The following is a 57,671-nucleotide window of genomic DNA, read 5'->3' on the forward strand; positions in this document are numbered from 1 at the left end:
CGGCACATGGAGGATACGGATTTTAACGTATCAGTTTTGGTGGCCGAAATTGGCATGAGCCAAACCGTACTGTACAAAAAAATAAAAGCTTTAACTGATTTATCGATATCAGATTTCATGAAATCAGTGCGGTTAAAACGAGCTGCGCAGCTGCTACAAGAAGGGCATCTTAACATCACGGAAGTGGCCTATGCCGTTGGCTTTAACGACAGGAAATATTTCAGCAAAGAATTTAAGAAACAGTTTGGCGTAGTGCCATCAGATTATGTGGGTAATAGAGGGGACATATAGCAAATCGTGCCTCACAAATTAAAATCACTCCCTTTTAAACCAATTTTTACCCCTTAGTTATTTTTTAATTGAAGAAATTTGATTGATCAAAAAACCAATGTATCATGGGGAAATATTGCACACTGCTTATTTTGTTTTTACTTTCTGTAGGTAAAACCGATGCCCAAACGGCTAAACCTAATGTGATTGTTATTGTGGTAGATGATGCCGGCTACGCCGATTTTGGCTGTTATGGAGGTAAAGAAATTCCTACTCCTAATATAGATTTGCTTGCAAAAAATGGCACTTTGTTCACCAATGCTTATGTAACTGCTTCTGTGTGTGCACCTTCAAGGGCGGGCTTACTTACGGGTTTGTACCAACAGCGATTTGGGTTTGAACACAACACTTCCGCTAAGCCTGCCCCAGGCTATACCATGAAAGATATGGGGATGGATGTTAAAATTCCAACTATTGGCAATCAAATGAAAGCTAATGGCTATAAAACTATTGCCATAGGCAAGTGGCATCAGGGTGATGAAGAGCCTTACTTTCCTTTAAACCGAGGTTTCGATGAATTTTATGGCTTTGTTGGTGGTCACCGCAATTTTTTTGGCTACGATAAAACGCCTGCCAGAGAGTTTACACTGTTCGACAATCGAAAAGCATTTCCAGAAAGTGAGGTAACGTATTTAACTGATATGTTTACCGCAAAGGCAACTAACTTTATTCAGCAAAATAAAGCTCATCCTTTTTTTATGTACTTGGCCTATAACGCAGTACATGTTCCTATGAACGCTAAGAAAGATTTGGTACAGCGGTTTGCTCATTTGCCTGAGGGTAGACGTGCTTATGCAGCAATGATGACTTCTTTAGATGATGGCATAGGAAAGCTGATGCAAACGTTAAAGGAACAACATTTGGAGAAGCATACGCTGATCTGCTTCATCAATGATAACGGTGCGGCAACAGGAAATTATGCAGATAACGGTCCGTTGCGGGGATTGAAAGGCTCTAAATGGGAAGGCGGAATTCGTGTAGCGTTTGTAATGAACTGGCCTGGTAATGTTCCCGCTGGATTGAGGTACGACAACATGGTTTCATCGTTGGATATTTTGCCAACAGCAGTAACGGCAGCTGGAGGAAAGTACACGCCTAATTTTAAGGCCGATGGCAAAAATTTGATTCCGTTCATCAATGGGGGCAATCAAAAACCTCCGCATGATATTTTATTTTGGCGTAGGGGAGTTGCTGCGGCAGTAAGGCAAGGCGACTGGAAGTTGATCAACGTGGCCGATAATCCGATATTATTATTTAATTTGAAAACAGACATTTCAGAAACTACCAACTTGGCATCCAAAAACCCACAGAAGGTGAAAGCATTGCTTCATGAATTGCAACAGTGGGAGAAAAAAATGGATCAGCCACATTGGTTTAGCGATTACGGAGATACCAATCAAATCATGAAACATAAAATGGAAGTTGTTGGAAGGGAAATGGAAAAGAAATATCCTTAAGGGAAAAATTCCAATGACCAATAATCAACATCCAATAATCAAGTACCAATAATCAATTGCCAATTAACCAAACAACTAAACATCCAAACAACCAAAAAACTAAACATCCAAACAACCAAAAAACTAAACAACCAAACAACCAAAAATGAAGAAACTAGCTTATCTGATTTTACTACTAGCCGCTCCTTATTTCAGTTTTTCACAGGCCACTTATCCCTTTGGTACTATCCTTAAAAAAGTATATGCCGATCAGGGTAAAAACTTGGCTAATGCAACAAAGGTTGGTCAGGCAGCTTTAAACAGTATCCAAGTAGATGGAACGTGGAAAGAGGTTGATTACGTCGATCAATCCCCTACAGCTTGGAAACCTGTAGCACATTTGGAAAGAGTAGATGATTTGGTACAGGCCTATACCGCCGAAGGGAGCAGCTTTAGAACTAATGAGCAACTTTATAAAAGTATTGTGAAGGCATTGGAGGTTTGGTACGAAAAAGACCCTACAAGCAAAAATTGGTGGCATAATGAAATAAGCGTACCACAAAAATTAGGTGTTATTTTGGTGTTGATGGAGTTTGCAGACAAAAAACTGCCGGAAGCTTTACAGCAAAAATTGATTGAGCGCATGAAGCGTGGAGATATGGTGGCGAAAACTGGTGCCAACAAAACGGATATTGCCATGCACTATTTTTACAGGTCTTTAATTACAGAAGATAAAATCTTATTAGCGGAATCGTTAACCGAGTTATTTAAGCCGGTAAGTTTAGTGAATGGAGAAGAAGGCTTGCAATATGATTTTTCCTATCTGCAACACGGTCCTCAGCTATATATTGGCGGTTACGGTAATGTGTTTTTGGGTGGAGTGATTAAAATTGCAGGCTACGTGGCGGGTACACCTTACGCCTTGACTAAGGAAAAGCTAACATTGCTCTCTAAATTTTATAGAGATACTTATTTAAAAACTTTCAGGTCTAGGTATGTTGATTTTAATACCGAAGGCAGGGGAGTTACCAGACCGAACAACCTACGCAAAACTTCCGAGAAATACCGTTTAAATGCCATGATGAACATCGATCCTGAGTTTAATGCGTTTTATGAAAATGAGCGTTCTAGGGTAGATAGCTCAGTTAGTTTCAACATTGCACCGTTTCATCGGCATTTTTGGAAAGGTGATTATACCATCCATGTACGACCAGAATATTCGTTCAACGTACGGATGACCAGTACTCGTACCAAACGATCAGAGATGGGTAACAATGAAAACTTATATGGCAAATACCTTTCAGATGGTGCTACCAATATTCAGTTAACCGGTCCCGAATATTATAACATTATGCCAGTTTGGGAGTGGGATAAAATTCCTGGAATTACCGCTACCGACCATGCAGAAGATGTGAAAATGGAAGTGAATTGGGGTGAGGATGGTAAAAATGAATTTGCAGGTGGGGTGTCTGATGGCGTTTACGGAGCCACCGGCTACCAATTAAATTATGATGGTGTAAAAGCAAAAAAAGCATGGTTCTTTTTTGATAAGGAAATCGTTGCCTTAGGTGCGGATATCAGCTCAACTAATAGCGAGCCAATTGTAACGACGCTAAATCAAACTTGGTTAGAGGGCAGTGTAGCCAGTTCCTTTGCCAATATTAAAAAAGGAGAAGTGTCGCAGCACAAAGCGCCTGCGGCAAGTTGGGTACTACATAACAATGTTGGCTATTATTTTCCGGTAGCGCAAAATTTAAGCGTTAGCACCCAAGTACAAAGCGGAAGTTGGAATAGAATTAACCTATCGCATCCCAAAACAGAAGTTAAGGGTAATGTTTTCAAGTTATGGATTGATCATGGCATAAAACCAGATACGGCAAGTTATCAATACATTGTTTTGCCTGCTACAAAAAACGTGAAAGGCTTCGATCCTAAATCCATTGATATCGTTAGCAATAATGCCAAAAATCAAGCGGTGTATCATCAGCAATTAAAGATTTTTCAGGCGGTATTTTATGCAGCTTCAACCATAAGTTCAGATACTTATATCATCAGTGTCGACCAACCATGTATCCTTTTATTAAAAGATAAGAAATTGTACGTAGCCGATCCGCTACAGCAACAAGGTAATATCAACGTTCAGGTTAAACAGGTTAAGACTGGAAAAACCGCCACTGCACAAATCCAATTGCCAGATGGTGCCAACAAAGGAGCGTCAAAAGAAGTGCAACTTTCTTTCAAATAAAAACTATTAATAGTTGAATAAATAACATGAGTTTGAGAATGGAAAAATAGGCTGTTTGCTAGCGATAGCCTCTCAAACCTCCGTTTCGCAAATTTTCGGTCTTCTATTTTTCGGGTCGCACCCATAAGCCAAATCACTTCCTTTAAAAGAAACCTGCGAAGCAAGCATGAAAACAATTGAAAATAAAATAACGTTGAATAAATAGGCAACCGAGAGTTTTTGCTACTTTTTGCGGTCAAAAAGTAGGAGCTCAGCGGCGGCGAGCTGAGAAAAGACGTAGATTGCGAATTAGAAGATGTTTAGGAGTGACGCTTATCACGATCACGTTAAATCATATAATTGTGGATAAACGAATTTAACCCCCTAATCAAACCGTTTATTACACCCTCAAAAGCAGTTAAAGTGTTGAAATTCGTTGTAGCTCTCTTCAATTAAAATTGAGGATAAACAACTAACCAAACCTTTATGAAGCAATTTCTATACTTATGTATTGCTTTTATTTTTCATGCTTTTATTGTTAACGGGCAACAGCGCTTTGTTAATTTTGACGCAAGTATTCCCGCCAATTGGTCGGTTGTGGCAGGTACAATTTCCAGCAGCAATGAGCACTTGAAGGGTGGCGCAAATGCACTCAAATGGACACCTCAAAGTGGTTCAGTAATTACCGCTTCGTCATTAGCAATTCCATCTTCAGAAATTGGCAGTTTTTCATCCAGCGCAGCTGAGTTTTTCATTTACAGCAACAGCATCAGTGCCGATACTTTAGTCTTCAAGTTTTACGATAGCGGTAATTTTTTGCGTAGGGAAGGGCGCATGTTGCTCAACTATCAGGGATGGCGAAGTTACCATAGGAGCTACCGCTACGATTACAATAACGGTTCCGAGTCCAGTGCTTTTGCGCTCAATAAAATGGAAATCATTTACAAGCCTGGCACAGCTACCAATAATGTCATTTTTCTGGATGAATTTACTATCATCGGTAATAGCTCGGTTCGTACGCCAGGCCCACATTTAGCATTGGATGTGCAGCATTTCGCACTAAATTCAGAATACTACAAAGCCTATTTTGCGTGGATTAATCAACCCAGTGCAGTTACTAGTGCAAGTGCTGCGGAACAAACAGCCATTGCTAACTTAAAAAATGGCACCTACAAAAGAACGCCGGGTACTGCTTCTGCGCAGGAAATAGCCGATGCTAAAACCTTCGTTACGCAATGCGGAATTACAAATAACGCGGATGGTTCCTTTAAAGGCAGGGGCATCGCCAGCATTTACGATTTAGATACCTTGCTACAAATTAGTACTCATGTGCAGTCGTTAGCTAGAGCTTACGGTTCAAATAACGATGCAGATGCCTTAGCGAAACTTCAGGTGTTTTTGCCCTACCTTTTGGAGCAAGGCTTAGCGGAAGGTGGTGAAATTGTAGTGCCTTACAACGATTACACTTCTGTACGCAACTTCCCAATAGGCTTTTTGGAGGCCTTGCCTTACATTGCCAATGCTGATGTTAAAAAAGCGATAGTGAAGATGCTGAAATGGTCGCATGAATTTAATACAATTTACAACGCCAATCCAACGCCGGGTATGGAAATGGATTTCCTACACGTGAAATCAAATTTTTTGGTAGAACTGGCTTTACTGGGCGATACCGACAATGAAATTGCAAGAGATTTGCGCTGCTTCAGCAGGTATTTAGAGCAGTTCACTTACACGGGGCCGGGTGCTCGTGATGGCATCAAGCCAGATGGTACGGGATTTCATCACAAAGCTCAGCACATTAGCTATCAGTATGCTTACGGCACCTGGATTAGCAGGGCTTTTGAATTGAAGGGAACACCTTTCAAGATCAGCAATATCGCCTACCAAAACATGAAAAAGGCGGTGAAGGCTTTGTTTTTAGAAACCTCTAAAGGTGCTTTTTATCCTAATTCTGCGTCAGGCCGATCACCTTTTCCTAACAGCGTTCCGGTAAATACCACAGCGCTTGATCGTTTAGTGCAAGTAGGTGGCGATTTGCAAGGAGCAGCCATCGAACCTGATTTAGCAGCTTTTTACAATTCTATTTTCCAAACCAATCGCTATGCGGTAACCAACGTAAATTTAGATGGCTACTACCAATTAAACTATGCGCAAACTGGAATTATGCGTAAAAATAACTGGGTGGCGGTAGCTCGTGGCTTTACCAGTAAAATGTTTGGTGCCGAAATTTACACCGGTGCCAACAGGTACGGTCGGTACCAAAGTTATGGCGCTTTGGAAATTATGTACGATGGTAGTTTAGCCAACACTGGATATATCAGCGCAGGCAATGGGTGGGATTGGAATATGATGCCAGGCACTACCACCGTGAGGCAAAGTTATGATAACTTAAAGCCATTGCTTGCAGGAACCGCTTCCGAGTTTCAAGCGAATGATTTTGCGGGTGCCCTAGCTGACGGCAGCAAAGGTATTTTCGGGATGAGCTTTGTTCAAAGTGCAGGGAATAGGTATACTACAAGTGCATTAAAGTTCAGAAAATCTGTTTTTACATTGGACAGTTTGATGGTTTGCTTAGGCAGCGATATTGGTTCAAGTAATGCCAGTGATGCTACGATTACCACACTTTTTCAAGCAGTAAACGCAACTAGTAACCCAAGCATCTATATTAATGCTAACACAGCAACTACCGGAAGCTACAACCAAGCTTTAAATTTAAGTACAAGCAGCGCTTGGTTGGTAAATGCACAAACTACAGGCTACTACATTCCAGCGGGCAATGCCGATATTAATATTTTCAGAGGAACTCAAAGTACTCCAGTTAACACTACTGATAATACGGCCACCACAGCTACGGCAAACGTGAGCAAAGCGTGGTTTTCGCATGGTACGGCACCAAATGCTGCTAAATATTCTTTTGTAGTGGTTCCTGCAACCACACCGCAAAAAATGGCGGCGCTAACTGCTAAAATAGAAAATGCAGAGCTGTTTCAAATTGTAAGACAAAGTGATACGGCACATGCCGTTAAATATCTGCCAGCAAGTACCACCTTGTTTAGTGTTTTTATGGCAAAGCCAGATCTTAACATTGGCAAAGTGAAAGGAGTTTCGAGCAGTGCTTTGTTCAGTGTTAAAGAAGCAGGCGATACGCTAAAGATAAAAATTGTATCTCCTGATTTAAATGCTGTTGATGATCCGCTTAGTACTTGGGTTTCATCGGTTAAGCAGGTTACTTTATCCATCAACGGAAGTTGGAAAATAGAATCAAACGATAATCAAGCCAGTATCATTAATACCTCAAGCACCACAAATGCAACTTTTTCATTAAAAGATGGGCTGTCGCAAACTTTAGTGCTGGTAAAAGATGTGTTAACTAGCGAAGAACTTGCCGGTGTGTGGACTAACCAAAGTAAACAGTGGCTTTATAACTTACAAACAGGAACAGGCTTAACAAGCTACGGCACGCCAGCGGTATTTCAGCAAGGCAGTCCAACGGTAGCAGCCACTTATAGCTCATCTACTTCTTCGGCGCAAAGTGCAGGCTTTTTGCCATATCCGCCAGATGGCGTTGCAAAAGTATTGCTTGTAAATCATACCACATTAACTTCCAACGGTAACTTTACGCTTAACGGTGGCTCGTTTAATATGTCGGCATCGGCTTTGTCAAGTGTAAATAAGTTTTCAGCATACGAGTTGGCCAACGCTACTACGGTAGCAAGTCTATTTTTCAGGATTAACTTTAGTGCTACTGCCAACAATGGGAGTTTTATTTGTGCCATTGGAAATAAGGATGCCAGTACATCTAATTTGTTTTCCAATTCTAGCGGTGTTTTTAGAGCTACTCCGGAGCTATTTACCGCCCTGCAATGGGAGTTTACTAGCAGTGGGATCAATTTTAATTTCAGAGAAAGCGCCAATACTAGCGGTGGTACCTACAAATTAATCAGCAATACTTTTTTTAGCAAAGGTGCCAGCTACGATGTGGAGGTTTACTGTAATAACGGCAGCATAATGCAAACCTACACTAGGGCTGGTGCAACCTATAGCTTGTCGCCGGGGCAGTTTCATATTTGGGCCAGGCCGGCTAACCAGCTCGTAAAATCGTCGTTATTGGCCTACAATTCCAGTACTTCATTTTCATCTTCTGGAGAACTGGCCTTGGGAACAATCATTAACAGCTTCTTGTTTCAAGGCATTAACAGCACCTTACCAAATAACAATGCAGCAACAATTGGCCTCGCTAATATGGAAGTTAATTTTGCTTCGCTACAAGTTTTGCCGGTTCAAATGGTTTCTTTCAAAAGCAATGTGGAAACTAATGCGGTACGATTGCAATGGCAAACCCTTAAGGAAGTGAATACCAACCAATTCGAATTGGAAAGAAGTATTGATGGTAAAGATTATCGGCTGTTGACGCAAATCAAAGCCGCAGGAATTTCGTCAAGTCCGTTAAACTATCAATATAAAGATGCATCGTTGCCAGCTAATACCAATGTCTTATACTATAGGCTCCGTTTAAAAGACAGGGATGGTGCAACTAGCTACGATAACACTATTCCCGTTCAGGTTAGTTTTAGTGATGATATGATCGAGGTTTATCCTAATCCAGTTTCTTCAAAACTTATGTTGTCATATCCCGCTTCGGAAAATAGAAAAGTCTCGTTGCGCTTAGTGGATTTAAGTGGTAGGGTAATTCTTTCCCAAACCCAGTCGCTGTCTACAGGTCAGCAGCAATTTACATTGGATCTATCAGCCGTTAAAAGTGGCGTATACATCATAGAAATTAATCAGTACAGAAAAAAAATCATCAAATTATAAACCCCTAAACATAAAAATTATGAATAGAAAACTACTATTATTTGCGGCTAGCCTATTAATGAGTGCTGGTATAGCCAAAGCGCAATTTTCTCCTTACACAAGATTGTTGAACGTGGTTTTAGATACTACCGCTACTTACAAGTATACTTCAACGCAATCAGCAACTTCTTATTTAGAATCTAAGCCGGGCGTAAGCGCTACGCAATTTTTTCCTTATCCTGTAGGTTACACGGCGAGGGCTTTATTTGCAGCCACTGCAACCACTGATGGTGAATTTTCGCTAAACAACCGCACATTAACTATGAAAAATCCGAAGAATAGCTTAATTAAATCTTCGTTTTACAATATCCAAAATGCTAAAGCCATTGCAAAGTTTGCTTTCGATTTAGATTTAACCGCATACAGTGGTGCTGCCTCGTTTAACGTTTATTTTGGTAATGATGATGCACCTTCAAGATTAATAAGTGCAAGTTCTGGTTTTGCCAATGCTTCTACAGATATTTTCGGATCATTTAGAATTGTGACTAGCGGCGGTAATGTAATTACGCAATACCGCGATGCAGCAGGTACGGGTACGGTATCACTTTCGGCAGCAAATTCATTAATTAAGGTTGGAGTTTCGCAACGTGTAGAGATTTTCGTAAATAGTTCTTCGAGCGCCACTACTTACAGTTACAACTCTGGCGTGGTGAACTTAGCTGGAAATACTTACCATGTTTATGTTGGTGGAGTGAAGTACGCAGTTGATTTTCCTAAAAACGGCAGCACTTATACACAGTCTGTAATTGATGGTTTATCTTTCGAGTTCAATAACAATGCTACACAAGAAACCATCAGCTTATCAAACATTTCAATCACTTACCCTGCGGATACAGATCCTACCTTACCTGTTTCTTTCTTGTCGTTCACTGGCAAAAAATCGGCTAATGGCGTGGTATTGAATTGGGCAACTGCTGCAGAGCAAAATAATGATTATTTCGAGCTTAGTCGTTCTGCAGACGGCAATAACTTTGTAACAGTAGGTAGGGTTAACGGCAAAGGTAACACCAATGAGATAAGCAACTACACGCTAACTGATAGAACTCCAGCTAGCGGAATCAACTATTACCAATTAAAGCAAGTGGATAAAGATGGAACATCTGCAATATACAAGGAGTTGGTTTCAGTTGATTTCGGTTTACCTAGTACTAATTTTAGCGCTTTTGCAGGTAAGGGAAAACTAAATTTAGCTGCATTTGCAACCGCTACAGATTTAGCTGAACTTAGCGTGTTTGATTTGAAAGGCACAAAAGTTTTAACAAGCAAATTGCAGTTAAAGGCAGGAGAAAATCAATTTTCGGTTGAGGCTGGTCAATTACCATCAGGGGTATTTATTGTAAACCTAAAAGGAAGCACTTTCAATAAAACCGTTAAAGTGGTAAAGTAAGCTTTTATAATAAATTTGGTCCGATAAAAATTGAAAATTACCCCTAATTTAAACGATAATTACCCCTTGTTTGGGTAGCCAAAAGCCCAAATTTGGATGAGCTGACTGTCTGTAATCATTTGATATAAATTCAGTGTAGCCCAAATATTAAATTAAAACAAACTATGAGAAAAGTCTTCATTTTTCTTTTGACACTGTTAACGAGCTTTCAGGTGTTTGCACAAAGTACCGTAACAGGTACAGTGAAAGATGCCGAAACTGGGGAAACCTTGGTGGGTGTAAGTGTAATGCTAAAAGGTAAATCCTTGGGAGCGGTAACGGATGTTAATGGAAAGTTCACCATAAAGGTAGCCAATAACAACGAGGTGCTGGTTTTTAAATACATCAGCTACACTTCCTTAGAAGTTCCGCTCAACGGAAAAACTAGCGTAGAAGTGAAACTGCGTTCGGAAAATAAATCATTGAATGAAATTGTAGTAATTGGCTACGGTGAAGTTCAACGTAAAGATTTGACGGGTGCTGTAGGCTCCGTAAAAGTAGAAGACTTACAAAAAGCTCCAGTTGCTTCTGCTATTGAAGCTCTTGGTGGTAGGGTAGCTGGTGTTCAAGTTTCTTCGGAAAGTGGAAAGCCTGGCGCAGGTGTAAATATTGTGGTTAGGGGTGCCAACTCACTTACGCAAGATAACTCTCCGCTGTACGTAATTGATGGTTTCCCAATGGAAGATGCCAATGCCAGTATTTTAAATCCTTCGGAAATTGAATCTATTGAAATATTAAAGGATGCTTCGGCAACGGCCATTTATGGTGCCAGGGGTGCAAATGGTGTAATTATGATTACGACCAAACGTGGTAAGGAAGGAGCACCAACCATTAACTACAATGCCTATGCTGGAGCACAGCAAATTATCAATAAAATCCCCTTGATGGGGCCTTATGAGTATGTTAAGTTGCAAGCGGAAAGAGATCCTGCTGGTATTTTACTGAACTATTTGAAAGATGGCAGAACGTTAGAATATTACCGCAATATTGAAAGCATCGATTGGCAAGACGAGCTATTCCAAACTGCTCCAATGCAAAATCACTCCATCTCTGTAATGGGCGGTAGCAAATCAACCAAATACTCCGTTTCTGGGAACCTATTTGACCAGGATGGGATTTTGATCAACTCTGGCTTTAGTCGCAAGCAAGGTAAATTCACATTAGATCAAACCTTTAGCGATAAATTTAAAGTTGGAACATCTTTGATTTACACCGGTGCTAAAACTTACGGCGCCAATCCGGCAACTCCTGATCAGGCCTTTTCGGCAATGAACTATTTGATGTACAGCGTTTGGGGTTACAGGCCAGTATCTTTTAGTGGTGCCGAATTGGAAGATTCTTTGGTTGATCCAGATTTAAGCGCTGATGACGCAAGGAATGATTACCGTATCAACCCTATTTTATCTGCTAAAAACGAATTGCGCCAAACCTTCGAAAACAGGTTGGTGGCTAATGGATTTGCTGAATATGCATTTACCAAAAGTTTGAAATTAAGAGTGTCGGGCGGTATCAATAATGCAGATTACAAGCAGGAAACTTTTAACAATTCGTTCACCCGTTACGGTTATGCGGGTAGTACTGATAAGGTGAATGGCTCTATCATGTACACCAATAGCAATACCTGGCAAAATGAAAACTTGCTTACCTATACCAAAAAATTCGGTCAGCATAACTTTAACGCCGTAGGCGGATTAATTTTTCAAGAAAATAATTACGAAAGATATGGCCTGCGTGCTACGCAATTGCCTAATGAAATTTTAGGTTTGGCAGGCTTAAGTCAAGGTATTGCCCAACCAGTAACTGCAATTAAAAGCGAGTGGTCGTTAATGTCTTATCTAGGTCGTATCAATTACAACTACAAGTATAAATATTACATCACAGCATCATTCCGTGCTGATGGCTCCTCAAAATTTAGAGATGGTAATAAATGGGGTTACTTCCCATCTACAGCGTTATCTTGGCGTATCATCAACGAAAACTTCATGAAGAAATACAAGTTTATTTCTGATGCCAAATTAAGAGCTGGTTATGGGGTAACAGGGAACAATCGTGTAACCGATTACGCCACCTACGCACAAATGAATTTCGATAATACAAGTGGTACTTACAATGGTTACTACTCGTTCAATAACAGTTTGGCACAAGGTGTTTTTTTAAGTTCGTTAGCTAATGAGGATTTAAAATGGGAAACTACAGCACAAACTAATATTGGTTTAGATTTAGGTTTTTTCAAGCAACGCATAACCATTACTGCCGATTATTATAAAAAGAAAACCACCAATTTGTTGTTGAATGCGCAATTGCCTTATTCTTCCGGCTACGCTTCTGCATTTAAAAATATAGGAAAAACTTCTAACGAAGGTTTAGAATTAAGCTTCACTACTGAAAATATCAAAACTGATAAATTTGGATGGACAAGCTCGTTCAACATTGCTTTTAACCGCAACAAAGTGTTGGAACTTACTCAAAACCAAGAGAGTTTGGTTAGCACCGTAGGTTGGGATCAAAATTATCGTGATTTGCCTGCATATATTGCTAAGGTGGGTCAGCCGCTCGGACAAATTTATGGCTTCATTTGGGATGGCGTTTATCAGTATCAAGATTTCGATTTATTGCCAAGTGGCGCTTATCAGCTTAAAAGCACCGTTGCTACTAATGGAAATGCTAGAAGTTTAATCCAGCCGGGAGATATTAAATACAGGGATATTAACGGAGATGGGGTAGTGAACGATTTGGATCGTACAGTAATCGGTAGGGGGTATCCAATTCATCAAGGCGGTTTCAGCAATAACTTCCGCTACAAAAACTTCGATTTGAATATCTTTTTCCAATGGAGTTATGGTAACGATGTATTGAACGCCAATCGCTTATTGTTTGAAGCAGGCAACAAACCTTATTTGAACCAGTATGCTACTTACGAGAATAGATGGACACCATCTAACACCAATACCACCATATTCAGGGTGAACGGACAAGGGCCAAATGCTTATTCAAGTAGAGTAGTGGAAGATGCTTCGTATTTAAGGCTAAAAACTGTTGATTTAGGCTATAAACTTCCAGATGCTTTGGTCAAACGCATCAAAATGAAATCTGCGAGAGTATATGTGTCAGCACAAAACTTATTTACCATTACCAACTATACGGGTTACGACCCAGAGGTGGCCGTTTATTATTCATCGCTAACACCAGGGTTCGATTATTCATCGTATCCTCGTCCAAAAACGTTTGTGTTTGGCTTAAATGTTTCACTATAAGTAGGCAATCATGAGAAATTATATGAAAAATAATACATCGAGATATCAGTTATTGCTGCTAGTTAGCGTATTAACGTTGGGTTTTACCAGCTGTAAAAAGTTTTTAGAAAAAGACCCGACATTTATCGTAAAAGAAAATTATTACAACAACGAAACTGATGTAAACATAGGCTTAGCAGGTGTTTATGATGTTTTGGGAAAAGAGGAAATTTATGGAGGTAACTATCAGTTGGTACTTACCGTAGCAGATGATGGCTTTTATTCCAGAAGTTCTTACACGGCTGGTCCGGCTGTTTACAACTTTGATGCTGCCGATGCTAGTGTAGCCAGTGTTTGGAAATATTTGTACGAAGGTATTGAACGTGCCAACGTTTTCTTAAGCCGCATTGACGGGGTGAACATGTCGCAAGCTTCAAAAGATGCGGCCAAAGGCGAAGTTAAATTTTTAAGAGCCTACTACTATTTCATGTTGGTTAGCAACTGGGGCGATGTACCTTTAAAAACTACGCCAACATCGTCAGTTAACGATGTCAATATCAAAAGAACACCACAGCGTGAGGTTTACGATTTCATCACTAAAGAAATGGAAGCAGCTGAAGGCATGGTAAAAACGGCAACGGCAATAGGTTATGGCGGTAAAATTTCAAAATCTACCGTTAGGGGAATATTAGCCAGGGTTTATTTGAAAATGGCAGGCGCACCCTTGAAAGACCAAAGCAAATACGCGGAAGCTTTAAAATGGGCCCGTAAAATTGTGTATCCAGATGCTGGTCCAAAAGAACATCGATTACTGCCAAGTTATCAGCAAATTTTTACCAATTACGCTGGTGATAAATATGATATTGGCGAATCTATTTGGGAAGTGGAATTGTACGGAAACCGTGGTGGCGATTTTGAAGCCGGACGTATTGGCAACACTTTAGGGCTGCAATGTAATGATGAAGCACATGGTTACAGCTACGGTTTTGTTAACGCTACCAAAAAATTGTATGATAGCTACGAAGCACAAGATGTAAGACGAAATTGGGCTATTGCACCTTACGCCTACGTTTACGCTACGGTAAACAATGCTGTAACTGTTACAGATTCTACTGCTTGGACATCCAGCCAAATTTACAATAGAAATTGTGGCAAGTTCCGTAGGGCTTATGAAAAGCTGAAACCTAAAAACAAAAACTACACGCCTCAAAATTTCCCTCTGTTGCGTTATGCAGATGTGTTATTGATGCTTGCGGAAGCTGAAAACGAAGTAAATGGCCCAACGGCAATTGCTAAACAGGCTTTACAGGAGGTAAGATCAAGAGCTAACGCTACCGACATAAGCGCTACATTAAATACAGCTGATGATATGCGTGCTGCTATCCGTAAAGAGCGCTTTTTAGAGCTTTCTTTCGAAGGTTTGCGACGCTTTGATTTAATCAGATGGGATATTTTCGTGTCGGAAATGAACCAATTGGCTATGGGCATCCAAGCTGATGCTGGAACTACATGGAGCTTTGGAGCGTTGGCAGGAAGAAATGTAACGAGCAGAAATAATGTGCTTCCAATCCCGGTATTGGAGTTGTCGCTAAATAAAGAAATGTCTCAAAATATTGGATGGTAATATGAATAAGATCAAAAAAATATCCCTCCTGCCGCTGCTAGTTTTAGGCTTGGCGGCCTGCAATAAAAAAGAGGTTATACAACTAAATTTTGATGTAAAACCCGAAAAAACATCCTACAGAGTAGGGGAAACGGTTAATTTCTTAATTACTGGAAATCCAGATCAAGTCTTGTTTTATTCTGGCGAAGAAGGTCGCAAATACATTTATAAGGATAGAACGCAAGCGCAAAGCGATAACATTACTTTGGAATTTGCCACCAACAGACGTTACGGCTTAGATGCACAGCAGCCCAATTCGCTCCGCCTGTTGGCTTCGCAAACCTTTAACGGCAAGTATGATGCGGCAAATGTTAATCCTGCCGATTGGGTTGATATTACCTCGGCATTTACGTTATCAGGCATTCAATCTACTGATGTCGCTTATGTTTCATCAGGCATAGTGAATTTAACCACACTATCTAGCTTAGGTTTCACCCTTGATAAAAGTAAACCGGTATATTTTGCTTTTAAATACACTGGTGTAACTGGTACAACTCAACCACGTTGGTGGGTCAATAAATTTGACGTGAAAACCACCACAACCGATGGTCAGGTGTTGCCAGTGGCTTCTATTGCTTCGGCAACTTGGACTCCGGTAAAGGTACTTACTACCTCTCCCGTAAACTGGACTTTCGGTACTGATCTAATTCTGAAGTTTCAAGGTGGAGGCACAACTACTGGTAGCAATCAAGTGTGGGCTATTTCGGGCGGTTTATCGCTTACTAAAGTACAACCCGATGCCGGCGTGGCCTTAAAAAATATGAGCACCAGAATGGACAACTATACTTACAAATATACTGCTGCGGGCACCTACACGGTAACTTTTGTTGCGGCCAACGTTAATGTTTACGGAGAAAGTAAGTCCGTTAAAGAGGTACAGGTAGTGGTAACACCGTAATTAAATTAGCCCACAAAATACGCAGAGCGAAATTTTTCATACATCAAATTCAACAGCTAAAAATTGTTGGGAGAGGATGTTTTTACTTAAAAAATGATGAAGATAGAGATGAATACAACGGTTAGTAAAGTTAAATTTTTATTGCTAACCATTTGCTTTTTAACTATTTATGATGCAGGTGCGCAAATGGTTAAAAAAGATTTTGAGCTGGCAGCCAAGCAATACCAAATGATGCTTGCAAAGCAACAGGATTTGAAGAGTTTTCCTCGTACTACCAATAAAGATGGAAGTGTAAAAGGTGTAGATGTTTGGGACTGGACTGGTGGTTTTTTTCCTGGGGTGTTATGGTACATTTATGAATATAATCAACAGCCCAAATGGGAAGCACTGGCCAATAAATGGACAGTAGCATTAGAGGAAGGCAAAAACCTCAATCAACATCACGATATTGGTTTTGTAATGTACTGCTCTTATGGAAATGCAGCTCGCTTAGAAAAAGATCCTAAAAAGGTAGCGGCTTATAACGATATCTTAATCCATTCGGCAAAAACTGCTTTAACCCGCTTTGATCCAAGGGTTGGCTTAATCAAATCGTGGAATGCTAAAGCTTCTTGGGACGGTAAAACCATGTGGCAATATCCAGTAATCATTGATAACATGATGAATTTGGAGATGCTGTGCTACGTTTCTAAAATTACTGGCGATTCTACCTATAAGAAAGTGGCCATCAGCCATGCTTTAAATACCATGAAGAACCATTTTAGGCCAGATTTTAGTACCTATCATGTGGTTGATTACGATCCACAAACTGGCAAAGTACTTCATCAACAAACTAACCAAGGCTATGCGGATAATTCTACTTGGAGCCGCGGACAAGGTTGGGCAATTTATGGTTTCACTATGATGTACCGTGAAACTGGCGACAAACGTTTTCTGAACGCAGCGCAAAAGGCTGCTGATTTTTTCATTAATCATCCTAACTTGCCCAAAGACAAAATTCCTTACTGGGATTTCAATGTTGGCCAAAAAGGTTATCAACCAGATTGGAACCAAGCCAACCGACCAAAATTGTCGGAAATTCCTCGGGATGCTTCGGCAGGTGCCTTGGTAGCTTCTGCATTGTTAGAGTTGAGTACATTTAGCGGTGAAAAAGGAGCGCAGTATTTTTCCACTGCCGAAACCATGCTACAGTCGCTATCTAGCGATAAATATTTAGCTAAGCCTGGAACAAATGCAGGTTTCATCCTTAAACATTCCGTGGGTAGTTATCCTCATCAATCAGAAATTGATGTGCCGCTAATTTACGCCGACTATTATTTTTTAGAAGCATTACTCCGTTACAAAAAACTTAAAAATAGAGGTTAATGTAATTTAGATATAGGAAGAGGAGGCGTATGCTAGCGATAGCGCTCCGAATCTCCGTTCAGCTAATTTTCGGTCTCCTATTTTTCGGGATGCATCAATTAGCCAAACAACTACCTTTAAAAGAAACCTGCGAAGCAAGCATGAGAACAAATGAAAACAAGAAGACACCGAATAAATAGGCAACCGAGAGTTTTTGTTACTTTTTGCGGTCAAAAAGTAAGAGTTAAAATAAGCTGTTTGTTAAGACGTATTTAATATAGTTTAAGAAGATTTATAAATATCTTGATCTAAATTCACTTTCTTTTAACTTGCTGCAAAAGCAACAATTTATTAGGTTTATGTAATCCAACTTCACTCAATTATTTAGCATGTTTCCACAAAAAAGACACTTACTCCTTACCTTATCCTTAATTTTAATTGCTAGTCTCGGCTATGCCCAAAAGCCAGCCAAAATTTATCAAAAAGGTTGGATCGATTTGAATAAAAATGGGCGTAAGGATGTATATGAAGATCCAACACGTACCACCAACGAACGAATAGCCGATTTGATTTCGCAGATGAATTTGAATGAAAAAACTGCGCAAATGGCTACGCTTTATGGCTGGAAAAGAATTTTAAAAGATTCTTTACCTACGCCATCTTGGAAAAATGAAGTTTGGAAAGATGGTATTGCCAATATTGATGAGCATCTAAATGGTTTCATCCAGTGGAATAATATAGAAAAGAAACTGGATTTAGTGACCGATATCAAACGCCATGTTTGGGCCATGAACGAAACCCAGCGGTTCTTCATCGAGCAAACTCGTTTAGGCATTCCAGTTGATTTTACCAATGAAGGTATTCGCGGGATAGAAGCCTATCAGGCTACGGGCTTTCCAACACAGCTGAATATGGGCATGACTTGGAATAAGCTTCTGGTACGTGAAATGGGACGAATTACTGGCAAAGAAGCCAGGGCCTTGGGCTATACCAACGTCTACGCACCAATTTTAGATGTTGCTAGAGATCAACGTTGGGGCCGTTTAGAGGAAGTTTACGGCGAAGATCCTTATCTAACCGCTCGTTTGGGTGTCGAAATGGCTAAAGGTATTCAGGAGATGGGCGCTGCTTCAACTCCTAAACATTTTGCAGTTTACAGTGCCAATAAAGGCGCTAGGGAAGGTTTGGCTCGTACCGATCCGCAAGTTTCGCCTCGCGAAGTGGAGGATGTGCTACTTTATCCTTTCAAAAAGGTAATCAAGGAAGCCAATATTATGGGCGTAATGAGTTCGTATAACGATTATAACGGCGTACCTGTTTCTGGAAGTAGCTATTGGCTAATTGAGCGTTTGCGCAAAGAAATGGGGTTCACTGGTTACGTGGTGAGTGATAGCGATGCGTTAGAATACCTTTACAATAAGCACCATGTTGCTGCTAACCTAAAGGAAGCGGTTTATCAAGCTTTTATGGCGGGTATGAATGTGCGTACCACTTTCCGCCGACCAGATAGTATCATCTACTATTTAAGAGAATTAGTAAACGAAAAACGCATTCCGATAGACACCATCAACAGTCGCATACGTGATGTGCTGAGTGTTAAATTTCGTTTAGGATTATTTGATAGCCCTTACGTAAAAGATGCCGAAGCAAGTAAAAAATTGGTGAATAATGCCGAGAGTCAAGCGGTGGCTTTAAGGGCTTCGCATGAAAGTTTAGTATTGCTTAAAAATACTAATAATGCACTTCCTCTTGTTAAAAATGGGCTTAAATTAGCTGTAGTTGGCCCAAATGCAACTGATGCAGATTATGCTCATACGCACTACGGTCCGCTAATGTCGGAAAGTGTGAACATGCTAGAAGGCATTAAACAGAAACTCGGAAGCCAAAATGTGAGTTATGCCCAAGGTTGCGAGTTAATAGACAAAACTTGGCCGCAAAGCGAGATTTTTCCGGTAGAGCCAACGGCAGAAGAGCAAGCGATGATTGATAAGGCAGTAGAAGAGGCTAAAAAAGCAGATGTAACGATTCTGTTTTTAGGTGGAAATACCAAAACTGCTGGAGAAAACAAAAGTCGTACGTCGCTAGATTTGCCGGGCCATCAATTGGCATTAGCAAAGGCCATTCATCAAACAGGCAAACCTTATGTAGTGGTGTTAATTGGTTCGCAACCTATGGCTATCAATTACATCGACAAATATGCGCCAGCTATTCTGTATGCAGGTTATCCTGGTGTTAAAGGTGGTTTGGCAGTAGCCGATGTTTTATTTGGAGATTATAATCCGGGTGGAAAATTGACATTGACATTTCCGAAATCTGTAGGACAGTTGCCACTCAATTTTCCAACTAAACCTAATGCACAAACTGATGAAGGCGAAACAGCAAGGATTAAAGGTTTGTTGTATCCATTTGGACATGGTTTAAGTTACACTAGTTTCAGTTATAGCAACATCAAAGTAAATAACAAATTGGCTGATCAGGGAGTGGTAGAAGTTACTGTTGATGTAAAAAATGCAGGAGCAAAAGAAGGTGACGAAGTGGTGCAATTATACCTTCGTGATGTATTGAGCTCCGTAACTACTTACGAAAAATTACTTAGGGGATTTGAGCGTATCAAACTAAAACCGGGAGAGAGCAAAACGGTAAACTTTACTTTAGTTTCTGATGATTTAATGCTTTGGAATAGAGAAATGAAGCAGGTGGTAGAACCGGGAGATTTCAAGATAATGATAGGTTCCTCTTCGGAAGATATTAGACAAACGGCAACATTTACTGTGAAGTAATTTACTCGATGAAGATGATTAAAAATAGCTTGATTTTATTAGTTGCTTTGTTTTTCGCTTGCCAGGCAAACGCACAGGAGGTTTTGCCGCTAATTCCTAAACCATTAAAGGCTGCAAAGCAAACTGGATCATTTACGTTGAGCCAGCAAACCCAAATTGTGGCTAATAGCGAGGTGAAGCAGCTGGCACAATACCTACAGGCGGAGTTGTTGCGTTATCAAGGTTTGAGTATCAGAACTGCTGATAAAGCTGCTGAAAACTATATTAGCTTGACGCTGGTAAACAACCGTGGTAAAAAAAATGCAGCTTGGTATCAATTAGCTATTTCTCCAAATAAAATTGAAATTAAAGCCACTCAGCCAGAAGGGTTATTTGCCGGCATATCTTCATTGCTACAATTGGTAAGGCAGCAGTCGGTCAATAAAAAAGTGGTTGAGCTTGCTTCTTGGGAAATTGAAGATGAACCAATTTATGCTTGGCGGGGATTGATGTTGGACGAGTCGAGGCATTTTTTTGGGAAAGAAAAGGTAAAACAGCTGTTGGATTGGATGGCGTTTTACAAGCTCAACAAATTTCACTGGCATTTAACCGATCAACCCGGCTGGCGCATCGAAATTAAAGCTTTCCCCAAATTAACTTTAGTTGGTGGCATAGGTAGTCATAGTGATTCTTTAGCTAAAGCGCAATATTACACGCAGGAGGACATCAAAGAAATTGTAGCCTACGCTGCACAGCGATATATTGATGTAATTCCAGAAATTGATATGCCAGGCCATGCTACGGCAGCTAATAAAGCTTATCCAGAATTTAGTGGTGGTGGTTCGCCCAAGTATCCGGAGTTTACTTTTAATCCGGGTAAGGAAAGTACCTATCAATACCTTACGCAAATTTTAAGGGAGGTAGATGTGCTTTTTCCATCACAGATGATCCACATTGGTGCCGATGAAGTTCATTTTGGTAACCAGCATTGGAACAAGGATGAAGCTGTACAAAGCTTGATGAAGTCGAAGAATTTGAAAGATTTGCCCGCTGTTGAGGCTTACTTTGTTAAACGAATGGCTGACAGCATCAAAGATCTCAATAATGAAGTTTTAGCTTGGGATGAAATTGTGAGTGGCACTTTATCGACGGAAAAAACTACGGTGTTTTGGTGGCGTCATGATAAACCTGAAATTTTAAAAGATGCCTTGCAGAAAGGTTATCAAGTGGTTTTATGTCCGAGGTTGCCTTTATATTTTGATTTTGTGCAAGAGGATTCGCATGTTGTTGGTCGCAAATGGGCTGGTAACTTTGTGCATTGGCAAAGCGTGTATCAATTTCCAACTAAAGAAATTACGGCACTGCCAAATGCTAACACATTAATTAGAGGGATACAGGCCAATGTTTGGACTGAAGTAATAGTGGATGCACAACAGCTTGATTACAAAATTTTTCCTCGTATCGCTGCCTTAGCGGAAGCAGCTTGGACGCCTAGTCAGCTAAAAGATCAAACGGCATTTGAAAGCAGGTTAAAAAGCCATTTTAAGTTGTTTACCGCCGAAGGTTTGTATTTCTTCAATCCTTTTAATCAGAAAGCTTCGCCAGAGTTGCTTACACCCGCACAACGCAAAGGCTTGCTACCCGACAATGAAGCTCAAACTGCCGCTGAAAAAGGTACAATTAAATAAAAAAACGAAGTGGGAACACTTCGTTTTTTACTGCGCATCGTAAATTATTACCTTTTCAAAATGTATCCTAAACTCCTCTAAAAATGCTTTGTGGATAGGATGCACTTGATAGATATCGTGAGCTGCTAAATCTTCAAAAAATAACAATAAGCTAAATGTGTAAGTAGTGTCTACTACCGCTCGTTCAATAGGCGCAGGTGTGCCAACGTGGAAATTTTTTACTACCTCAATCTGCTCCAAACTTTTCAGTCCGCCTAAAAAAGCTTCTTTTTGAGCATCGGTGATATCGGCTTTAAGCCAAAATAATACATGGTGTGCAATCATAAATCTATTTTTCACGAAAATAGCAAAAGTACTGGTAATAACTTACTTCGTCTATCATTCTCGTGAAAACGGAATCTGAAGTAACGTGAGTTGGGAATAAGAGAATTATGCTATTTGCTAGCGATAGCCCCTCAAATCTCCGTTCAGCTAATTTTCGGTCTCTTATTTTTCGGTCTGCACTAATAAGCCGAAGCACTTTCTTTGAAGAAAAATAAGCAACCGAGAGTTTTTGTTACTTTTTGCGGTCAAAAAGTAAGAGCCCGGCGGCGGCGAGCTAAAAAATATATTAATTCAAATTTTAAAGAATTATAACAGTACTTAAACCGAACTCGTGTTAAAGTATTTATCGCTCAATATTCAATTGAAAGTATCAACCTATTTTTTTCAAAATCGACCATCGTCGCAAAAAAACTATTTGCATTTTCAAAATCATTTAGTTTACTTTGTACTGTAATAAATAAAATTACAGAATGAATAATGGACGGTTTGCCATTTCCTTACATATTTTGGTATTGCTTGATAAAGCGAAAGGGGCATTGCTATCGTCTGATTACATGGCTGGAAGTCTCAATATCAATCCAGTATTGGTGCGTAAAGAACTGATCAACCTTCGGGAAAACGGTTTTGTAACTACTAAAGAAGGCAAAAATGGCGGTACTACATTGGCTAAATCTCCAAAAGATATTAGGCTGGGTGCACTTTATCAATGTGTGAGAAGCAACTATTTGTTAGGCAGTCATAAAAATGATCCTAACCCATTATGTGAGGTGGGCAGGGAGATCAATCAACATTTGAATTCGCTTTATGAAGATGCTGAACGCCAACTGGTTGAGCGGCTTAACCAACAAAGCTTAGCAAATTTTAGCGCTAAGTTTTCGAATTAAATTTTTTTAAACAAAACTGTAATAAAATTAGTTACAATTAAAATTAATAATAGATATGAAAGTAGCAGTAATTGGAGCCACAGGCTTCGTAGGTAAAAACTTGGTAAATGAATTAGCAAATCGCGGACATGAAGTGTTAGCAATTGCAAGAAACGCAGATAAGGTAGCGGAACAATCACAAGTGAATGCCGTAAGTGTTGATGTGAATGATCAAGAGGCGCTAGCTAAAGTTTTAGCGGGTACTGATGTGGTAGTGAGTGCTTTTAATCCCGGTTGGACTAATCCCAATATTTACGCTGATTTTATTAAAGGTGCAGAAGCCATCCAAGCAGGAGTAAAGGCTGCTGGTGTTCCGCGTTTGATTGTGATTGGTGGTGCTGGAAGTTTGTATATGGAAGGCAGTCAATTGGTAGATGGGCCAGGTTTTCCAGCGGAAATTAAACCTGGAGCAACTGCTGCCAGAGATTACTTAAACACGTTAAAAGAAGAGGAGGAATTAAACTGGACTTTCTTTAGTCCGGCAATTGAAATGCATCCGGGTATTACCATTGGCCGCACTGGCAAATATCGTTTAGGCTTAGAAAATCCAGTATTCGATGAAAATGGCAAATGTGTATTGTCTGTAGAAGATTTAGCAATAGTAATTGCCGATGAAGTGGAAAGCAACAAACATCCACGCCAACGCTTTACTGCCGCTTATTAACTGTTTTTGAAAATCCTTTCCGTCGGTTGGACATCTCCATGTTATAAGAAAGCAGCAACGGATGAGTGTTTGTACTTCCTTTCCCATATGCTGCTCTCTCCCCTTGGGAGAGAGCAGCGGGGATGAAATACTTGTGCCTGTTTTTTCCTATATATAAGAAAATCCAAACTGTTTATCGTTCATTTACTTATTGCATTGCGATAGAACTTTAAGGCAAATGCTATTCTCTCCCCTTGGGAGAGATGCCGCAGGCAGAGAGGGTTAGCCTATACTAATTTTATAAAATAGATATCGGATATAATATTTTTCACCCTCTCCGTCCGTTGGACATCTCTCCCTGATAGGGAGAGAGCAGCAGGGGCGAAATACTTTTGCTTGTTTCTCCTATATAAAAGAAAATCAAGAGCGTTTATCGTTCATTTGCTTATTACATTACGATAGAACTTTAAGGCAAATGCTATTCTCTCCCTTTGGGAGAGATGCCGCAGGCAGAGAGGGTTAGCCTATACTAATTTTATAAAATAGATATCGGATATAATATTTTTCACCCTCTCTGTCCGTTGGACATCTCTCCCTGATAGGGAGAGAGCAGCAGGGCGAAATACTTGTGCTTGGTTCTCCTATATAAAATAAAATCAAGAGCATTTATCATTCATTTGCTTATCGCATTGCGATAGAGCTTTAACGCTAATGCTCCTCTCTCCACTTGGGAGAGATGCCCGAAGGGCAGAGAGGGTTATCATCAATTGTCAATTCTATAACAGTTTTTTAAAATTATATAAAAACATATCTCACTTTTTATTCATATTTGCTGAGTAATGAAAAGGATATTTTTAACACTTCTAGCATTTTTCTACTTGGCGGTTGCCAGTGGTGCGGGTGTTAATTTTCATTATTGTATGGGCGAATTGGTAGATTGGAGCTTAGTTCAATCTGATCAACATGCTTGCAGTTTCTGCGGTATGGAGAAAAAGAAATCTACCGAAAAATCTTGCTGTAAAGATGTGCAACACCAGGCAAAGGTTGACCAAGCGCAAAAAGCAAACGCCCAAATTTTCAAGTTCGAACAAGGCGTGTTCGTAGTTCCGCAATTGAAACCTGTGGAATTTTATCTATCACCAATAGTTGCTACAATTGCTAAAGAAAGCAGGAGCAATGCACCGCCTTTAGGGCAAAATCTGCCTATTTTCATTAAAAACTGTACCTACAGAATATAATACCTTTCTTTTCCTTTTTGGTATTAATCGCCCTACCGTCATCCTGAATTTGTTTCAGGATCTTTCTAGCTGATTCTGAAATAAATTCAGAATGACGATATCTCAGGGAGTGATTCCAAACCGGCATTAGCCAACAATTCAACTTATTTTTTTAATCAGCCAATAGCTAATTCGCTTTGCATGAATTGCTATGGGCTAAACAACAAAAACATGAAATCTTTAAAAATGATGGCCTTATTGGCTTTTACTATGATTGGAACGGCAGCATTCGCCCAAACTAAAACTGAAAAAATTAAAGTATTGGGTAACTGTGGCATGTGCAAAAAACGTATTGAAACTGGTTTGAAAACAGCTGGTGTTAGCAGCGCTACTTGGGACAAAGACAGTAAGTTTTTAACGGTAAGCTACGATAGTTCAAAACTTAACAACGAAGCTATTCAGCAAAAAATCGCCGATTTAGGTCATGATACACCTAAAGCGAAAGCAAAAAATGAAGTGTATGATAAATTACCTAGCTGCTGTAAATACGACAGGACTGGTAAGACTACCAAAGCGCATTAATTGATCAGCAATATTGCAAGGCACGAAGCAAGTGCTACAAATGGTTGACTTGCTTCGTGAGCTTGTGACGAAATGATGTTTTTAAAGGAAAAGAAAAGGTAAACTAAATGGTACATCAAATTATTGATTGGTCAATGCGTAACCGATTTATAGTGTTGCTTTTGGCTGCAGCGCTATTTGTTTGGGGCATTTTTGCGGTGAAGAAAAACCCGATAGATGCTATTCCAGATTTATCGGAAAACCAAGTAATTGTATTTACGGAGTGGATGGGGAGGTCGCCACAATTAATGGAAGATCAAATTACTTATCCATTGGTTACCAACTTGCAGGGCATACCTAAAATTAAATATGTTAGAGGTTCGTCTATGTTTGGGATGAGTTTTATTTATGTGATTTTTGAAGATGACGTAGATATTTACTGGGCAAGAGAGCGTGTTACGGAGCGCATTAGTACAATTTCAAAATCCTTACCTGAAGGAGTTACGCCGCAATTGGGCCCTGATGGAACTGGTGTAGGACACGTACTTTGGTATACCTTAGATGCGCCAAACATGGATTTGGGTGAACAACGTGCCATACAGGATTGGTATGTGAAATTTGCCTTGCAAAATGTACCGGGCGTGAGCGAGATTGCTTCTTTTGGTGGTTTCCAAAAGCAATATCAAATAGCGATTGATCCTAATAAATTACTTTTTTACAAGCTCACAGTGCCTCAGGTGATTGCTGCGGTGAGGAGCAACAATAACGAAGCTGGGGGCCGGAAGTTCGAAATGAGTGGCATGGGCTATATCATTAAAACCTCGGGTTACCTTAAATCCATGGAGGAAATTGCCAATATTCCCATTAAAAATCAAGGTAGTACGCCTATTCGTATTTCGGATGTGGCTGCGGTCCAAATGACTGGTGAAAGTAGGCTTGGGATTTTTGACCAAAATGGTGAAGGCGAACGTGTGGGTGGCATTGTGGTAATGCGCTATGGCGAAAATGCCGCTGAAGTGATAGATAAGGTCAAGAAGAAAATGGATGAAGTGGCCAAAGGTTTACCGAAGGGTGTAAAATTTGATATCGTTTATGACCGTGGGGAACTAATTAAAGAGTCGGTGAGTTCGATTAAGAATACATTAATAGAAGAGATGATCGTGGTTTCCTTGATCGTATTTGTTTTCTTGTTCCATTGGCGCAGCGCACTTAGTATCATCATTCAAATTCCAATTACAATAGCCGCTAGTTTTATTTTGCTCAATGCTTTTGGAATCAGTTCAAATATCATGTCGCTTACAGGCATTGCCTTGGCTATTGGTGTAATTGTAGATAACGGCATTATCATGAGTGAAAATGCATATAAACATTTGGCAGAGCGGTACGAAGAGGTTGTCGGCAAGTAGAGCCGCACAATCGTAGAGACGCACAATTGTGCGTCTGTACAAATGGCAACGGGCAACAGGTAGAGCCGCATAATTATGCGGCTGTACAACAGCAAGAGATTCGGTACAGACGCATAATTATGCGGCTGTACAATAGCAGGCGGCCACAGGTAGAGACGCACAATTGTGCGTCTGTACAACACAAAGAGGCCAAATAAAAACGCACAATTGTGCGGCTTTACAAATAGAACAAAAACCATACAACCTAAATGAAAAATTGGTTAAAAAATAAATTTCGCAAAGAACCTAGTTGGATTAGCGAAGAAGAACGTCTGGCAATTATCACCAAATCGAGCAAGCAGGTCTCGAGAGGTGTATTTTTTGCTACTGTTATCATTATCACATCTTTTTTGCCTGTATTTATGCTTACAGGACAAGAAGGTAAGTTGTTTCATCCCTTGGCTTTTACCAAAACATTCATCATGATAGTGGATGCTTTGTTGGTGATTACTCTGGCACCAGTGCTAATTTCATTCTTTATGAAAGGGAAGTTTAAGCCCGATAGCGCCAACCCAGTGAACCGTTTTTTGGAAAGGATTTACGAGCCTATCATTGAAAAAGTACTGAATTGGCGTAAAACGACCATTGCTATCAATGTAATTGCCCTGCTAATCACCATTCCGTTGCTTAAAAATTTGGGTACGGAGTTTATTCCGCCGTTGGATGAGCAAAGCATTTTATTTATGCCAGTAACGCTGCCAGATGTTTCAAACGCTGAAGCGAAGCGGATTTTACAAGTGCAAGATAAAATCATCAAATCTGTACCAGAGATAGATAAAGTGCTAGGGAAAGCCGGTAGGGCTAGTACGGCTACGGATAATTCGCCAATTAGCATGATTGAAACCATTATTACGCTGAAGCCCAAAAGTGAATGGCGTAATGGGGTGACTAAAAAAGACATCATTACTGAACTTGATGCTAAACTGCAAATTCCGGGGGTAGTAAACGGATGGACACAGCCAATCATTAACCGCATCAATATGCTGGCCACAGGTATTCGTACCGACGTAGGCATAAAAGTTTTTGGACAAAATTTGGATACCATTGCTGCAGTTTCTGAAAAAGTGAAAGCAGCTTTGGAAGGTACGGCTGGCGTAAGTGATTTATTTGTAGAACCTATTACAGGCGGTAAATATTTAGCCATCAATGTTAAACGCGAAGAATTATCCCGTTACGGATTAAGTGTTGACGAGGTGAATCAAGTAGTGGAAACTGCTTTGGGTGGTGCTAATGTGGCCAACACCATTGAAGGCCGACAACGCTTTTCGATTAGTGTGCGTTTGGCGCAGCAATATCGCAATAGTGTTTCGCAAATCGAGCGAATTCCACTTCAGTCGCCAAGCTTCGGGGAAATTCCTTTGTCGGCAGTGGCCGATGTGAAGTTTGAGGATGGACCGCCAATGATCAGTTCGGACAATGCTATTTTACGCGGCGCAGTAATGTTCAACGTACGCGATAGGGACTTGGGCAGTACCGTTAAAGAAGCAATGGAACAATTAAATAAGCAAGACGGTATTTTGCCGGAAGGTTATTTTTTGGAATGGAGTGGCCAGTATGAAAACCTGATTAGGGGGCAACAAACTTTAATGTGGATTGCTCCGGTGGTGCTCATTATCATTTTCTTTTCGCTTTACTTCGCATTTCGGTCGGTTAGGGAAGCATTTTTAAGTTTGATTACCGTTCCTTTTGCGCTGATTGGCGGTGCTTACATGATTTATTTTTGGGGTGTAAACCTATCAGTAGGAGTGGCAGTGGGCTTTATTGCTTTGTTTGGTATTGCCGTTGAAACTGGAATTGTAATGGTAATTTATTTGAACGACGCCATGCAGCAGCTCATCAAACTCAAAGGCAATTCGAGCGAAACCATTACCAAAGAAGATTTACGTATCTACGTGATACATGGTGCTGCAAAACGCTTGCGACCAAAATTAATGACCGTTTGCGTTTCCTTATTCGGTTTGGTGCCGGTGCTTTGGGCAACAGGTGTTGGGGTAGATGTAATGCAGCCTATTGTATTGCCAATGATTGGTGGTGTGCTTACTTCTTCCACACATATTCTGTTGGTTACGCCGCTCATCTTTTTAATGTCTAAAGAATACGAATTGAAAAAATATGGAAAATTGGAGGTGCATGATGTACAACATTAAAATAGCGTCTCTCTGCCCGTTGGGCATTTCTTCCCAAGGGGGAGATAGCCTCTATGTTCGTTGTTCCTGCATAGGTGGGAACTGCGAAGTGCTCAACAAATATAATCGTAAAACGAACGATAGGAAAATAGTTAGAAATTCTCTTATAACGCTACTTCTTGCATTGTTTTTTTTACCGGTCCTCGTTAATGCCCAAACCATAGTGCTGCCTTTGGACACGATATTGAAACGCATAGATCAAAATAATTTGTTGCTCAAATCTTACGGTTTGAAGGCCGAAAGTTATCAATACACTGCAAAAGCGGCTACGGCATGGATGGCACCGATGGTTGGCGTAGGCACTTTTATGACGCCATACCCAGGTCAAATGGTAATGGATGAGCGTGACAAGGGATCGTTGATGTTTCAAATTGAACAGGATATTCCCAACTACGGCAAGTTGAACGCACAAAAAAAATACATCGAGTCAAAAGCAAAAGTGGAGCGAGCTAATAGGGAAATTACTTTGAATGATTTTAAAACGCAAGCTAAAAAATTGTACTACAGTTGGTTGGTGGCGCAGCAAAAACTGCTAGTGTTGCAAAAAAGTACGCAGATCATGCAAACGATGAAGAAGATTGAAGAAATCAGATATCCATTTAACCAATCGAAACTGGGCAGCGTTTACCAAACCACGGCTAAGTTGGAAGAAACAGAAAACATGAAGCGCATGCAGGAGGGGGAAATTGGAAAAGCGAAAGCTTGGTTAAATAGTTTGATGAACAGAGCAGGAAACACTGATTTTGTAATTGACACCACTACAGTGCCGCAATTTACAGCCGCCGGTAGTTTGGATACAGCGAGTTTGGCAACGGCGAGAAAAGACATTGAACAAATGAACTACAACATTCAATCTATGCAATTGAACATCGATGCAATGAAAAAGCAGCGCAATCCTGATTTCAGAATCCGTTTTGATCACATGTCGCCTTTAAGTAGCGGCATGCCAAGGGCTTTTAGCGTAATGGGAATGGTGAGTATTCCTATTGCTCCTTGGGCTTCAAAAATGTACAAATCCGAAGTAAAGGGTATGCAATACGAAATTGATGCCATGCAAATGCAAAAAGCTGCAATGTTGCAAGAATCACAAGGAATGTTGTACGGTATGCAGTACCAAATTAAAACCATGCAAGCACAGATCAACAACATGGAAAAGAAAATCATTCCTACACTACAAAAAACATTGGATGTTAACGTGTTGAACTACCGTGAAAATAAAATGCAGTTGCCGGAAGTGATTGCGTCCTGGGAGGCGTTAACCATGATGCAAAACAATGTGCTAGATGAGAAATTGAAACTTTATTTAATGATTGCCGATTATGAAAAGGAATTATACAGGTAGTAGTGGACTTGGTCATTCCAGTGTCGGTTGGGATCTTAACGGGCTACATTTGATAAGGCAAAAAGTATTACTGCTATCAATTGCATTTCTAGTTGTTTCTTGTCAAAGTAAACCTCATAAAGACCATCATGATATTGGTAAAATTAAAATAGATGATAGCCTTAGAGCGTTGATAGCACCGTCAAATGAGCAGGCAATAACAAAAGTGCAGGCTGTAACAGCAACTTACGAGTCGAAAATTTTTACCGTCGAAGCGCAAGGGATGATCAATTACGATACCCGAAGTAAAGTTAACGTGGCTAGCCGTGTTGGTGGCCGTTTGGAGCGACTGCATGTAAAATACAATTATCAGCCTATTAAAAAAGGTCAGTTGCTTTTTGAAATTTATGCGCCAGATTTGACGGCTGCCCAACAGGAGTTGATTTACCTTTCGCAAAATACTAACGATACGCAATTGATGGCCAAAGCTAAACAACGTTTACTGTTGCTAGGCTTAACTCAGCAAACGATAGCACAAATTATTCGCAGTAAAAAGGTGAATTATCGTGTGCCTGTTTATAGTCCGGCGGATGGTTATATTTTGGAGCAACAGGTAGCTAATTTACCACAAAGCAATCAGGTAGCTGCAAGCAACAGCGGCGACGGTGGCATGTCGGGTATGGGTGCTTCAAGTGCTGAAACTGAAAGTGCGAGTACTACAACTCAGGTGCAAAACACAGCGTTACTTTTGAGGGAAGGCCAATACGTTAGTGCTGGTCAAAGTTTGTTCACTATTTATAAGGCTGATCAACTGGTGGCAGAATTTACCTTAAAACCAGAAGTAAGTAAGGCGATTAAAAAAGGAACAAAGTTGGCATTCTACAAAACTGCTAATAAAGAAGCTACATTTCGAACAGCCACCATAGGATTGATAGAACCGGTTGTAAAATCGGGTGAAAACTTTGCATTGGCCAGAGTTTATATCGGCAAAAATGCATGGAGGGTCGGTGATGTTTTGACTGCAAAAATTCCCGTTTTAGTACCGCAAAGCTATTGGCTGCCTGCATCGGCGGTAGTGAATGTTGGTGCTGAAAGTGTGGTATTCAGAAAAGAAAATGGCGTTTTTGTAGCAGTGCCGGTAAATACAGGAATTAAAGTTGCTGGCTTAGTGCAAATTCAGCAGCGTATTGATGGCTGGCAGGTTGCCAAAGAAGCAGCTTACTTGGTGGATAGCGAAAGCTTCATCAGCACTAAAACTAAACAATAACATTGGTTAAACTCAGCAAGCTAAAATGGAAAAGATAGCGAGATCATCATCAATGCAAATGATAAAAATAAAATACATTGGTTTAATTTTTGGCTTTTTTGCCCTAATAATGGGTTGTACTACAGATCAAAAAAGTAGCCAGAAAGCAGCGGAACAACAGCAACAAACCTACACTTGTCCAATGCATCCGCAGGTAATCAAACATGAAATGGGCACCTGTCCAATTTGTGCGATGGATTTAGTGCCGTTTGAGAAAAATAGTGACAATAAAAGCATCAAGCTTGATGCTCAACGCCAATTACTTGCAAACATTAGCACTGCGAAAATTGGCGAAGGCGGAAGTTTGGCGGATATTGCGAATGAAAGTGTGCTGAATGGTCGTTTAGTGCTTGATCCGCAACAGAGCAACTACATTTCTGCGAAAGTAGCAGGTAGAATTGAGGAGTTGTTTGTAAGGGAAACAGGAGTGATCATATCCAAAGGACAGCCTTTGTACCGTTTATATTCAGAGCAATTAGCTACGCTGCAGCAAGAGTATTTAATGGCCTTGGCGCAACAAAAACAATTTGCTGGAGATAAGCTGGAACAACAGTTGGTAGCTTCTGCTAAACAAAAATTGCTGCTGTACGGTCAAACCGAAAGTCAGCTAAAGCAATTGAGCAAAACACAACAAAAAAATCCCTTAGTTACCGTGTTTGCAAACCAGAGCGGCACTGTAGCAGAGTTGAGCGTTACGCAAGGGCAGTACGTTGCCGAAGGTAGCCCCATCATGAGGTTAGAGGGGTACCAGCGTTTGTGGGTGGAGGCGGATGCCTATCCTAAAGAGTTAGAAAATATCAAACCAAACCAGCAGCTGAAGGTAGTAGTTAGCGGTTGGGAAAATGAACCGCAGTTGATGAAGGTGGAGTTCATTAATCCTTCCTTACAAACTGGAACTCAGCTTACCCAAATTCGTGGTAGCATTGCAAACCCAAATGCTAAGTGGCAGCCTGGTTTACAGGTTAAAGTGATGTTGTTAACTGGTAACGCCAAGCAAGCGGGAATCAATTTACCTCTTGATGCAGTAATACAAGATGGCAAAGGCAAACATGTTTGGCTAAAAACCGGGAAAGATAGCTTTGAACCTGTGCCTGTGGTTACTGGTAAAGCCAATGCTAATAATATCAATATCACATCGGGTATCGCCACAGGCGATGAAGTTGTAGTTACAGGTGCTTACCTACTTTACAGCGAGTATGTTTTGAAACGAGGGAAGCATCCACTCGGTTAATCTCAAGTAATAAATTAATTCTCTTTCAGTGTTTTAAAATCAAAAATTAATATCAAATCAGATGAAAAGATATCAGGTTTTAGGTTTGTTGCTACTCGTATTTGCGGCATGTACCAATCAAAAAGTTGAAGATAAAAAAGAGGTTCCAGTTAAAAAGCAAGTAGTCATTAATACCGATGCAGTGTTGGTTAAAAATGATCAATTAAACGCCGCATACCAACAATACCTTTTACTGAGCGATGCTTTGGTGAATTCGGACATGGCTACAGCCAAAGAGGCTAGCATGGCTTTGGAACTTGGAGCAAAAGCGATAAACGGAGGAAGTTTGATAGCTAACTTAGCTGCTAAAATTACCGCCAGTGCCAATTTAGAGGTTCAGCGAAGCTTATTCGCTCAATTAAGTGATGAAATGATTGCTAAAGTGAGGCAAACGGGGCTAAAATCGGGTGAGGTTTATGTGGAGTTTTGCCCTATGGCTTTGAACGATAAAGGTGCGTTTTGGTTGAGCAATCAAAAGCAAATTAAAAATCCTTACTACGGCGAAAGCATGTTGGACTGTGGCGAAGTAAAGGAAACTTTAAAGTAGCAATGCAATAGCGTTATTTGCTGCTTCAAAGTTAAATCAATCATTTTATTTTGATGTAATGAATTTCTGTACCGTCTACAGCTACCGGCGCATTGTTGAAAATGATCAGCTTATTTCCGCTTACCTTAACGTATTGCTTAAAAGCATCGCCTTTGCCATTAAAAACAATTCTTGGATCACCATCCCATGATTTTTCGGTCGTGATTTCGTAGGTGCCATTGTCAACAATTTTTCCATCTAATTCACTTTCAAATTTGTCTTTGGTAAATCTTAGGGTTAAGTTCAAATTTGTAACGGTAGGCTGAAAACCTCCAATAGTAGTAACATGCTGCCAAGTGCCCACAATGCCATTTTGTGTGCTTTCTTTTTTGCAAGATAGGCTCAGTAATAAGGTCAAAACCAGCACTAGCGAAGTAAGTCGTCTTTTCATATTTGTTCTTTTATACACTATACGTAAGATCAAAATAAAACGCTACAAATTTAGATTAACCAAACGGTCATTTACCTCACTTGAAACTTCTCCCTATACTGCGTAGGGGTCATGCCCACACTTTTTTTAAACAGCTTTCGGAAAGCTTTAGGGTCATTATAGCCGGAGCTGTAAATTATTTCATTCATTTGCTGATTGGTTTTTTCCAGCAATTTTTTCGCTGCTTCAATGCGTGTTTGCTGTAAATATTCAATAGGAGTGATGCCCGTTATTTGCTTAAAACGACGCACAATGTTCCTTCTGCTCGACGGAATATCCTTAATGAGCTCCTCAATAGTTGCCGCATCTTGATAGTTTTGCTCAATTTTTTGCTGGGCAATGGCTACTAGTTCGTCTGCATGATCTTTAGAGGGTTGAAAGGTACTGAAATAGGATTGATTGTCCCTATCCATATCTATCGCAAAAATCTTGGCAATTCTAATGGCCATTTCTTTACCACAGTATTCGTGTACCAAATGCAACAATAAATGAAATGAAGAAGTAGCGCCGCCGCTGGTGTACAACCGGTCATCCTGAGTTACAGTTTTATCAGATTTTAGCTTTACCAAAGGGAAGGCATTTGCAAATCCGTTGCTGGCATCCACGTGTGTGGTAGCTATTTTGCCGTTGAGCAATCCGGTAGCGCCAAGTAAAAATGCTCCGGTACAAAAGCTTCCTAAGCAGGCACCATTTTGATATTGTTTCACTAAATGTGGGATGTTCTCGTAGTTGGCAGTTAAGGTGGCCCGCATATCATCTGAGGTAAAAGCCGGGATAAAAACCATGTCCATTAAAGGTGCATCTTTGAATTTCGTTAATGGATACCCTAATGCCTGATGGTTTGAAGTATTTGTATCGCCATCTAGCAAAATCAATTCAAACAGAGGTGATTTTTGTGCTGCAATGTAAAATTTGTTGACGGTTTCAAAAACCTCAAGTATGGCAGCAACGCTCAATAACTTATAATCTTTACTTAAAAGAAGCCCTATTTTTTTCATCGTTCATGTATTGGTTAGCCTAAAATACAAAATTGTCTCAAATGCCCCCTAACTTTGCCTTTAATACCTATCAACATCGCCCAAAATTGAAACTAACTTAGTGGATATTAAATGGGTAGATATGGAAATTAAACCAATAAGCAACCGCATGTACGGTTTTTTGGTGCTGTATGATATGCACACCTCTTTTTATCACAAGGCATTGGATGGCATTAATGATGCTGATGCTTTAAAACGATTGGATACCAAGGCAAATCACGTAGCCTGGTTGGCCGGAAGTTTACTACAGGAAAGGTTTGAGTTAGCCAATCTGTTAGGAATTCCGATGAATGCTAGCAGCAACGAGCTTTTTAAACATCATCAAGGAATTAAAGATGGCTTGGAATATCCAAAATTGCCGGTTTATCAACGGGAATGGGACCAAATTTCGCCGCTGCTAAGGGAAAAGTTGATGACAGTTACCGATGAAGAATTGGATAAAGTGATTCATTTTGAAGTGGAACAGATGAGTTTTCCCTTGTTTGAAATGTTAAGTTTCAATACGTATAGGGAAGCAAACTGCATTGGGCAAATTGCGCTTTGGCGCCGATTGCTTGGTTATGAGGGAATGAAATACATGTAAATTATGGAAAATAATCACACAATTGCTGCAGAGCTAGCAACAGCATTTACTGACTTGGAAAAATCAGTACTACGGTTTAATCGTACACAGTTTAACACTAAACCGGCGGATCAAAGTTGGTCGGCAGCTATGGTAGTACAACACTTAATTTTAGCTGGCAAAGGAATTGACCAAGTGTTGTTAGGCAACACCAAACCAACATCCGGCGCAGCCGATCAAAAGGTGGAAACAATTAGAAATATCCTGCTGGATTTTAACGCTAAATACAATTCACCACCATTTATCGAGCCCAAAGATCAGCATTACGAACAGGAAGAACAATTACAGCAACTACAGCAAATTGTTGATACGATATTGCCAATTTTGCCCAATTTGGATTTGAGCGCAACCTGTCTTGATTTTGAATTTCCAGGACTAGGTCAAGTTACTCGATTGGAACTTATCAGCTTTTTAATTTATCATACACAGCGTCACACACATCAGCTTAATAATATGTTTAAGGTATTGGCAACAGCGGTGTAATTTAGTTGGCGAAAAGTAGTCTAAGTTTAAAAACGGCTATGGATAAATATCATCATTACAAATTAACCACCAGCTGGACTGGAAATAAAGGTTCGGGTACAAGTAATTATAAAGCGTACGATAGAAGTTACCACATTGTCATCAACGGCAAACAAACTATTGAAGGTTCATCTGATCCAGCATTTAGGGGAGATCCCAGCAAACATAACCCCGAAGAAATGCTGCTCGGTGCGCTATCTTCCTGTCACATGCTTTGGTATCTGCATTTATGTGCCGAAGCTGGAGTTGTAGTGGTAAACTATACGGACGAAGCTACAGGAAAGATGGTAGAAACGACAAATGGTGGTGGTAAATTTGAAGAGGTGATTTTAAATCCAAAGGTAACGGTAACTGAAGCTGCCATGGTAAGCAAAGCCAATCATTTGCATCGTAAAGCTAGTGAACTTTGTTTCATTGCTAATTCTGTCAACTTCCCCGTAAATCACCATCCTGTTTGTTTGGTGCACTAATTGAATTAAATCTTATGGAAAATTATAGCATCACGCTATCAGTAAAATCAACAGCGGCGCAAGTATTTAGCGCTTTAACGCAGCACATCCCGCTTTGGTGGACAAGCGCTTACCAAGGTTCTGCTGCCAACGTGGGAGATCAGTTTACAATAAAATTTGGCGACAACGTTGTGAAAACCATGGAAGTGGTGAGCCTCGTAGAACCAACAAAAGTGGTTTGGCTGGTGAAAGAAGCACTTATTGATATTCCGCAACTTCAAAATAAGGCAGAGTGGGCGGGTACTACAATCAGTTGGCTGATAGAGGATGATGGAGACAGAACCTGGCTGAATTTAGAGCATATAGGGCTAACCCAAGCTTTCGAATGTTTTGATATCTGCACCGCAGGTTGGTTGCAGTTTACAGAAAGCCTCAAAAAATTCATCGAAACTGGTCAAGGAAATCCTTATTAGTTTATTGGTTTATTGGTTCACTTGTTCATTGGTTCACTTGTTCACTTGTTCATTGGTTCAGTTGTTCATTGGTTCATTGGTTCACTTGTTCATTGGTTGACTTGTTCATTGAGATTTGATTATTGGAATTTGCTCGTTAACCATTAATCATTAACAATTAACCATTAAAATCGCTTGTGTCCCAAAACACCCCTAAAATTGACGTGTTCGGCAACGAACCACAGCGGCGTCCAGCTTTAAATTTGTACTAACATGTATCAAATCAAAACAATAAACTATGGTAATTAATCCTTATTTAAACTTTAATGGCAATGCCGAAGAAGTTTTCAATTTCTACAAAGGTATTTTTGGTGGCGATTTTCCTTTCGTAATGCGTTTCAACGAGATGCCTACTGATGCCGCCGATGGTGAAGGTTGTGCTGGCGACGGAATTCCTGAAGGAGATCAAAATGGAATTATGCATATATCGCTGCCTGTGGGAACTACCATGTTAATGGCTAGCGATGTGCCTTCCAATATGCCGCCAGCAACCTCAGGATCTAATATATCGCTTTGCATAAGTATGGATAGCCGGGCTGAAGCCGACAGCGTTTTTAATGCTTTAAGCGACGGGGGAACTGTGGTGATGCCTATGGCCGACCAATTTTGGGGCGATTATTACGGAATGTTGGTAGACAAATATCAAATTCAGTGGATGATTAGTTTCAACGCAGCACAAGACGGTAAAAACGGTAAATAGCCAAATACTTTCGATCTACTTAAAGCTTCCACAATTGAAAGTGTTTAAGTAGATCTTTTTTAATGCTTAACATCACCTCCACCATAAAAAAAATAAAAAATGGCAAAGCAGATATTTGTAAATATTCCCGTAACCAATTTAGATAAATCTATTGCTTTTTATAAGCATTTGGGATTTTCGTTTAACCAACAATTTACCAATGAGAAAGCAACTTGCATGGTTATTTCGGAGCATATCATGGTCATGCTGCTAAGCAACGAATTTTTCCAAACCTTTACACCAAAGCCCATAGCTGATGCCAAAACAAGCACATCGGTAATCATTTGTATTTCTGCCGAGAGCAGAGAAGAAGTGGACCGCTATGTAAAGCTCGCAATTGAGGCGGGCGGTAAAGCTGATGTTCCAAAACAAGATTTGGGTTGGATGTACGGGCATGGTTTCGAAGATTTAGATGGCCACATGTGGGAACTCAGCTACATGGATATGTCGGCCGTGCCGCAATAATACAACCGCAATTTGTTCGTGTAGCGAATTGCTGGTTTTAAACGTATATGATTAATTAGCCGATACATTCATGCTCATATTTAAAACCAATGTTGATTCAACACTCGAAGCTGCCAAAATTATTAGGCACTTAGAACAATCTTTGCCTATTCCTATAAATGCTAATTTTGATTTGGACGATTGCGACCGTATCCTACGTTTGTATTCCACTTCACCTTTAGAGCCATTGGTAGGTAAAGTGCAGGAGCTGGTTAACTTAGTTGGTTTCAATGCCGAAATATTGCATGATGATGTCCTCACCGATGCCACTCCAAAGCAGCAACAGCCGCTCAGTTTGCAGTTGCTTTGCTCTATCATTTGAGGATTATCATAATTTATCAAACCTTTTTGCCGTTAAATCCTTAACTTTAAAACAAAGAATTGTAAGTTATGTTAAGGAAATCCACATTTTTAGTACTTCTTTTATTGGGTTCAATCCAAATTTTTGCACAAAAAAAAGATGATATTTTGGGCAAATGGGTTAACCCGTCAGGTGAAGGTCAGATAGAAATTTATAAAAAAGGCGACAAATATTTTGGTAAATTGGTTTGGATAAAAGAGCCAAATAACCCAAATGGTAAGCCTAAAACTGATGAGAAAAATCCAAATGAAGGCCTTCGAAATAAGCCAGTTTTAGGATTGGAAATTTTAAAGAACTTCGAATTTAACGATGGTAAATGGGACGATGGAACTATTTATGATCCAAAATCAGGCAAAACCTATAGTTGTAAGTTGACGCTTAAAGATCAAAATCTCTTGAATATCAGAGGTTATATTGGCGTATCGTTAATTGGAAGAACAGAAGTTTGGAAACGAGTTAAATAAACCGCTATGTCCCAATTCATCAAACTAACGCTAGTTTTATTTTTAGCACCCTTACTTGCTGCAGCCCAACAATACACTTTCAAGCCATTGGCAGAAGGCGTAAAGTCTAGCTTCCGGGGTTTATCTGTAGTCAACAATAAAATTATTTGGGTAAGTGGCAGCAATGGCCACGTTGGCAAATCACTAAATGGCGGTAAAACTTGGGAGTGGATACAGCCTAAAGGTTACGAAAAGTTAGATTTTAGGGATATTCAGGCTTTTGATGCCAATAAAGCAATTATCGTAAACGCTGGTTCGCCAGCCTACATTTTATCTACTAAAGATGGCGGCAAAACCTGGACGGAAAATTATAAAAATACCGATAGCGCCATATTTCTAGATGGGATGGACTTTTGGGATGGGCAAAATGGGATGATATTTGGCGACCCAATCAATAAACAGTTACAACTGCTTAAAACCACCGACGGGGGAACAAGTTGGCAAAATGTTAGCCAAAACTTAGCGTTCCCAATGCACATGGGCGAGGCTGGCTTTGCGGCAAGTGGTACAACTATTAAAACCATGGGCGATGGTAAGGTGTGGATTGCTACGGGAGGTGCCGAATCAAATATTTATTATTCAGCTAACTACGGGAATACTTGGCAAAAGTACAAATGCCCAATCCAGCAGGGAGAAAGTAGCACCGGCGTGTTTTCAATAGATTTTTTTGATGCTAAAAACGGCTTAGCAGTTGGCGGCAATTACCTGAAAGATAAAGAAGCGCTTAACAACGTACTGTATACAAAAAACGGCGGTAAAAAATGGAAGAAACCTCGCAAAGGCGTTGCTGGCTATCGCTCGGGGGTAGTTTATGTCACCGAATATTTTTGTGTCGCAACAGGTACATCGGGTACTGATATCTCCGTAAACGGCGGTCGTACGTGGAAAAATATCTCATCTTTAAGCTTCAATGCAGTTAAAACGGCAGATCAACTAATTGTATTGGCTGGTGGAAGAGGGCAAATCTATCAGCTGCAAATCATTCCGTAATCTCGATATTCTACAAAATGTAGAAATAAATACACTTATAGGGAATAGTTAAATTATATTTGTGTAACGGAAAGTGTTACACAACGCTTAAACATAATAGTTTTAAGTATTCCTTAAAGTGGTAAGATATTTGTATTTCTAAAATTAAAGGTAAAAATTATGTCTAGGATATTGATTGCAGAAGATGAGGTGTTAATGCTGAAGGCATTAGAATTTAAGCTGAAGAAAGACGGCTATCAAGTTGACGTGGCTTCGGATGGCAAACAAGCCATGGAAAAAATCAAGCAAAACACCTACGACCTGATTTTGACTGACATCATGATGCCTTTTGTTGGAGGAATGGAAATATTGAGTTACGTTAAAAACGATCCTGTAAAAAAAATTACGCCTGTGCTGCTCATCTCGGCAGTGGGTTTAGAAGATGTGGTTTTGGAAGGATTTCGTTTAGGCGCCGAAGATTTTATTTACAAACCTTTCAACCTAAACGAGTTGTCGGTGAGGATACGACGACACGTGAAGCAAAACAACTTCGCTTAACCGAATTTCACGCCTATGAATTTCTTAGAAGGTTTAATAAATTACATTGCTGAAACTTACACAGATCGGCTAAATTACTTTCCGTCTAACGTAAAAACATCGTTGCTGATTATACTTTTTTGTGTAATCGCTACACTTGAAATGTACATTTACATCACCTTCCGCAGGTTGTCGCAAGCTAATGAAAAACGCCAGTTAGATAAGTGGAATGAGCATGTTTCTAATATGCTGGCCAATTTGATCATCTTTGATGAGGCAGACAAAACAGAGGATATTGTTGCCCATTTTTATCCGAAAATGAAGAAATGGCCTTTGAGAAACAAGGTGCTCAATAAGGTTTTGATTTCGGAAATATTAACTTATCACAAAAGCTTTACTGGTCAAATTGGTGAGGTATTGTCTATTTTATATCGCAAGTTAGGGCTCGATAAAAAATCGAAGAAGAAAATCAACAGTCGCAATTGGGAAGTTAAAATTGAAGGCATTAGAGAGGCTAATGAAATGCGTATTTCTGAGATGGCTGCAGAAATCATCAAATATACTGACGACGAAAATGCATTGTTACGTATGGAATCTCAGGCGGCCTACATCAATTTATCTGAAAATAATCCTTTCCACTTTTTGGATCGGGCACAAGAGCGAATTTTGGATTGGCACCAAGTGGTACTGTTCGAAATCATTACCAAAAACAAAGCACTTAAAATACCTTCATTCTCTCAATGGTTACGATCACCAAATGATACCGTAGTAATGCTTTGTTTAAAGTTAGTGGAACATTTTATGCAGTTTGAAGCCGCAGAAGAAGTAGAACGTTTATTGAAGCATCATAACCCTCGAATTGTTAAAAAATCGGTTGAAATTATCGGTAAATTGGAATTAGCAAGTGCCGAAACCAGTATGTTCGAGATCTATTTTGATCAACCTGAAGATGTTAAACTAGAGATATTGAATTCGCTTGGCAAAATTTCTTCTGGCAGTTACGAAAATTTCCTCATGTCGAGGATTTATTCTGGAAACGTAAAAATAAAAAAAGAGGCACTTTACGCTATCAAAAGAGATCAGCACCAAGGTGAAGAAAAATTAAGGGAGTTGTACCAACAAACTACCGTAGAAAACCAAGCACTAATTAATCACGTACTAGATAGCCGTATTAAGCCATAATGGATGAGTTTTTAGCCACATTTGAAACCTTTTTTAACAACGCTGTTTTTTATTATGCGCTGTTTGTTATGGGCTCATACGTAGCGCTGGCATTATTGTCGGCAGTGGAGATGAATGGCTATATGAAAAAGAATAGCTATGTAAGCTACCGTGAAATTTTAGTTTCGCCGCTGGCACCTCCAGTATCTATTTTGGCTCCGGCCTACAATGAGGAAGCAACTATTGTAGAAAACATCAGGTCATTGCTTTCATTACATTATGGCAATTATGAAGTGGTGATTATTAACGATGGCAGTAAAGACAACACTTTCCAGAAAATGTTTGACTTTTACCATTTGGAACGGGTTGATTTTGCTGTAGATTACCAAATACCATGTAACGAAATTAGGGGCGTTTACAAATCCAAGTTACCATCCTTTGCAAAATTAACCGTGGTTGATAAAGTGAACGGTGGCAAATCAGATGCTTTGAATGCAGGAATCAATGTGTCGTCAAAAGGTTTGATTTTATGTATTGATGTAGATTGTATTGTGCAGGAGGATGCCATTTTGAAGCTTGCAAAGCCTTATTTAGAAGAAAAACACATGGTGATTGCCACCGGTGGTGTAGTGCGTATTGCTAACTCTTGCAAAGTGGAGGATGGTAAGTTGGTGGAAGTAAACATGCCTCGCAATATTTGGCCACGTTTTCAAGTATTGGAGTACATCCGTGCTTTTTTAATGGGCCGTATGGCTTGGAGCCGCTTAAATGGCTTGCTTATCATTTCGGGTGCTATGGGCTTGTTTGATAAACGCACAGTGATTGAAGTTGGCGGATACGATCACAGTACGGTGGGAGAGGATATGGAGTTAGTGGTACGCATGCGTAGGTACATGCATGAGCAAGATAGGCGATATGCCGTAGTTTACATTCCGGATCCTTTGTGTTGGACTGAAGCGCCCGCCGATTTACAAATTTTAGGCAGACAACGTAACAGATGGACCAGAGGAACCATTGAAACATTGTTGAAGCATAAGGACTTATTTTTTAATCCGAGATATGGGATATTGGGTATGTTAAGCTACCCTTATTGGCTATTTTTTGAATGGCTGGCACCAATTATTGAGTTTTTAGGACTTTCGATATTTATCATTTTAGCAGTTACAGGGCATATTAACTGGGAGTTTTCTTCTATTTTGATTTGCATGGTCTATTTTTTCTCCGTTGCACTATCCACGGTAGCTGTTTTATTTGAGGAAATGTCGTACCAACAATACACCAAAGGTAAGGATTTGGTTAAGCTATTAATTGCGGCTTTTTTGGAGCCCTTATTATATCACCCATTAACCGTTTATTGGGCCATTAAAGGGAATATCCATAAGTTTACTGGAAAAAATACTTGGGGCGTAATGACCCGTAAGGGCTTTAGCAACACCAAAACTTCTGAATTAACTGATCAAACCACTACATAAGCATGGAACATACTTTTTTTGAAGCACCAGAATATCCAGTGCTTGATAGGTTTAAAAAATGTGCAGTAATATTTGTCAAACAAGCCATTGGTTTGCTTGTAGTTTTATTATTAGTGAGAATAGCTGAAATTGGTTTTGAAAGTTATGCGTTAAAGCCAAAAGAGAGCCTAATTGTGTTGATTATAGAGGGACTCATCTACACGTCTATTTATTTCTTAAAAGCATTACCTTTTTTGTTTTTGATATCGTTGGTTTTTTTCTTTTCGAACTTTGGTGAAACCACGCTCAAAATATGCAATTTCGTCGTTTTTTCGATTTTTTTAAGTTTTGAAATCGTGTTGGCTAAGTACTTTTTTAGTACCAAAACATTGTTGGGAGCCGAGGTTTTAACAAATGCCCCGAGTTTAATTGCCAAGTTGTTTTCTGTTGATGTGTATTGGTTGGCTGCCAATGTTGCGGCTTTAGTGTTACTTTGGTTTGCCATGCATTTTGCTAAATCGATAGAGTTTGTGGATAGCGTTTATGCACTTTCTATCATTGGTGTTGGAATTATACTGCTCTTTTTTGGAATATCGGCGTTGCCAAATGATGATGGAACTGAAAATTTTAAAATAAAGGTTTCTAAATCAGCGTACGTTGTAGATAAAGTTTATTCGGATTTGTTTGATAAAGAGCCGGTTGTAGATATCTACGATCAAAATTATTTCGATTAACCGTTACTCAAAATAATCAAACATGAAAACTAAAATGTTACTGCCATTATTGCTAATAATGGCTTTTTTCGCATGCAAGCGACTTGAATTAGCGCCGCTTGGAAACGATGATCATCAACTCAAGCTCGCTAAAATTTCCGCAGCAGTACCTACCAGTTCATCATCATTATATAGAGGTTTATATCTTGATTCCACTTCTTATATTTTAGGTGATACGGTTAAAGAAAACAAAGTTTTAAACTGGTGTGCTGCTAATCAAATCAAAACTATTACTTATTACGATATCAAGAGGTCCTTAGAACTAGGAAAATCAGCGCAATTAGCTAATTTTTTAAAACGTGCCCGAACCAACTACGGCATTAAAGAAAATGCAGTGGTAGTGGCTAGCTATTACCGTATCCAAAACATGGTAGATACTTTTAACAATAACAAAGTAGATACGCTGAAACGCTTTAACTGGGTACACTTTGAGTTGGAGTGGTGGAATGGCGAATCGACCTTTAGCAACTACATTAGCGAGCTGTCAACCATTAAAGCTTGGGGATTAGCGCAAAGTCCCAAAATACGTACCGAAAACTATATTGGCTGGTTTACGGATCCATCAGGCCAAGATTCGCTGATGGCAAGTAGTTTGATACAAAATAGCCATCGTATCCATGTACATGACTATTACCCATCTCCATCATGGAACTATATTCAAAACAGGGTAGATTATTTAGGACGGGCAGCTCACGCTTTAGGTAAACAAGTGCCTATCATTCCAATATTTAATGCTGATGCTGCGGTGACTGGAACTTATTTTCAAAGCAATTCTTTTGATAGTGCCTACGAAACGGTGATTAATGGTTATGCTGCATCATCCATTCCTAAAAAGAGCAATGTGGATATTATTGGTTATCAGTTATTTTCTTATAGCGAAGCTAGAGATGCTAGGCCCTTACCAAAAGTGATTACTTTTAAGGTAAATAACGCACCTTCCAAACCTATAAGTGGTGTAATTAGAATCTATGATAATATCAATAAACTAATAGATACGAAAAATTTTTATGCTAATACCAATGTATTGGAGCCTATGAAACAACCAAATAGTTGGCGTATGGAAGTTGATGTTACTAACGCGGCGACAGTAAGATACGTGATGGAAGTTTATATTAAGGGAATTTCGTGGAGTCGTTTACAATAGCTGGTAACACCACAAGAACATTAATGAAAGTGCCATTTCCTTCGGGCTTACACAGTTTGCAGGGAAATGTAACACTTACTTTTTATCCATACTAATCAATTAAAATTAGCGGTTAATAAAAAAGCTGTCTTAAAAAGTTTAAAAATAATCCTTCAATAATTTGGGATTAGCGAAGACCAATTTAAGACAGCTTTTAGCTTATTTGAGTGTTTTATACAAACTTAACTCTGTTTCTGTAGGCTTAATTTCGTCAGCTTTTCTGCTGTATTTGATACGATGAGTGAAATATAAGTCGGCAATATCATCACCACTTGATTGCAAGAAGATGATATCCGGTTCAGTATACTTCAATTTATCATTCCATAACGATAAATAATCATCTACTGAATAACCGATTTTTGCGGCATTTATCACTTCTTTGTTAGGGAACATAGCTTGCAATTGCCCAGAGCCGGTTTTGTTATTATCCAAAAATGGGAAAAACAAAGCTGAGTCACCAATGTAAAGAATGCGCTGTTTAGTTTTAGGGAAAGTTAAATCATAATCCATTCTTAAACCTTGGCTGTTAGTTACCAGTTTGTAAGGTAAGTTTTTGCCACCATCGGTGATGGTATTTTGGTTAGGATCTTGGTCGCCGAAAACTTTAGGACGCTCTGTGTAAGTAGCAGTAGTTTTAACGTTATCGTACTTTTTAACATATTTAGCCATTTCATTGGTTAAAATACGTGCGCCATTTTCGTTAAAGTGGCCATCAACTGGCATAAACGTAATTTCCTCAGGTTTTTTGTTGCTAATCAACGGTACAAAATCAATAAAATCAACTCCGTTTGTTTTGCATAAATTGCTGATGAACTCTTTTCCAACTCTTTGCATAGGGATGGTAGGTTCGGTAGTAATCCAGCAGAAAACTAGTTTAGCTCCTGTGGCTTTCATTTCTTTTACCAGCTGCTCAAAGTCAGTTTTGTAACGTTGCTTTAATTCATCTAAAGTTTTTTTGGCAAGGTCGTTATCTGCGTAAAGTTCTTCTCTCGGGATTTTATCATAATCGCTTAGATTGATGCCGCTAGAAGTAGAATCGCCAGCTTTTTCGCCTGAACTAACTGCCGAGCTAACTACGCTGTCTTTGTCCTTGCTTTTTTCATAAAAGAAATATCCTAATACTCCAAGTATCAAGACTGCTGTTAAAATTTTTACTGCGTTTTTATTCATGATTTAAAATTGAAAATATAGAAATTCTGTTTGGTTGTTTAAATTCTTTGAAGAGAATATCGTAATGATGATTAATGCACAAATAGCCCACTTAATGTAATATGGCCAGTTGATGATTTGCAATGCGTAAGGTTTGCTTCGTTGAAACCATTCAAATAGGAGCAAGCCCACAATGTAGAGGAGGTAAACGGAATTTACCTCAGGTTGAAACACCCATTTGGCAGTTACAATTTGCTTTAAAATGCCATAAAAGTGATCAACACTGGTAGCCCTAAATATCAACTGTGTGAAGCTCCAAAAGATAAAAACTAAAATGCCGCTCCCTATGGAATATGCAATTGGGTTGTATTTTTTGGCCCAGCCTTTTCTTTTCTTTTTGGTGAGCAACTCGTAACCTATGGCTATGCCATGTACGGCACCCCAAATAATGAATGTCCAGTTAGCACCATGCCACAAACCACTAATGGTAAAACTTACCAAAGCGGCGTAAAATATGCCAAATTTACCCCAGGCCCTTTTGTTGAACGAGATAGGAGTGAAGAGGTAATCTTGTATCCAATTGGATAAAGACATGTGCCATTTACGCCAAAACTCCGAAACACTAGTAGAAAAAAATGGATAATTGAAGTTTTGTAACAGCTCAAAGCCTAGCAAACGGGCGCATCCTAAAGCGATATCAGAGTAGCCTGAAAAATCACAATACATTTGAAACGTAAACATGATTACCGCAATAATGAGCGTAATAGGATGTAAATCTTGATAGTGGGCAAAAGCGTAGTTCACCTGAGTTGCAAGGGTATCAGCAATCACAATTTTTTTGAAGAATCCCCAAAGCATTTGCATTAAACCATCTTCCATTTTAATCCAACTGAACTGGCGCTTGTTGGCAAATTGAGGTAGTAAGTGATTGGCTCTTTCAATAGGTCCAGCTACCAGCTGCGGGAAAAAGGCAATGTGCGCAATAAACTCAAAATAATTATTGGATGCTGGGTATTTACGTTGGTATACATCATAGGTGTAGCCCAAAATGTGGAATGTGAAGAAGCTGATGGCCAGTGGAAGGGCAATTTGCAATGGCGTATAATCCACGTTAAAGCCTAAGTTTTTAGCGAAATCAGTAAATGAAGAGATGAAAAAATTAAAGTACTTGTAATAGCACAAAATTCCAATATGAACCACAATACTTAAGTTCATATAAAGGCGTCGCTTTTTATCACTATCAGTTTCGCTAAGTAATTTGGTTACAAAAAACCCAAACGTTGAACTGAAAAGCAGTAAAAAACAAAAACGCCAATCCCACCAACCATAAAAAACATAGCTGGAAACTAATAACAGCATGTTTTGCCATTTTCTATTCGCTTTTAGCGCCCAATACAGTATAAAAACTATCGGGAAGAAAATGAAAAAGGAAAATGAAGAAAAAAGCATTACCTAGATTTTTCGATAATTAGATTAACCAAATCACCAATATTTTTTAGGTTTTGAATTTCGGGCAAGGTGAACTTGAACCCATACTTTTTCTCTACTGCATAAATAATTTGGATGTGGTTAAGGGAGTCCCAACCGTCTACATCATTAGCAGTAGTTTCTGGCGTTAACGATACTTCGCCTTCATCAATTACCTCGGTAAAAATTTCGTTTAATTCTTCAATAATTTGTAGTTGTGTTTTCATGTTATATTGTAGTTTGTATTTGTACTTCAAAAGGTTGATAGTTTGCTATATCAAGAGACCAATAGGAATCATCTGCTTGGTTGGCCAAAAAGCCTAAATCTTTATAATGCTCCTTCACTAGCGCATTTTTTGGAGTTGCTAAGTACTGTCCTCCAATTTTACTGCAGCCCAGTGATTTTGCAAATTCAACCAAATAGTTGAGCGTAAATTTTTCCATTCCTCGTTTTAACACACGGCAGCTCATGATCCAGTTTTCTATGAAAAGTTCTTCCGCTCGTTTTTCTAAAAATAATGCAGCTATTAGTCCATAATCGCCGTATTTATCCTTCAATGAGAATGAAATTACCTTGTGATTTGGGTTGTTGCTATAGTTGGATAAGGACTCTTCATCAAAACGAATGGTTCTGAGGTTAAACTGGTTTGATCTTAGTGAAAGCTGCGCAATTCTTGGCAAACTAAAAGGGCTAATTGCCTCAACTTTACAAGTCATAGCTAGGCTTTGCAAAAAGGCGTCTTCATTATCGAAGTAAGTTTTAGCCTTTACTCGGTTGGCTTCCTCCTTATATTGTACGGTGCGTTTATTATCTAACTGTGTTACATTGGCCGCCTCGAATAAATTCAGCGAGTTAACGTAATCTAAATACTCAGCGGGATTTTCTGGCAAATCTGGAACGGTAACTAATGGCAAATTTTGTTTTACCATTTCCCGTTCAAAGGGATTATCGTCCAAAAATACCATCGAATCAAATCCTATGTTTAAAATTTCCTGTATTTTTTGAATGTTGGTGACCTTGTTGTCCCAGTTGGCCATAAATACAGAAATATCATCTTCTTTTAAAACCATTTCCTGATGCTGCTGAAAAGGTTCAAGTGCAATGCTTTCGGTATTTTTACTAGCTACACATAAAATGATTCCCCTGTTTTTGAGTTCCTTTGCCCAATACTGAAGCTTGGTAAAGGCTTTTCCAATACCGAGTCCGCCAATTTGTATGTTATTGATACCGTCATCACCAATAATGCCGCCCCATGTGGTGTTGTCTAAATCTAGGATGAGGCATTTCTTCAAGTCGCCAAGCCTAACTTTGATAATGTCGATTACATTTTTGGCAATCAGCGGTAAAAAATCCAATGTAAAGTACATGTCGGCTTGTATCAGCAGCTGGTTATCTTTAATGAAATTGATGCCGTATTTATTTTGCTGACTAAGTAAATCCACCAAGTAAAACCCAGTGGTTTCTGATGCTAACTTACTAAGTTCGAAATTTAACTCCCTACATTGGTAAATAAACGATTCGGGATATTGTGCGGCGTAATTACCATACACGCCATCGTTAACTTCGCAAAAGTTGAAATATAGTATTGTAGCTCCAAGTTGTTTTGCAATGCTACTATATTCTTTAACTGTCTCAATTTTTTGTTTGGCAAAGCTATTTTTCTCTTCGGTAGGCGTTTTATAAAAATCGTCTTTTAATTTGGTTTCAGCTTCAAAAATGAGGATGTAATTTGGCTTAAAGCCATGTAAATCCGACATTGGATTTTTAAACTGAAGTGCAATTTGGTTGTACGGCGCTTCGTAAACATCTAATTTAATAGCCTCTTCAACAGCGTAGCCAACAATAGCGGTACTCAAAAATTGAGTAGCAGTATCGCCCAAGATGGCCATTTTTAGTTGGTGCTTAGGCGAAAATTCTTTCTTTAAATTCTTTTTAAGCGAGTTGAAGTTCATTTTTGGCTTTTCTTTTCTTCGTTAAGATCTTCCCTGTATCTTTTTAAAATAGTTTCAATCATCGGTCGATAGAACTCCCAAAAGAAACTCACCCTTTCAGCTGCAACATCATTATTGTAAAATAGCTTACGGAAGTAACTGATTCCTTTAAAGTACGAGCCACCTTGTGAGATGGGGTTATCCGCATAGTCGCCGCAGAAGTAAAGAAACTTATAATCAGCTTCGTAATGCTCAATAATTGCTGGGAACTGCCTCGGGATATTATTCTTTGCCAATATTTCAGCTCCTTTTTCATTGGGTTGTAAGTCGTAAAACGAAATAATTTTATTCGACCTAGAAGTACGGATCACATCAAACCAAAAGGGGTACTTCATACTTTTAGGGATGTTGTACTTTTCACGATTTTTCTTGGTAGTTAAGATGTACGGTACTTCAGCATTTAAATCGGTAAGGTATTCCAGCACCACAATTTTATCGTCCTTATTTACGAATGCTATCCCCGACTTTTTAAATGGCCATTGATTGTTGTTTTGAGCTTTGTAATTTTTCACCAGCCAGTAGGGAAGCTCCTTATTTTGTAGCGTGTCAAACGAATCGAAGTATTTTCCTACCCAGCCTGTCCATTTAATTTTAAAGGTTTGCTCAAAATCTCGTGCAACATTGGCAGGAGTTGGCGTAGCAAAAGTGTTGAACTCGGTGATGATCAGCTTTTTCTTCCTTTTCATACTTTTGAGGAAAAGCATATCGTTGCTCGATAGGCCTCCATAAAGTAATCGCTGTCTTTCCGTAATGTTTTTAGCTAAGTACCATTCTTTTGAATAGATGCCGTAAGTATCCGTAAAATAGGCCATTTCGGCATCATTGCTAAGCTTTTCTAAATTTTCCTTGGTAACATATTCCAGCCCTTTCAGGTCAAATTTTTTATTCTTATTTGGGAAAAAGCCAAAATAATCTCTTCCAACTTTATATAAGTCGCTGCGTGTTTTACTGTATTTGTTGTTTCTTAATACCCAAGTAAGCGAAGCATGTTCTTGCCCGGTTTTAAAAAGTACCGTCTTATCTACAATGGCAATAGTGAGTTTAGTTTTAGGCCAAACCAACCAAATTAGGAACATCCAAAGTGGTAAGCCAATCACAAAATAAAAGAGAAGCGTGTTAATGGGAGCTCTTCTCATAACTAAAAACGTTTGTTGATGCTTACACTTAAACCAATTTGGTTGCCCCACGTGTTGGTGGCATACTCTTCATAATACCAAAGTCCAGAAGCTGCAACGGCTAAATTCTTAACAACATCTCTGGAATAGTTTAAGCCAAACTTGTATGATTTTAAGTTTGCCGTTTGGTCGATATTTCGAACTCTGTCATCTGGCGAAACCCCTGTTCCAATTTGCATACCAACTAAATTGAAGCGGTCGGAAAAATAATACCTGACATTTAACGTGTGTGACTGGAACGATTGCTGGCTAACGAGTGAAATATACGATTGTACATTGATGTACCAGTTTTTGATGTATTTACCCAAGCCAACAACAGCTATGTATGATTCAATAGGATTGAAGTTTAAATATCTGAAACCCATTTCACCATCAAATTTTTTAGGCAGCATAAAATAAATGGAACCGCCAGCTCTAAATTTGGGGAATATGCTCGACGGTGATGCGCCAACGCCAATATAGGTGTAAACTTTATCGGAAAGTACTGGATAGGCATCTATTTCGCCCTGAAAGCCGTTTTTGCCATAACGGTTGCTGTACCATAACCTGCCCGATACATAGCCGAGAGTGGTGTTTCTACTGTAATCGGCATATGCAAAATGCCAAGGATCGGGAAAACGCTTGTCGAAATAAATATACTCATAGCCTAGGCCAACCATATTTTTGGTGTCATCCCTCTTAAGTAAGTCCAAAAACCCTCGCAACGTGTCTAAATCTTTGTGGCTGTTATAAAAGCTAGCTGCTTTTTTATCATCTTTCATTGCTGCTAGTACTTTTGCCTTTTTCACAATTAAATCTGCAGAGTTAGAGTCGTATAAAAGTCCTTGATTGGCGTGGTCCAATGCTCTTCTGAAATTTTGGTTCCAATATTCCAAATCAACCAATGCGGCATGTGCTTCAATATTTTTAGGCGTTTTAGCCAGCACTTGGTTTAGCTCGTACCTGGCGCTATCCAAGTTGTTATTCCAGGTGTAAACTCGTCCCAAAAAAATCCTTACATCTGCGTAATCCGGGCTTTTTTGCAAGGCAAGCTTTAGTGTGCTGATAATTTTTGGATAGTTTTCTTTCTCTTTTGGGATATTCCTAGCGGCATTAAAAAGCTCGTCGGGAGTTAAATTGCTTTGCTGCGAATACACGCTGTAAGCAAATAACAGCTGTAGAAATACAGTAAATGCTAGTGTGTTAATTAACTTGTTTTTCATTCGGTTGATGTAATTAAGATAGTATTTCAGTACAAAAAGTTCATCATAATACTGGTTTTATTGCAGTAATATTCAGTTGTTTATATTCTTATAATCTCTAAAAATAATAAGAGTACTGCACTTTGTAAAATTTTTGATAAAATAATCCTAAAACAGATTGTAATTTGACATAATTTAACTTGATTTGTGATGGTGTAAATAGAAAAGTGTTGCGGTATATTGCTGAATTATAGTTGTTTAATTTTGTTTGATGAACATTGCAGAAAAGATAGCCTCATTGAAATTAGTGGCTGATGATTTACCAATTCCAATTATAGTACAGTCGTTGCCTAACTACGCAGTATTGTATATGAATAAAGTAGGGCTAGAGATATTAGGTGTTGATTTGACTGAGCTGCAAACAATTGATCCGCGTACGTATGTAGCAAGGTATTTCAATATGGAAGATGACAAAGAATACTCGGAGAAAATCAAACAAAGGCTGGCCCAATTTTCGGATCAACATACTTCTTATTTTCAGCAGGTTAAATCTAAAGATGGAGTTTGGGAAGTTTACGCCAGTAACACGAAGGTATTTGCGAAGGATAACCTAGGCGAAGCAACCCACTTGGTTACCACTGCAAGTCCTTTGGCGGCGGAACATCATATCACCATCAAAATTAACAGATTGATGGATGATGTTAGGTTTTTACGTGAGAATGCTACTGTTTTCGCAAAGCTTTCAGCGAGGGAGCGTGAGGTGTTAAAACTGATGGCTTTGGGCTTAAGTTCTACAGAAATTGCCACTCAACTATTCATTGCCATGGCCACTGTAGATACGCACCGACGTAACATCAGGAAAAAACTACTTCTTAAAAACAACTACGAAGCGGTAAAATTTGCGCAGGCGTTTAATCTACTCTAATTTTTGATTACGTCTTGATAAAGGATGTTGTACGTTTCTTTGATGATAGATTTGAAGCCGTCTTTGCTGCTTGGTCCCGTGCCGTTGGTAATAATCACAATGCCAAATTTCTCTTTTGGATCAAAAAACATAGCACTAAACAAACCATAGGCGGAACCTGTGTGCCCTACCAGTTGCTTGCCATCAATGAGCTTGTTGCTTAGGCTTAATGCCAAACCATATGCTGCTTCTTGATTTACTGGAGTTTGCATCAACTTGGAGCTTTTTTTAGAGATGATTTTTACGCCGTTAACTTTGCCGTAGTGCAGGTGCATAGCCATGTATTTGGCTAAATCGGCTGCAGAAATCTTAACGCCGCCTGTAGGCGATAAAATGGGAGTGCTATAACCTAATTGGTAAGTGGCCAATTCTTCTCTGCGTGGTGCATAAGCAGCTGCGGCTAGTTTGAATGTTTTGTTTTCATATTCGTATAATGATGCAAATTTTTTGCCATCTAACGAGTCAACACAATGTCCGCCGTACAAATTTAAGGGGTTTAAAATATGTTGTTTGATGTAACTATCAAACCGCTGTCCAGTAGTGCGTTCAATTACAGCGCCAACCATATTATAGTTTAAGTTGCAGTATAAAAAAGCTGTTCCGGGTTGCTTATCGGTGTAGCATTTTTCCCAATTGGGATTTTTAGATGGATTAATCGCATCCAAATTAAAATAACCTTGACTATCGTTGATGCTTGAGGTGTGAGAAAGCACCATGCGCAAAGTAATTTTGGTTTCCGGATACTTTGGGTTTTTAATTTCGAAACCTACCAACTTTCCAAAATCGTCATCGAGGGATAGTTTTTTTGCTTCAACCAACTGCATAATGGCGGTTGCTGCAAATGATTTTGAGATGGAAGCAATTCTAAATATATCTTCGTTTGTTAAATCTGTATTTTCTTCAATGCTTTTTTTTCCAAATGAATGGTTATAAACCAAATCGCTCCCTTTAATTACTGCCACTGATAGGCCAACTACCTCATTTTTTTGCATCGACTCGATAATTTTTGCTTCAGTTTTTTCTAACTGGGCATGTCCGGTAATGGAGAAAAATAAAAAAAGGAGTAGAAATAACGGTCTCATATTTTGCTTAGTTGAATGCACTAAGTTAAAATTTTATACACAAACTTTAACAGCATTTCTTAAAGCCAAGCAATTTGCAACGAAACAATTAAAGATAAAGGTTTCGAAAAACGATAAGCAGACTTTGCGTTCTTTGCGAAACCTTAAAATCTTTGCGATAAAATCTTTGTAAACCACCAAGCCACAAAGTGCGCCAAATTTGCGCAAAGAGCGAATTAAGATACAACTCAAAGACAGACTCGCGGCTTATACTTTAAGTTGAAATTTTCACTTAGAGTGGCTTTTCAGTGTTGATTTATCTTCTTATTTCAAGTATTTAACGCATTTTTTCCAATAACTGAAAAACGACGGGAAATAACCTTTTACTTCATCAAACATCCAATCTCTCTGGTGTTCAATTCCTTGATAATGCTTGCAGGTTGGATGTTCTTTAAAATAAATGGGCTGCTTGTTGATCAAACTGCTTATTTCGGCAAATTCACCTACAAAAATTTGAATGCCCTGAATGTTTTGAGCCAATTTCAAGACGAAATCAATGGTCTTGTTGCTTACTGGGTACTCAGCGAAAAAGCTAGGTTCTAGCAATAACACACGGTTGGCTTGGGTGTCTTGCATCCAAGTACAATCCAAATTGTAAAAGTTGTAAATGCAGGTAGGTAGGTTATTGTTGATTTGGATGCTTGTTGCTTGAGGCAAATTGGTGGAAAGCGCAAGTTCCGTTAATGGAAGTAACGCTGTTGGAGTATCAATATGCTCAAATGCCTCGTAAGGCACATCCAAAAAAGTATTTTTTTGCTGCGTGTAGCAATACCTGTTAATGTTTTCTTGGTTGGCAAAATATTTCTTGCTGCTGAAGCTACCAGCAACCCATTGCCAGCTCAATGCATTGCTTGCCCAATCTGCATCCAATAAATGATAATAAAGCCACTTTGCGGGTAATTTCCAATGACTTTTTGCGATGTTGCAGCAAACGCTTGCTGTATACATCCTTACGTGATTGTGCATATAGCCATGTTCATAAAGTCGCTTAATGGCGTCATCAATGGCGTTAATTCCAGTTGTGTGGGTAACAATTGCCTCCGAAATTTGGTTGTTGTTCGCGTTCGGTTGGCTTTGTTTCAAGTCTTCGTGTATTTCGTTTCCTTTGGCAACCCAAACTTGCTGGAAATAATCTCTCCAAGCCAATTCTTTCAAAAAACTTTCAATTTGTTGCGGATGATAACCTTTTTGAAGTACAGCATTTGCAACCATTTTTGTAGAAATAACTCCTCTTGAAATGTAAGGCGAAAGCTTTGTTACTGCACCATCAGTATAATTTCTTGTTTTGCCATAGGCGATGGGATCAATCTTGTCGATTAATTGCAGTATTTCGCTGTAATTGGTATTGAACATGCTATCTTTTACTGATTTTATTGAGCGAAATATTTCTTTGCAAGCTGCATTTGAACCGGTCAATTCCTGGATTTCTTTTGTGAAGGTGCTTTTGACTCACGCCGCTGTGGACTCTTTTTCGCCACAAATTAAAGCTGCTTCTTTTAAGCTCTGAGCGCATTAATTTAATCACCTCACTTTCATTAAGGTTAAATTGTGCTTCGATCGCTTCAAAAGGGGTTCTATCTTCCCAAGCCATTTCAATAATTCTGTCTTTATTGGCTATGCTTAATGCTTCCATTGCTAAGTTAAAACTGTTGGTTTATTTCTGTATTAAATTAGTACAAAAATATTCATTGTTTTGTTTTTAGCTGGCGCTCAATTAAGAAATGACATTTTACTTATGCAATCTGCTTAGCGTTTCTCTGGATACACCTAAATAGTGTGCAATCATGGTTTTGGAAACTCGTTGAAATAGTTGAGGATATTGCTCTAATAAAAGTTCATACTTTTCGTTAGGCGAACTTTTCATCATGGAAAGCACACGTTTTTGTAGGGCAACATAACCGCCAAATGATTTTTTTCCAAAGAAGACATTCATTTGAGGCACTTTTTCGCATAAGCTTGCTTTATCTGCCAAGCTCAATTCCAATACAATGCAATTTTCCAATGCCTGTACACACATATCGCCGCTTTGTTGTTTGGCATAGGCCGGATAATCTGATACCCACCAATTCTCCATGGCAAACTGTAGAATATGTTCCTTAGCTTTCTCGTCAAATAGGAAAGTTTTTAACAAACCTTCAACCACTAAAAACTCTGAGGTAACTTTTTGACCAGCTTTGATGAGGTATGATTTTTTAGCTACTGTTTTAGGCGTGAAGTGTTGAAGAACAATATCAAATTGCTCATTGCTTAACGTTATGATTTGTTGAATATGTTGACGTAAAAAAGAAGCGTGTTCCATTTGGTAAAGTTACAAAATGAAACACGCTTTTAATGTTTAAGTGCTTGCTGTTATTGTTGCAGTGCTTTTTTAAGCGCTTCGCCAACTGCTTTAGCCGACTGCGGATTTTGTCCGGTAATTAAGCGGCTATCTTGAGTAACATGATTTTGCCAAGGGGCAGATTTTTCGTAAATACCTCCACGTTGTTTCAGCTGATCCTCCAATAGGAACGGAACCACCTGTGTTAGTTTCACTAGCTCTTCCTCTTCGTTAGAAAATCCGTTTACTTTTTTTCCATCAATTAAATACTTCCCATTGCTTAATTTGATATTTAGTAGCGCTGCTGGCCCATGACAAACAGCTGCAACTATGCCGTTTTGTTCGTAAATTTTAGTAGCAATATCAGCTATTTTAGTGTTGTTGGGCAAGTCCCACATAGCACCATGGCCGCCAGCGTAAAAAATTGCGCTATAATCTGCTGGGTTTATTTGTTCTGGTGTTAAGGTGTGGGTAATTTTTTCATGGTACTGCTTGTTTTCCCAAAACTTTTTGTTGATAGGATCGCTTAGGTCGAAGCCATCAACTGGCGGGTTGCCACCTTTAGGGCTTACGAAGTCAATTTCGTAGCCGGCATCTGCCAAAACTTCCCAAGGATGGGAAACTTCGCCTAAATAATAACCTGTTTTTTCGCCAGTATCGCCTTTGGTGCCATGACTGGTTACTACAAATAGAATCTTTTTCATGTTTTTATGATTTGTTTGTTGCGCTTTAGCTGATGTGAAAACAGTTAACGCTATGATTAATGTTAAACCTATTAACTTGTTAAAATTGTTTTTCATTTGATTATTACTGAATTAAATGTTGCTGTTAAATGTGCTTTATAAGCTTTTTCGTAATTGGTTATGCGTTCGGCTGTGGCGTTTTTTTCTAAATCGTGGAAATGAAAGCCCGGCA

Annotated in this window: 51 protein-coding genes (2 of these 51 only partly in view); 36 read left to right on the forward strand and 15 right to left on the reverse strand. The window is 39.3% G+C overall.

Annotated features, from left to right (window positions below):
* The 11 genes from DUT68_RS03315 to DUT68_RS03365 form a co-directional block, all read left to right on the forward strand.
* Positions 1-291, forward strand: partial view of a hybrid sensor histidine kinase/response regulator transcription factor gene (locus DUT68_RS03315; protein ID WP_113635754.1) — the 3' portion only. Its footprint begins 3,807 nt before the window's first position; only the last 291 of its 4,098 coding nucleotides appear in the window; its start codon lies off the left edge, out of view; its stop codon occupies positions 289-291.
* 104 nt (positions 292-395) lie between these two features.
* Entirely contained in the window at positions 396-1,787 is a 1,392-nt protein-coding gene (locus DUT68_RS03320; RefSeq protein ID WP_113635756.1) for a sulfatase, read from the forward strand.
* Positions 1,788-1,932: 145 nt separating this feature from the next.
* A complete protein-coding gene (locus tag DUT68_RS03325; RefSeq protein WP_113635758.1) occupies positions 1,933-4,011 on the forward strand; it encodes a polysaccharide lyase 8 family protein in 2,079 nt (692 codons plus the stop codon).
* A gap of 465 nt (positions 4,012-4,476) precedes the next feature.
* Positions 4,477-8,805: a polysaccharide lyase family 8 super-sandwich domain-containing protein gene (locus DUT68_RS03330; RefSeq protein ID WP_113635760.1), complete on the forward strand. Its 4,329-nt coding sequence runs from the start codon at positions 4,477-4,479 to the stop codon at positions 8,803-8,805.
* A gap of 19 nt (positions 8,806-8,824) precedes the next feature.
* A complete protein-coding gene (locus DUT68_RS03335; protein ID WP_113635762.1) occupies positions 8,825-10,231 on the forward strand; it encodes a T9SS type A sorting domain-containing protein in 1,407 nt (468 codons plus the stop codon).
* Between the two features lie 164 nt (positions 10,232-10,395).
* Positions 10,396-13,524, forward strand: a complete 3,129-nt coding sequence (locus DUT68_RS03340; protein ID WP_113635765.1) for a SusC/RagA family TonB-linked outer membrane protein — start codon at positions 10,396-10,398, stop codon at positions 13,522-13,524.
* Between the two features lie 22 nt (positions 13,525-13,546).
* Positions 13,547-15,127, forward strand: coding sequence for a RagB/SusD family nutrient uptake outer membrane protein (locus DUT68_RS03345; RefSeq protein ID WP_237088248.1), 1,581 nt, complete (start codon positions 13,547-13,549; stop codon positions 15,125-15,127).
* A gap of 1 nt (position 15,128) precedes the next feature.
* A complete protein-coding gene (locus DUT68_RS03350; RefSeq protein ID WP_113635768.1) occupies positions 15,129-16,064 on the forward strand; it encodes a DUF5017 domain-containing protein in 936 nt (311 codons plus the stop codon).
* A 93-nt stretch (positions 16,065-16,157) separates the two neighbouring features.
* Complete coding sequence (locus DUT68_RS03355) at positions 16,158-17,429, forward strand: glycoside hydrolase family 88 protein (RefSeq protein ID WP_237088249.1); 1,272 nt, start codon at positions 16,158-16,160, stop codon at positions 17,427-17,429.
* Positions 17,430-17,797: 368 nt separating this feature from the next.
* The gene (locus DUT68_RS03360; RefSeq protein WP_113635772.1) at positions 17,798-20,188 is read left to right on the forward strand and encodes a glycoside hydrolase family 3 N-terminal domain-containing protein; all 2,391 of its coding nucleotides are present in this window, start codon (positions 17,798-17,800) and stop codon (positions 20,186-20,188) included.
* 14 nt (positions 20,189-20,202) lie between these two features.
* Positions 20,203-21,855, forward strand: coding sequence for a beta-N-acetylhexosaminidase (locus tag DUT68_RS03365; protein ID WP_113636292.1), 1,653 nt, complete (start codon positions 20,203-20,205; stop codon positions 21,853-21,855).
* Between the two features lie 27 nt (positions 21,856-21,882).
* Here the strand turns inward: DUT68_RS03365 and DUT68_RS03370 are convergent, their stop codons facing one another.
* Positions 21,883-22,179, reverse strand: coding sequence for a Dabb family protein (locus DUT68_RS03370; RefSeq protein WP_113635774.1), 297 nt, complete (start codon positions 22,177-22,179; stop codon positions 21,883-21,885).
* 470 nt (positions 22,180-22,649) lie between these two features.
* Here DUT68_RS03370 and DUT68_RS03375 point away from each other — a divergent pair, with 470 nt between their 5' ends.
* From DUT68_RS03375 to DUT68_RS03420, 10 genes are all read left to right on the forward strand, one after another.
* A complete protein-coding gene (locus DUT68_RS03375; RefSeq protein ID WP_113635776.1) occupies positions 22,650-23,063 on the forward strand; it encodes an Rrf2 family transcriptional regulator in 414 nt (137 codons plus the stop codon).
* Positions 23,064-23,118: 55 nt separating this feature from the next.
* Entirely contained in the window at positions 23,119-23,766 is a 648-nt protein-coding gene (locus tag DUT68_RS03380) for an NAD(P)-dependent oxidoreductase (RefSeq protein ID WP_113635778.1), read from the forward strand.
* Between the two features lie 818 nt (positions 23,767-24,584).
* A complete protein-coding gene (locus DUT68_RS03385) occupies positions 24,585-24,983 on the forward strand; it encodes an HYC_CC_PP family protein (protein ID WP_113635780.1) in 399 nt (132 codons plus the stop codon).
* A 210-nt stretch (positions 24,984-25,193) separates the two neighbouring features.
* Entirely contained in the window at positions 25,194-25,544 is a 351-nt protein-coding gene (locus DUT68_RS03390) for a heavy-metal-associated domain-containing protein (RefSeq protein ID WP_113635782.1), read from the forward strand.
* Between the two features lie 107 nt (positions 25,545-25,651).
* Complete coding sequence (locus tag DUT68_RS03395; RefSeq protein ID WP_113635784.1) at positions 25,652-26,929, forward strand: efflux RND transporter permease subunit; 1,278 nt, start codon at positions 25,652-25,654, stop codon at positions 26,927-26,929.
* A 248-nt stretch (positions 26,930-27,177) separates the two neighbouring features.
* Entirely contained in the window at positions 27,178-29,115 is a 1,938-nt protein-coding gene (locus tag DUT68_RS03400; RefSeq protein WP_113635786.1) for an efflux RND transporter permease subunit, read from the forward strand.
* A gap of 202 nt (positions 29,116-29,317) precedes the next feature.
* Positions 29,318-30,496, forward strand: coding sequence for a TolC family protein (locus DUT68_RS03405; RefSeq protein WP_237088258.1), 1,179 nt, complete (start codon positions 29,318-29,320; stop codon positions 30,494-30,496).
* Positions 30,474-31,742, forward strand: coding sequence for an efflux RND transporter periplasmic adaptor subunit (locus DUT68_RS03410; RefSeq protein ID WP_113635793.1), 1,269 nt, complete (start codon positions 30,474-30,476; stop codon positions 31,740-31,742). Before DUT68_RS03405 ends, DUT68_RS03410 begins: the two co-directional genes overlap by 23 nt.
* Positions 31,743-31,767: 25 nt before the next feature.
* A complete protein-coding gene (locus DUT68_RS03415; protein WP_237088250.1) occupies positions 31,768-33,012 on the forward strand; it encodes an efflux RND transporter periplasmic adaptor subunit in 1,245 nt (414 codons plus the stop codon).
* Between the two features lie 61 nt (positions 33,013-33,073).
* On the forward strand, positions 33,074-33,598 hold the full coding sequence (locus DUT68_RS03420; protein WP_113635797.1) for a DUF3347 domain-containing protein: 525 nt from the start codon (positions 33,074-33,076) through the stop codon (positions 33,596-33,598).
* 40 nt (positions 33,599-33,638) lie between these two features.
* Here the strand turns inward: DUT68_RS03420 and DUT68_RS03425 are convergent, their stop codons facing one another.
* Positions 33,639-34,028, reverse strand: a complete 390-nt coding sequence (locus tag DUT68_RS03425; protein ID WP_113635799.1) for a hypothetical protein — start codon at positions 34,026-34,028, stop codon at positions 33,639-33,641.
* 71 nt (positions 34,029-34,099) lie between these two features.
* On the reverse strand, positions 34,100-35,065 hold the full coding sequence (locus tag DUT68_RS03430; RefSeq protein ID WP_113635801.1) for a GlxA family transcriptional regulator: 966 nt from the start codon (positions 35,063-35,065) through the stop codon (positions 34,100-34,102).
* Positions 35,066-35,186: 121 nt separating this feature from the next.
* Here DUT68_RS03430 and DUT68_RS03435 point away from each other — a divergent pair, with 121 nt between their 5' ends.
* The 14 genes from DUT68_RS03435 to DUT68_RS03500 all read left to right on the forward strand — a co-directional run bounded on the left by DUT68_RS03435 (position 35,187) and on the right by DUT68_RS03500 (position 45,351).
* Positions 35,187-35,687 carry a DinB family protein gene (locus tag DUT68_RS03435; protein ID WP_113635804.1) on the forward strand — a complete coding sequence of 167 codons (501 nt, stop codon included), beginning with the start codon at positions 35,187-35,189 and terminating at the stop codon, positions 35,685-35,687.
* Positions 35,688-35,690: 3 nt separating this feature from the next.
* Positions 35,691-36,209 carry a DinB family protein gene (locus tag DUT68_RS03440; protein ID WP_113635806.1) on the forward strand — a complete coding sequence of 173 codons (519 nt, stop codon included), beginning with the start codon at positions 35,691-35,693 and terminating at the stop codon, positions 36,207-36,209.
* Positions 36,210-36,247: 38 nt separating this feature from the next.
* Positions 36,248-36,718: an OsmC family protein gene (locus DUT68_RS03445; protein ID WP_113635808.1), complete on the forward strand. Its 471-nt coding sequence runs from the start codon at positions 36,248-36,250 to the stop codon at positions 36,716-36,718.
* A 14-nt stretch (positions 36,719-36,732) separates the two neighbouring features.
* The gene (locus tag DUT68_RS03450) at positions 36,733-37,170 is read left to right on the forward strand and encodes an SRPBCC family protein (RefSeq protein WP_198659525.1); all 438 of its coding nucleotides are present in this window, start codon (positions 36,733-36,735) and stop codon (positions 37,168-37,170) included.
* Positions 37,171-37,447: 277 nt separating this feature from the next.
* Positions 37,448-37,909, forward strand: coding sequence for a VOC family protein (locus tag DUT68_RS03455; RefSeq protein WP_113635810.1), 462 nt, complete (start codon positions 37,448-37,450; stop codon positions 37,907-37,909).
* A gap of 99 nt (positions 37,910-38,008) precedes the next feature.
* Positions 38,009-38,413: a VOC family protein gene (locus DUT68_RS03460; protein WP_113635812.1), complete on the forward strand. Its 405-nt coding sequence runs from the start codon at positions 38,009-38,011 to the stop codon at positions 38,411-38,413.
* Between the two features lie 70 nt (positions 38,414-38,483).
* The gene (locus DUT68_RS03465; RefSeq protein WP_113635814.1) at positions 38,484-38,774 is read left to right on the forward strand and encodes a hypothetical protein; all 291 of its coding nucleotides are present in this window, start codon (positions 38,484-38,486) and stop codon (positions 38,772-38,774) included.
* A gap of 68 nt (positions 38,775-38,842) precedes the next feature.
* Positions 38,843-39,277 (forward strand): DUF2147 domain-containing protein, encoded by a 435-nt coding sequence (locus DUT68_RS03470; RefSeq protein WP_113635816.1) that lies wholly within the window; start codon positions 38,843-38,845, stop codon positions 39,275-39,277.
* Between the two features lie 6 nt (positions 39,278-39,283).
* Positions 39,284-40,306: a WD40/YVTN/BNR-like repeat-containing protein gene (locus DUT68_RS03475; RefSeq protein ID WP_113635818.1), complete on the forward strand. Its 1,023-nt coding sequence runs from the start codon at positions 39,284-39,286 to the stop codon at positions 40,304-40,306.
* A gap of 159 nt (positions 40,307-40,465) precedes the next feature.
* Positions 40,466-40,843: a response regulator transcription factor gene (locus DUT68_RS03480; RefSeq protein ID WP_113635820.1), complete on the forward strand. Its 378-nt coding sequence runs from the start codon at positions 40,466-40,468 to the stop codon at positions 40,841-40,843.
* Positions 40,844-40,858: 15 nt separating this feature from the next.
* Entirely contained in the window at positions 40,859-42,004 is a 1,146-nt protein-coding gene (locus tag DUT68_RS03485) for a HEAT repeat domain-containing protein (protein ID WP_113635822.1), read from the forward strand.
* Positions 42,004-43,455 (forward strand): glycosyltransferase family 2 protein, encoded by a 1,452-nt coding sequence (locus DUT68_RS03490; RefSeq protein ID WP_198659526.1) that lies wholly within the window; start codon positions 42,004-42,006, stop codon positions 43,453-43,455. Before DUT68_RS03485 ends, DUT68_RS03490 begins: the two co-directional genes overlap by 1 nt.
* 2 nt (positions 43,456-43,457) lie before the next feature.
* Positions 43,458-44,168 (forward strand): hypothetical protein, encoded by a 711-nt coding sequence (locus DUT68_RS03495; protein WP_113635824.1) that lies wholly within the window; start codon positions 43,458-43,460, stop codon positions 44,166-44,168.
* 22 nt (positions 44,169-44,190) lie between these two features.
* A complete protein-coding gene (locus tag DUT68_RS03500; protein ID WP_113635826.1) occupies positions 44,191-45,351 on the forward strand; it encodes a hypothetical protein in 1,161 nt (386 codons plus the stop codon).
* Between the two features lie 198 nt (positions 45,352-45,549).
* Here DUT68_RS03500 and DUT68_RS03505 read toward each other — a convergent pair whose 3' ends face one another.
* The 6 genes from DUT68_RS03505 to DUT68_RS03530 all read right to left on the reverse strand — a co-directional run bounded on the left by DUT68_RS03505 (position 45,550) and on the right by DUT68_RS03530 (position 52,375).
* Complete coding sequence (locus DUT68_RS03505) at positions 45,550-46,560, reverse strand: SGNH/GDSL hydrolase family protein (protein WP_113635828.1); 1,011 nt, start codon at positions 46,558-46,560, stop codon at positions 45,550-45,552.
* Between the two features lie 3 nt (positions 46,561-46,563).
* Entirely contained in the window at positions 46,564-47,898 is a 1,335-nt protein-coding gene (locus DUT68_RS03510) for an MBOAT family O-acyltransferase (RefSeq protein ID WP_157960759.1), read from the reverse strand.
* Between the two features lie 89 nt (positions 47,899-47,987).
* Entirely contained in the window at positions 47,988-48,233 is a 246-nt protein-coding gene (locus DUT68_RS03515; protein WP_113635832.1) for an acyl carrier protein, read from the reverse strand.
* 1 nt (position 48,234) lies between these two features.
* Positions 48,235-49,959 carry an HAD-IIIC family phosphatase gene (locus DUT68_RS03520; protein WP_113635833.1) on the reverse strand — a complete coding sequence of 575 codons (1,725 nt, stop codon included), beginning with the start codon at positions 49,957-49,959 and terminating at the stop codon, positions 48,235-48,237.
* Complete coding sequence (locus DUT68_RS03525) at positions 49,956-51,134, reverse strand: hypothetical protein (RefSeq protein ID WP_113635836.1); 1,179 nt, start codon at positions 51,132-51,134, stop codon at positions 49,956-49,958. The genes DUT68_RS03520 and DUT68_RS03525 overlap by 4 nt, the downstream gene beginning before the upstream one ends.
* A 2-nt stretch (positions 51,135-51,136) precedes the next feature.
* A complete protein-coding gene (locus DUT68_RS03530) occupies positions 51,137-52,375 on the reverse strand; it encodes a YaiO family outer membrane beta-barrel protein (RefSeq protein ID WP_113635838.1) in 1,239 nt (412 codons plus the stop codon).
* A gap of 250 nt (positions 52,376-52,625) precedes the next feature.
* Between DUT68_RS03530 and DUT68_RS03535 the strand changes: the two genes are divergently transcribed.
* A complete protein-coding gene (locus DUT68_RS03535; protein ID WP_198659527.1) occupies positions 52,626-53,279 on the forward strand; it encodes a response regulator transcription factor in 654 nt (217 codons plus the stop codon).
* Here the strand turns inward: DUT68_RS03535 and DUT68_RS03540 are convergent.
* The 6 genes from DUT68_RS03540 to DUT68_RS03570 all read right to left on the reverse strand — a co-directional run.
* Positions 53,276-54,400 carry a serine hydrolase domain-containing protein gene (locus DUT68_RS03540; protein WP_113635840.1) on the reverse strand — a complete coding sequence of 375 codons (1,125 nt, stop codon included), beginning with the start codon at positions 54,398-54,400 and terminating at the stop codon, positions 53,276-53,278. The two genes, DUT68_RS03535 and DUT68_RS03540, sit on opposite strands and share 4 nt — an antisense overlap.
* A 303-nt stretch (positions 54,401-54,703) precedes the next feature.
* A complete protein-coding gene (locus tag DUT68_RS03550; RefSeq protein ID WP_113635843.1) occupies positions 54,704-55,792 on the reverse strand; it encodes an FAD-binding domain-containing protein in 1,089 nt (362 codons plus the stop codon).
* A 1-nt stretch (position 55,793) separates the two neighbouring features.
* Positions 55,794-56,072, reverse strand: coding sequence for a TIGR03643 family protein (locus DUT68_RS03555; RefSeq protein ID WP_113635846.1), 279 nt, complete (start codon positions 56,070-56,072; stop codon positions 55,794-55,796).
* Between the two features lie 96 nt (positions 56,073-56,168).
* Positions 56,169-56,738, reverse strand: a complete 570-nt coding sequence (locus DUT68_RS03560; protein WP_113635848.1) for a Crp/Fnr family transcriptional regulator — start codon at positions 56,736-56,738, stop codon at positions 56,169-56,171.
* Positions 56,739-56,788: 50 nt separating this feature from the next.
* Complete coding sequence (locus tag DUT68_RS03565) at positions 56,789-57,460, reverse strand: type 1 glutamine amidotransferase domain-containing protein (RefSeq protein ID WP_113636298.1); 672 nt, start codon at positions 57,458-57,460, stop codon at positions 56,789-56,791.
* A 92-nt stretch (positions 57,461-57,552) separates the two neighbouring features.
* Positions 57,553-57,671: the 3' portion of an NAD(P)H-dependent oxidoreductase gene (locus DUT68_RS03570; RefSeq protein ID WP_113635850.1), read on the reverse strand. It continues 496 nt past the right edge of the window; only the last 119 of its 615 coding nucleotides appear in the window; the start codon falls outside the window, past its right edge; the stop codon is at positions 57,553-57,555.

It is taken from the genome of Pedobacter zeaxanthinifaciens (assembly GCF_003313335.1).
GTDB lineage: Bacteria > Bacteroidota > Bacteroidia > Sphingobacteriales > Sphingobacteriaceae > Pedobacter > Pedobacter zeaxanthinifaciens.

Coding starts and splice junctions, on each gene's coding strand:
- DUT68_RS03320 (WP_113635756.1), top strand. CDS start 396: ATGGGGAAATATTGCACACTGCTTATTTTGTTTTTACTTTCTGTAGGT.
- DUT68_RS03325 (WP_113635758.1), top strand. CDS start 1,933: ATGAAGAAACTAGCTTATCTGATTTTACTACTAGCCGCTCCTTATTTC.
- DUT68_RS03330 (WP_113635760.1), top strand. CDS start 4,477: ATGAAGCAATTTCTATACTTATGTATTGCTTTTATTTTTCATGCTTTT.
- DUT68_RS03335 (WP_113635762.1), top strand. CDS start 8,825: ATGAATAGAAAACTACTATTATTTGCGGCTAGCCTATTAATGAGTGCT.
- DUT68_RS03340 (WP_113635765.1), top strand. CDS start 10,396: ATGAGAAAAGTCTTCATTTTTCTTTTGACACTGTTAACGAGCTTTCAG.
- DUT68_RS03345 (WP_237088248.1), top strand. CDS start 13,547: ATGAAAAATAATACATCGAGATATCAGTTATTGCTGCTAGTTAGCGTA.
- DUT68_RS03350 (WP_113635768.1), top strand. CDS start 15,129: ATGAATAAGATCAAAAAAATATCCCTCCTGCCGCTGCTAGTTTTAGGC.
- DUT68_RS03355 (WP_237088249.1), top strand. CDS start 16,158: ATGATGAAGATAGAGATGAATACAACGGTTAGTAAAGTTAAATTTTTA.
- DUT68_RS03360 (WP_113635772.1), top strand. CDS start 17,798: ATGTTTCCACAAAAAAGACACTTACTCCTTACCTTATCCTTAATTTTA.
- DUT68_RS03365 (WP_113636292.1), top strand. CDS start 20,203: ATGATTAAAAATAGCTTGATTTTATTAGTTGCTTTGTTTTTCGCTTGC.
- DUT68_RS03370 (WP_113635774.1), bottom strand. CDS start 22,179: ATGATTGCACACCATGTATTATTTTGGCTTAAAGCCGATATCACCGAT.
- DUT68_RS03375 (WP_113635776.1), top strand. CDS start 22,650: ATGAATAATGGACGGTTTGCCATTTCCTTACATATTTTGGTATTGCTT.
- DUT68_RS03380 (WP_113635778.1), top strand. CDS start 23,119: ATGAAAGTAGCAGTAATTGGAGCCACAGGCTTCGTAGGTAAAAACTTG.
- DUT68_RS03385 (WP_113635780.1), top strand. CDS start 24,585: ATGAAAAGGATATTTTTAACACTTCTAGCATTTTTCTACTTGGCGGTT.
- DUT68_RS03390 (WP_113635782.1), top strand. CDS start 25,194: ATGAAATCTTTAAAAATGATGGCCTTATTGGCTTTTACTATGATTGGA.
- DUT68_RS03395 (WP_113635784.1), top strand. CDS start 25,652: ATGGTACATCAAATTATTGATTGGTCAATGCGTAACCGATTTATAGTG.
- DUT68_RS03400 (WP_113635786.1), top strand. CDS start 27,178: ATGAAAAATTGGTTAAAAAATAAATTTCGCAAAGAACCTAGTTGGATT.
- DUT68_RS03410 (WP_113635793.1), top strand. CDS start 30,474: ATGAAAAGGAATTATACAGGTAGTAGTGGACTTGGTCATTCCAGTGTC.
- DUT68_RS03415 (WP_237088250.1), top strand. CDS start 31,768: ATGGAAAAGATAGCGAGATCATCATCAATGCAAATGATAAAAATAAAA.
- DUT68_RS03420 (WP_113635797.1), top strand. CDS start 33,074: ATGAAAAGATATCAGGTTTTAGGTTTGTTGCTACTCGTATTTGCGGCA.
- DUT68_RS03425 (WP_113635799.1), bottom strand. CDS start 34,028: ATGAAAAGACGACTTACTTCGCTAGTGCTGGTTTTGACCTTATTACTG.
- DUT68_RS03430 (WP_113635801.1), bottom strand. CDS start 35,065: ATGAAAAAAATAGGGCTTCTTTTAAGTAAAGATTATAAGTTATTGAGC.
- DUT68_RS03435 (WP_113635804.1), top strand. CDS start 35,187: ATGGAAATTAAACCAATAAGCAACCGCATGTACGGTTTTTTGGTGCTG.
- DUT68_RS03440 (WP_113635806.1), top strand. CDS start 35,691: ATGGAAAATAATCACACAATTGCTGCAGAGCTAGCAACAGCATTTACT.
- DUT68_RS03445 (WP_113635808.1), top strand. CDS start 36,248: ATGGATAAATATCATCATTACAAATTAACCACCAGCTGGACTGGAAAT.
- DUT68_RS03450 (WP_198659525.1), top strand. CDS start 36,733: ATGGAAAATTATAGCATCACGCTATCAGTAAAATCAACAGCGGCGCAA.
- DUT68_RS03455 (WP_113635810.1), top strand. CDS start 37,448: ATGGTAATTAATCCTTATTTAAACTTTAATGGCAATGCCGAAGAAGTT.
- DUT68_RS03460 (WP_113635812.1), top strand. CDS start 38,009: ATGGCAAAGCAGATATTTGTAAATATTCCCGTAACCAATTTAGATAAA.
- DUT68_RS03465 (WP_113635814.1), top strand. CDS start 38,484: ATGCTCATATTTAAAACCAATGTTGATTCAACACTCGAAGCTGCCAAA.
- DUT68_RS03470 (WP_113635816.1), top strand. CDS start 38,843: ATGTTAAGGAAATCCACATTTTTAGTACTTCTTTTATTGGGTTCAATC.
- DUT68_RS03475 (WP_113635818.1), top strand. CDS start 39,284: ATGTCCCAATTCATCAAACTAACGCTAGTTTTATTTTTAGCACCCTTA.
- DUT68_RS03480 (WP_113635820.1), top strand. CDS start 40,466: ATGTCTAGGATATTGATTGCAGAAGATGAGGTGTTAATGCTGAAGGCA.
- DUT68_RS03485 (WP_113635822.1), top strand. CDS start 40,859: ATGAATTTCTTAGAAGGTTTAATAAATTACATTGCTGAAACTTACACA.
- DUT68_RS03490 (WP_198659526.1), top strand. CDS start 42,004: ATGGATGAGTTTTTAGCCACATTTGAAACCTTTTTTAACAACGCTGTT.
- DUT68_RS03495 (WP_113635824.1), top strand. CDS start 43,458: ATGGAACATACTTTTTTTGAAGCACCAGAATATCCAGTGCTTGATAGG.
- DUT68_RS03500 (WP_113635826.1), top strand. CDS start 44,191: ATGAAAACTAAAATGTTACTGCCATTATTGCTAATAATGGCTTTTTTC.
- DUT68_RS03505 (WP_113635828.1), bottom strand. CDS start 46,560: ATGAATAAAAACGCAGTAAAAATTTTAACAGCAGTCTTGATACTTGGA.
- DUT68_RS03510 (WP_157960759.1), bottom strand. CDS start 47,898: ATGCTGTTATTAGTTTCCAGCTATGTTTTTTATGGTTGGTGGGATTGG.
- DUT68_RS03515 (WP_113635832.1), bottom strand. CDS start 48,233: ATGAAAACACAACTACAAATTATTGAAGAATTAAACGAAATTTTTACC.
- DUT68_RS03520 (WP_113635833.1), bottom strand. CDS start 49,959: ATGAACTTCAACTCGCTTAAAAAGAATTTAAAGAAAGAATTTTCGCCT.
- DUT68_RS03525 (WP_113635836.1), bottom strand. CDS start 51,134: ATGAGAAGAGCTCCCATTAACACGCTTCTCTTTTATTTTGTGATTGGC.
- DUT68_RS03530 (WP_113635838.1), bottom strand. CDS start 52,375: ATGAAAAACAAGTTAATTAACACACTAGCATTTACTGTATTTCTACAG.
- DUT68_RS03535 (WP_198659527.1), top strand. CDS start 52,626: ATGAACATTGCAGAAAAGATAGCCTCATTGAAATTAGTGGCTGATGAT.
- DUT68_RS03540 (WP_113635840.1), bottom strand. CDS start 54,400: ATGAGACCGTTATTTCTACTCCTTTTTTTATTTTTCTCCATTACCGGA.
- DUT68_RS03550 (WP_113635843.1), bottom strand. CDS start 55,792: ATGTTCAATACCAATTACAGCGAAATACTGCAATTAATCGACAAGATT.
- DUT68_RS03555 (WP_113635846.1), bottom strand. CDS start 56,072: ATGGAAGCATTAAGCATAGCCAATAAAGACAGAATTATTGAAATGGCT.
- DUT68_RS03560 (WP_113635848.1), bottom strand. CDS start 56,738: ATGGAACACGCTTCTTTTTTACGTCAACATATTCAACAAATCATAACG.
- DUT68_RS03565 (WP_113636298.1), bottom strand. CDS start 57,460: ATGAAAAAGATTCTATTTGTAGTAACCAGTCATGGCACCAAAGGCGAT.